40 protein-coding genes, 2 tRNA genes and 1 pseudogene are annotated in these 52317 nt (G+C 64.8%); 6 read left to right on the plus strand and 37 right to left on the minus strand.

What is annotated here, in order from left to right; genetic code table 11:
- The 6 genes from pheT to thrS all read right to left on the minus strand — a co-directional run.
- The coding region (pheT, locus tag D183_RS0100215) for a phenylalanine--tRNA ligase subunit beta (protein WP_017907207.1) at nucleotides 1-1119 on the minus strand (1119 nt) is incomplete at its 3' end.
- 130 nt (nucleotides 1120-1249) lie between these two features.
- On the minus strand, nucleotides 1250-2245 hold the full coding sequence (gene pheS, locus D183_RS0100220; RefSeq protein WP_010342858.1) for a phenylalanine--tRNA ligase subunit alpha: 996 nt from the start codon (nucleotides 2243-2245) through the stop codon (nucleotides 1250-1252).
- A 204-nt stretch (nucleotides 2246-2449) separates the two neighbouring features.
- On the minus strand, nucleotides 2450-2809 hold the full coding sequence (gene rplT, locus D183_RS0100225; RefSeq protein ID WP_010342859.1) for a 50S ribosomal protein L20: 360 nt from the start codon (nucleotides 2807-2809) through the stop codon (nucleotides 2450-2452).
- 10 nt (nucleotides 2810-2819) lie between these two features.
- Nucleotides 2820-3017, minus strand: a complete 198-nt coding sequence (gene rpmI / locus D183_RS0100230) for a 50S ribosomal protein L35 (protein ID WP_010342861.1) — start codon at nucleotides 3015-3017, stop codon at nucleotides 2820-2822.
- A 378-nt stretch (nucleotides 3018-3395) separates the two neighbouring features.
- Nucleotides 3396-3935 (minus strand): translation initiation factor IF-3, encoded by a 540-nt coding sequence (gene infC / locus D183_RS0100235; protein ID WP_081613216.1) that lies wholly within the window; start codon nucleotides 3933-3935, stop codon nucleotides 3396-3398.
- A 48-nt stretch (nucleotides 3936-3983) separates the two neighbouring features.
- Nucleotides 3984-5888, minus strand: coding sequence for a threonine--tRNA ligase (thrS, locus tag D183_RS0100240; protein WP_017907209.1), 1905 nt, complete (start codon nucleotides 5886-5888; stop codon nucleotides 3984-3986).
- Nucleotides 5889-6213: 325 nt separating this feature from the next.
- Here thrS and D183_RS0100245 point away from each other — a divergent pair, with 325 nt between their 5' ends.
- The gene (locus D183_RS0100245) at nucleotides 6214-7284 is read left to right on the plus strand and encodes a LacI family DNA-binding transcriptional regulator (protein WP_017907210.1); all 1071 of its coding nucleotides are present in this window, start codon (nucleotides 6214-6216) and stop codon (nucleotides 7282-7284) included.
- Between the two features lie 132 nt (nucleotides 7285-7416).
- On the opposite strand, the gene D183_RS0100250 is transcribed toward D183_RS0100245, so the two are convergent.
- The 3 genes from D183_RS0100250 to D183_RS0100260 are packed head-to-tail and all read right to left on the minus strand — an operon-like array spanning nucleotide 7417 to nucleotide 12781.
- The gene (locus D183_RS0100250) at nucleotides 7417-9090 is read right to left on the minus strand and encodes an alpha-amylase family glycosyl hydrolase (protein WP_198527618.1); all 1674 of its coding nucleotides are present in this window, start codon (nucleotides 9088-9090) and stop codon (nucleotides 7417-7419) included.
- A gap of 8 nt (nucleotides 9091-9098) precedes the next feature.
- Complete coding sequence (locus D183_RS0100255; RefSeq protein WP_017907212.1) at nucleotides 9099-10583, minus strand: MFS transporter; 1485 nt, start codon at nucleotides 10581-10583, stop codon at nucleotides 9099-9101.
- Complete coding sequence (locus D183_RS0100260; protein ID WP_026144057.1) at nucleotides 10580-12781, minus strand: alpha-L-rhamnosidase-related protein; 2202 nt, start codon at nucleotides 12779-12781, stop codon at nucleotides 10580-10582. Before D183_RS0100260 ends, D183_RS0100255 begins: the two co-directional genes overlap by 4 nt.
- 241 nt (nucleotides 12782-13022) lie before the next feature.
- Here D183_RS0100260 and D183_RS0100265 point away from each other — a divergent pair, with 241 nt between their 5' ends.
- Both D183_RS0100265 and D183_RS0100270 read left to right on the plus strand, forming a co-directional pair.
- On the plus strand, nucleotides 13023-15116 hold the full coding sequence (locus tag D183_RS0100265; protein ID WP_017907214.1) for a glycoside hydrolase family 97 protein: 2094 nt from the start codon (nucleotides 13023-13025) through the stop codon (nucleotides 15114-15116).
- A gap of 485 nt (nucleotides 15117-15601) precedes the next feature.
- On the plus strand, nucleotides 15602-18352 hold the full coding sequence (locus D183_RS0100270) for a TonB-dependent receptor (RefSeq protein WP_017907215.1): 2751 nt from the start codon (nucleotides 15602-15604) through the stop codon (nucleotides 18350-18352).
- Between the two features lie 993 nt (nucleotides 18353-19345).
- Here the strand turns inward: D183_RS0100270 and D183_RS0100275 are convergent.
- The 13 genes from D183_RS0100275 to D183_RS0100330 form a co-directional block, all read right to left on the minus strand.
- Nucleotides 19346-20956, minus strand: coding sequence for an alpha-glucosidase (locus D183_RS0100275; protein WP_017907216.1), 1611 nt, complete (start codon nucleotides 20954-20956; stop codon nucleotides 19346-19348).
- 185 nt (nucleotides 20957-21141) lie between these two features.
- The gene (locus tag D183_RS26080; RefSeq protein WP_193312565.1) at nucleotides 21142-21636 is read right to left on the minus strand and encodes a DUF4189 domain-containing protein; all 495 of its coding nucleotides are present in this window, start codon (nucleotides 21634-21636) and stop codon (nucleotides 21142-21144) included.
- A 4-nt stretch (nucleotides 21637-21640) separates the two neighbouring features.
- Nucleotides 21641-22732 (minus strand): type IV secretion system protein, encoded by a 1092-nt coding sequence (locus D183_RS0100280; RefSeq protein ID WP_017907217.1) that lies wholly within the window; start codon nucleotides 22730-22732, stop codon nucleotides 21641-21643.
- 79 nt (nucleotides 22733-22811) lie between these two features.
- Nucleotides 22812-23597, minus strand: a complete 786-nt coding sequence (locus tag D183_RS0100285; RefSeq protein WP_051067591.1) for a hypothetical protein — start codon at nucleotides 23595-23597, stop codon at nucleotides 22812-22814.
- Nucleotides 23598-23661: 64 nt separating this feature from the next.
- The gene (locus tag D183_RS0100290) at nucleotides 23662-26133 is read right to left on the minus strand and encodes a VirB4 family type IV secretion/conjugal transfer ATPase (RefSeq protein ID WP_026144059.1); all 2472 of its coding nucleotides are present in this window, start codon (nucleotides 26131-26133) and stop codon (nucleotides 23662-23664) included.
- Between the two features lie 166 nt (nucleotides 26134-26299).
- On the minus strand, nucleotides 26300-26611 hold the full coding sequence (locus D183_RS0100295) for a type IV secretion system protein VirB3 (protein ID WP_081613218.1): 312 nt from the start codon (nucleotides 26609-26611) through the stop codon (nucleotides 26300-26302).
- Entirely contained in the window at nucleotides 26604-26999 is a 396-nt protein-coding gene (locus D183_RS0100300; protein WP_017907221.1) for a TrbC/VirB2 family protein, read from the minus strand. The genes D183_RS0100295 and D183_RS0100300 overlap by 8 nt, the downstream gene beginning before the upstream one ends.
- 73 nt (nucleotides 27000-27072) lie before the next feature.
- A complete protein-coding gene (locus D183_RS23660) occupies nucleotides 27073-27960 on the minus strand; it encodes a transglycosylase SLT domain-containing protein (protein ID WP_039725706.1) in 888 nt (295 codons plus the stop codon).
- A 134-nt stretch (nucleotides 27961-28094) separates the two neighbouring features.
- Nucleotides 28095-29138 carry a P-type DNA transfer ATPase VirB11 gene (gene virB11, locus D183_RS0100310; protein WP_017907223.1) on the minus strand — a complete coding sequence of 348 codons (1044 nt, stop codon included), beginning with the start codon at nucleotides 29136-29138 and terminating at the stop codon, nucleotides 28095-28097.
- A 19-nt stretch (nucleotides 29139-29157) separates the two neighbouring features.
- The gene (locus D183_RS0100315) at nucleotides 29158-30336 is read right to left on the minus strand and encodes a TrbI/VirB10 family protein (protein WP_017907224.1); all 1179 of its coding nucleotides are present in this window, start codon (nucleotides 30334-30336) and stop codon (nucleotides 29158-29160) included.
- Nucleotides 30333-31094: a TrbG/VirB9 family P-type conjugative transfer protein gene (locus tag D183_RS0100320; protein ID WP_017907225.1), complete on the minus strand. Its 762-nt coding sequence runs from the start codon at nucleotides 31092-31094 to the stop codon at nucleotides 30333-30335. The genes D183_RS0100315 and D183_RS0100320 overlap by 4 nt, the downstream gene beginning before the upstream one ends.
- On the minus strand, nucleotides 31091-32104 hold the full coding sequence (locus D183_RS0100325) for a virB8 family protein (protein ID WP_017907226.1): 1014 nt from the start codon (nucleotides 32102-32104) through the stop codon (nucleotides 31091-31093). The genes D183_RS0100320 and D183_RS0100325 overlap by 4 nt, the downstream gene beginning before the upstream one ends.
- 60 nt (nucleotides 32105-32164) lie before the next feature.
- Nucleotides 32165-32587 carry a hypothetical protein gene (locus D183_RS0100330; protein ID WP_017907227.1) on the minus strand — a complete coding sequence of 141 codons (423 nt, stop codon included), beginning with the start codon at nucleotides 32585-32587 and terminating at the stop codon, nucleotides 32165-32167.
- Between the two features lie 77 nt (nucleotides 32588-32664).
- On the opposite strand from D183_RS0100330, the gene D183_RS27150 reads away from it, so the two are divergent.
- Nucleotides 32665-32802 (plus strand): hypothetical protein, encoded by a 138-nt coding sequence (locus D183_RS27150; RefSeq protein ID WP_157835126.1) that lies wholly within the window; start codon nucleotides 32665-32667, stop codon nucleotides 32800-32802.
- 185 nt (nucleotides 32803-32987) lie between these two features.
- Here the strand turns inward: D183_RS27150 and D183_RS0100335 are convergent, their stop codons facing one another.
- The 4 genes from D183_RS0100335 to uvrB all read right to left on the minus strand — a co-directional run bounded on the left by D183_RS0100335 (nucleotide 32988) and on the right by uvrB (nucleotide 37530).
- Nucleotides 32988-34622: a type IV secretory system conjugative DNA transfer family protein gene (locus tag D183_RS0100335; RefSeq protein WP_017907228.1), complete on the minus strand. Its 1635-nt coding sequence runs from the start codon at nucleotides 34620-34622 to the stop codon at nucleotides 32988-32990.
- 294 nt (nucleotides 34623-34916) lie between these two features.
- Nucleotides 34917-35126, minus strand: coding sequence for a hypothetical protein (locus tag D183_RS0100340; protein WP_226977824.1), 210 nt, complete (start codon nucleotides 35124-35126; stop codon nucleotides 34917-34919).
- A 200-nt stretch (nucleotides 35127-35326) separates the two neighbouring features.
- Nucleotides 35327-35401: transfer RNA gene (locus D183_RS0100345), tRNA-Val, on the minus strand.
- Between the two features lie 98 nt (nucleotides 35402-35499).
- The gene (gene uvrB, locus D183_RS0100350) at nucleotides 35500-37530 is read right to left on the minus strand and encodes an excinuclease ABC subunit UvrB (protein ID WP_017907230.1); all 2031 of its coding nucleotides are present in this window, start codon (nucleotides 37528-37530) and stop codon (nucleotides 35500-35502) included.
- 147 nt (nucleotides 37531-37677) lie between these two features.
- On the opposite strand from uvrB, the gene D183_RS0100355 reads away from it, so the two are divergent.
- A complete protein-coding gene (locus D183_RS0100355) occupies nucleotides 37678-38214 on the plus strand; it encodes a GspH/FimT family pseudopilin (protein ID WP_026144061.1) in 537 nt (178 codons plus the stop codon).
- A 44-nt stretch (nucleotides 38215-38258) separates the two neighbouring features.
- On the opposite strand, the gene D183_RS0100360 is transcribed toward D183_RS0100355, so the two are convergent.
- The 7 genes from D183_RS0100360 to D183_RS0100390 all read right to left on the minus strand — a co-directional run bounded on the left by D183_RS0100360 (nucleotide 38259) and on the right by D183_RS0100390 (nucleotide 45212).
- A tRNA-Asn gene (locus tag D183_RS0100360) sits at nucleotides 38259-38335 on the minus strand.
- A gap of 89 nt (nucleotides 38336-38424) precedes the next feature.
- Nucleotides 38425-38844 (minus strand): type IV pilin protein, encoded by a 420-nt coding sequence (locus D183_RS0100365; protein ID WP_017907232.1) that lies wholly within the window; start codon nucleotides 38842-38844, stop codon nucleotides 38425-38427.
- The gene (locus tag D183_RS0100370) at nucleotides 38844-42596 is read right to left on the minus strand and encodes a pilus assembly protein (RefSeq protein WP_026144062.1); all 3753 of its coding nucleotides are present in this window, start codon (nucleotides 42594-42596) and stop codon (nucleotides 38844-38846) included. Before D183_RS0100370 ends, D183_RS0100365 begins: the two co-directional genes overlap by 1 nt.
- Before the next feature lie 10 nt (nucleotides 42597-42606).
- On the minus strand, nucleotides 42607-43188 hold the full coding sequence (locus tag D183_RS0100375; protein WP_017907234.1) for a pilus assembly PilX family protein: 582 nt from the start codon (nucleotides 43186-43188) through the stop codon (nucleotides 42607-42609).
- Nucleotides 43185-44153, minus strand: a complete 969-nt coding sequence (locus tag D183_RS0100380) for a PilW family protein (protein WP_017907235.1) — start codon at nucleotides 44151-44153, stop codon at nucleotides 43185-43187. Before D183_RS0100380 ends, D183_RS0100375 begins: the two co-directional genes overlap by 4 nt.
- A complete protein-coding gene (gene pilV / locus D183_RS0100385; RefSeq protein ID WP_017907236.1) occupies nucleotides 44150-44626 on the minus strand; it encodes a type IV pilus modification protein PilV in 477 nt (158 codons plus the stop codon). Before pilV ends, D183_RS0100380 begins: the two co-directional genes overlap by 4 nt.
- Nucleotides 44627-44651: 25 nt before the next feature.
- Entirely contained in the window at nucleotides 44652-45212 is a 561-nt protein-coding gene (locus D183_RS0100390; RefSeq protein WP_026144064.1) for a GspH/FimT family pseudopilin, read from the minus strand.
- A 161-nt stretch (nucleotides 45213-45373) separates the two neighbouring features.
- Between D183_RS0100390 and D183_RS0100395 the strand changes: the two genes are divergently transcribed.
- Complete coding sequence (locus D183_RS0100395; RefSeq protein WP_017907238.1) at nucleotides 45374-46411, plus strand: sensor histidine kinase; 1038 nt, start codon at nucleotides 45374-45376, stop codon at nucleotides 46409-46411.
- On the opposite strand, the gene ppnN is transcribed toward D183_RS0100395, so the two are convergent.
- From ppnN to D183_RS0100415, 4 genes and pseudogenes are all read right to left on the minus strand, one after another.
- Nucleotides 46401-47789, minus strand: a complete 1389-nt coding sequence (gene ppnN, locus D183_RS0100400) for a nucleotide 5'-monophosphate nucleosidase PpnN (RefSeq protein WP_017907239.1) — start codon at nucleotides 47787-47789, stop codon at nucleotides 46401-46403. The two genes, D183_RS0100395 and ppnN, sit on opposite strands and share 11 nt — an antisense overlap.
- A gap of 113 nt (nucleotides 47790-47902) precedes the next feature.
- Complete coding sequence (locus D183_RS0100405) at nucleotides 47903-51124, minus strand: TonB-dependent receptor (protein WP_017907240.1); 3222 nt, start codon at nucleotides 51122-51124, stop codon at nucleotides 47903-47905.
- A gap of 407 nt (nucleotides 51125-51531) precedes the next feature.
- Nucleotides 51532-52131, minus strand: coding sequence for a MarC family protein (locus tag D183_RS0100410; protein WP_017907241.1), 600 nt, complete (start codon nucleotides 52129-52131; stop codon nucleotides 51532-51534).
- A pseudogene (locus D183_RS0100415) lies at nucleotides 52128-52317 on the minus strand (short-chain dehydrogenase); the annotation flags it as partial. The gene D183_RS0100410 and the pseudogene D183_RS0100415, both read right to left, overlap by 4 nt.

Genomic DNA, 52317 nt, shown 5'->3' on the forward strand with positions numbered 1-52317 from the left:
CTCCAGCGCCTGCCGCGGCAGCGCCGGATCCACGCCGCGCTCGAAGCGGTGACCGGCATCGGTGTGCAGGCCGAGCTTGCGCCCGCGGCCCATGATCGCGGCCGGGGCGAAATGCGCGGCCTCCAGGAACACGTGGCGAGTGGTCTCGGTGACCCGGGTGGCGTGGCCGCCCATCAGCCCGGCCAGCGCCACCGGCCGATCGGCATCGGTGATCAGCAGGAACGCCGGATCCAGCACGGCCTCGCGGCCATCGAGCAGGGTCAGGGTCTCGCCGCCGCGCGCGTGGCGCACGCCGATCGGGCCCTGCAACGTGTCGAGGTCGAACGCATGCATCGGCTGGCCCAGTTCCAGCATCACGTACTGGGTGATGTCCACCAGCAGCGACAGCGGACGCACGCCGCTGCGGCGCAGGCGCTCGGCCATCCACAGCGGCGTCTTCGCCGCCGGATCCAGGTCCTCGACCACGCGGCCGCAATAACGCGGCGCATCGGCGCCCGCATCCAGCGTCACCGCCAGCGTGCGCTCGCTGCTCACCGCCGCCGGCGTCACCGCCAGCGGCAGCACGTCGCTGCCGCAGGCCGCGGCCACGTCGTAGGCGATACCGCGCACGCCGAAGCAGTCGGCGCGGTTGGGGGTGAGCTTGATCTCGATGCTGGCGTCGGGCAGGCCCAGATACTCGATCAGCGCCTGGCCGATCGGCGCATCGTCGGACAGTTCGAACAGGCCGGACGCGTCGCTGTCCAGGCCCAGCTCCTTGGCCGAGCACAGCATGCCGTTGGACGCGACCCCGCGCAGCTTGGCCGGCTTGATCGCGATGCCGCCGACCTGCGCACCGACCAGCGCCAGCGGCGCGACCAGGCCCGCGCGTGCATTGGGCGCACCGCAGACGATCTGCAGCAGTTCGCCCTGCCCGGCATCGACCCGGCACACCTGCAACCGGTCGGCCTCGGGATGCGGCGCGGCCTCGACGATCCGCGCCACCACCACCTGCTGCAGGCCGTCGCCAAGCGGCACGACCTCCTCGACCTCCAGGCCGATGGCGGTCAGGGTCGCGGTGAGCTGCTCACGCGTGGCCTGGGTCGGAACGTGGCTGCGCAGCCAGTTTTCGCTGAATTTCATGGAAGGGCCGGGAATCGGGAATGGAGAATGGGGAATCGAAGACGCGGTCTACTGAGACGGAAACGGAGAGGGGAAACGAGCCTTTGCGTTGCTTTGCCCATTCCCGATTCCCGATTCCCGTTTCCCAGCCTCAAGCAAACTGCCGCAGGAACCGCACGTCGTTCTCGAAGAAGGCGCGCAGGTCGTTGACGCCGTAGCGCAGCATCGCGAAACGCTCCACGCCCATGCCGAAGGCGAAGCCGGTGTAGCGCTCCGGGTCGATGCCGACGTTGCGCAGCACGTTCGGGTGCACCATGCCGCAGCCGAGCACTTCCAGCCAGCGGGTGCTGCCGTCGGGCTGCTGCCAGGCGATGTCGACCTCGGCGCCGGGCTCGACGAAGGGGAAGTAGCTGGGACGGAAGCGCATCTGGAAATCGCGCTCGAAGAACGCGCGCACGAACTCGGCCAGGGTGCCCTTGAGGTCGGCGAAGGTCGCATGCTCGTCGACCAGCAGGCCTTCGACCTGGTGGAACATCGGCGAATGGGTCTGGTCGCTGTCGCTGCGGTAGACCTTGCCGGCGGCGATCATGCGCAGCGGCGGCGCATGCTCCCCCATGTAGCGCACCTGCACGCCCGAGGTGTGGGTGCGCAGCAGGCGGCCGTCGCCGAAATAGAAGGTGTCGTGCATCGCCCGCGCCGGGTGGTGCGGCGGGAAATTCAACGCCTCGAAGTTGTGCCAGTCGTCCTCGATCTCGGGGCCGTCGGACAACTCGTAGCCCAGCCGGGCGAAGATCTCGGTGATGCGCTCCAGGGTACGGGTGACCGGATGCAGCCCGCCGCGTTCGCCGCGCCGGCCCGGCAGGGTCACGTCGATGCGCTCGGCGGCCAGGCGCGCGTCCAGCGCCGCGGTCTCCAGCAGCGTGCGGCGCTCGGCCAGCGCGGCGGACACCGTGTCGCGCGCGCGGTTGATCGCCTCGCCGGCCAGCTTGCGCTGCTCCGGCGCCAACGCGCCGAGCTGCTTGAGCTGGGCGGTGATGCTGCCGCTCTTGCCGAGCAGCGCGACCCGCAGTTGCTCCAGCGCCTCCGGACTCTGCGCCGCGGCGATGTCCGCCAGCGCCTGCCCGCTCAGGGAATCGATCTCACTCATTGCACTCGCGCCTCACTGCTCCGGCCGAACCCGTGGCCACCGTGTCCCGCCGATGCGGAACCTCCCTACCCGGCAGGCGCCCCGTCGCCGGGGTGCCCAAAAACGCAAAAGGGGAAGGACTTGCGCCCTTCCCCTGCATGCCTGCGATGGCTCCCGCCGAAACCCCGCACGCGGACGCGCGGGTTTCTGCAGGGACTCGCAAACTTATGCCGCCAGCGCGCCCTTCGCCTTCTCCGCCAGGGCGGCAAAGCCCTGCGCGTCGTGCACGGCGATGTCCGCCAGCACCTTGCGGTCGAGGGTGATGCCGGCCTTGAGCAGGCCGTTCATGAAGCGGCTGTAGCTCATGCCGTTGATGCGGGCCGCCGCATTGATGCGGGTGATCCACAGCGAACGGAAATTGCGCTTCTTCTGCTTGCGGCCGATGTAGGCGTACTGCTGCGCCTTGATCACCGCCTGCTTGGCGACGCGGAAGACCTTGCGACGGGCGTTGTAGTAGCCCTTGGCGAGGTTCAGAACTTTCTTGTGACGACGGCGCGCCTGGACGCCACGCTTGACTCGAGCCATGGTTCAGTCCTCAGAGGTAGGGAAGCATACGGTCCAGACGGCCTGCGTCCTCGGCACGGACGTGGTTCGTCTGCCGCAGGTTGCGCTTCCGCTTGGTCGCTTTCTTGGTGAGGATGTGGCTACGGTTGGCGTGGCCGGCCTTGTACTTGCCGGAGGCGGTCTTGCGGAAACGCTTGGCCGCCGCCCGGTTGGTCTTGATCTTGGGCATTGCAATGTCCTTGATGGTGTTTTGTCACTGGTCAGGGCGGTGGCTGCGCCACACTTTCCGTCCGTGCCCTTACCTGCTTGTAAGCCCTTGATCCACTGAGGATCCGGGCGGGTCCTATTGCCGCGCGAGCGGCAAACCCGATGAACTGGGGCGCGCATTATGCCAGGGCTTGGAATGCCTTGCAAATCATGCGGTTCGGGTGGCGCGCACTGGCGCGCCGGGAATCGAGAATGGGGACTAGGGAATCGAAAACGGCGCGCACGGCGTCGCCACGCAGCCTGCGCTGGGGCAAAAAGCCGGAATGACCATGTCGGTGGGCGCCGTTGGCGCCCAGGCGGTCGCGCGCCCGCACTGGGCGGGGCGCGATCCCGGACTGGGTCAGCGCTTCTTCGGCGCGATCATCATCACCATCTGCCGGCCTTCCAGGCGCGGACGCGATTCGATGACGATGTCTTCGCCCAGATCGGCCTCGATCCGCGCGGCCATTTCGCGACCGAGCTCCTGATGGCTCATCTCGCGGCCGCGGAAACGGATGTTGACCTTGACCTTGTCGCCTTCCTCGATGAAACGGCGCATGTTGCGCAGCTTGATCTGGTAATCGCCTTCGTCGGTGACCGGACGGAACTTGATTTCCTTGATCTCGACCTGCTTGGTCTTCTTCTTGGCTTCGTTGGCCTTTTTCTGCTGCTCGAACTTGAACTTGCCGAAGTCCATGATCTTGCAGACCGGCGGATCGGCCTGCGGCTGGATTTCGACCAGGTCGAGCCCGTCCTCTTCGGCCAGCGCCAGCGCTTCGTCGCGGGTCAACACGCCGACCATCTCGCCGTCCGCGCCGATCACGCGCACGCGCGGCACGCGGATCTCTTGGTTCTTGCGGTTCTGTTTGTTGTCAGGGGTACTGATGTTGCAATCTCCCAGGGGAATCGGACTGGCGCGGACGGAGGCTCCGTCCGCACCAGGGTGGTGTCACGCCAACTGCTCGGCGCGCAGCCGTTCGGCGAAGGCGGCGACCGACATGGTGCCCAGATCCTCCCCCGATCGCGTACGGACCGCAATCGCGCCGTTTTCCGTCTCGCGGTCGCCCGCGACCAACAGGTACGGCACCCGCTGCAGCGTGTGTTCGCGAATCTTATAACCGATTTTTTCGTTCCGCAAATCGGCCTCGATGCGGAAGCCTTGATTTGCAAGGAGTTTCCGCACGTTGTCTACATAGTCTGCCTGCGCGTCCGTGATGTTCATGACCACGGCCTGCACCGGCGCCAGCCAGGCCGGGAACATGCCGGCGTGATGTTCGATCAGGATGCCGATGAACCGCTCCATCGACCCGACGATGGCTCGGTGCAGCATGACCGGATGCTTCTTCTGGCTGTGCTCGTCCACGTACTCGGCGCCGAGGCGGCCGGGCATCATGAAATCCACCTGCATGGTGCCGAGCTGCCAGGTGCGGCCGATCGCGTCCTTGAGGTGGTACTCGATCTTCGGGCCGTAGAAGGCGCCCTCGCCCGGCAGTTCCTGCCACTCCACCCCGCAGGCGCCGAGCGCGGCGCGCAGCGCGGCCTCGGCCTTGTCCCAGGTGGCGTCGTCGCCGAGGCGCTTTTCCGGGCGCAAGGCGATCTTGATCTGGATGTCGTCGAAACCGAAGTCGCCGTACACCTTCAGCGCCTGCTGGTGGAAGGCGGTGACTTCGGCCTCGATCTGCTGCTCGGTGCAGAAGATGTGGCCGTCGTCCTGGGTGAAACCGCGCACGCGCAGGATGCCGTGCAGCGCGCCGGACGGCTCGTTGCGGTGGCACGCGCCGAACTCGCCGTAGCGGATCGGCAGGTCGCGGTAGCTGTGCAGGCCTTGGTTGAACACCTGCACGTGGCCGGGGCAGTTCATCGGCTTGACCGCGTAGGTGCGCTTCTCCGACTCGGTGAAGAACATGTTGTCCTGGTAGTTGTCCCAGTGGCCGGACTTCTGCCACAGCGACACGTCCAGGATCTGCGGGCAGCGCACCTCGCCGTAGCCGCTGTCGCGGTAGACCTTGCGCATGTACTGCTCGACCACCTGCCAGATCGACCAGCCCTTGGGGTGCCAGAACACCAGGCCCGGACCCTCTTCCTGCAGGTGGAACAGGTCCTGCTGCTTGCCGATCTTGCGGTGGTCGCGCTTGTCGGCCTCCTCCATGCGCAGGATGTAGGCCTCGAGCTGCTTCTTGTCGGCCCAGGCGGTGCCGTAGATGCGCTGCAGCTGCTCGTTCTTGGCGTCGCCGCGCCAGTAGGCGCCGGAGATGCGGGTCAGCTTGAAGGCCTTGAGGAAGCGCGTGTTCGGCACGTGCGGGCCGCGGCACATGTCCACGTATTCCTGGTGGTAGTACAGGCCCATCGCGGTGACGTCCTCGGGCATGTCCTCGATCAGGCGCAGCTTGTAGTCCTCGCCGCGCTGCTTGAACAGCTCGATCACCTCGGCGCGCGGGGTGACCTTCTTGATCACGTCGTAGTCCTGCGCGATCAGCTCCTGCATGCGCTTCTCGATCGCCGCCATGTCCTCGGGGGTGAACGGGCGCTCGCTGTAGATGTCGTAGTAGAAGCCCTCGGCGATGACCGGGCCGATCACCATCTTGACCTCGGGATACAGCTGCTTGACCGCGTGACCGACCAGGTGCGCGCAGGAGTGGCGGATGATCTCCACGCCTTCGGCGTCCTTGGCGGTGATCAGGCGCAGGCTGGCGTCGTGGTCGATGAGGTCGCAGGCGTCGACCAGGCGGCCGTCGACCTGGCCGGCGATGGTCGCCTTGGCCAGACCGGGGCCGATGGACTGGGCCACGTCCATGGGGCTGACGGGATGTTCGAATTCGCGGCGGCTGCCGTCGGGGAGCGTGATGGTGATCATGGGAGTCGGCGGAAAGGGAAACTGGGGGGATGGCGTCCGCGCCACCTCGGCGGCAGGCCAGTCTGGGCGCGGGACAGAAAGAAGGCGCCACAAGGGCGCCTGCTCGGACAGCCTTGGGCGGGAACTCAAGCGAGGGCGGTGGTAGTGCTCATGTCGCACGCTCGGCCGGCGTTGCCGCGGGCCACCCATGTCCGGATCAGGTTATTGGGAAAATGGTAAACCACTCTTTCTCAAAACGATACCTTTTGGTAACCACGTAAGGCCCTCGAAGACGAGGCGCTGCCGCCATCCTCGCTGCAGCGCAGCAAGAGCTACGACAGCCGCCATGGCATGCTTCGCCGACGTTTTCCCCGCACCCGGACGCGCCGTCATCAAAGGCAAGGCCACATCGCTGGACATCGCCTATCTGGCAGGCGTGTCGCAACCCACGGTCTCGCGCGCGCTGCGCGGCAGTCCCGCGGTCAACGAGCAGACCCGGCGCAAGATCCTGGCGATCGCGCGCGAGCTGAACTACAAGGTCGACAAGCACGCCTCCAGCCTGCGCCTGCGCAATGCCGGCACCCTGGCGCTGCTGTTCTTCGAAGACCCGACCACCGACGACTCGCTGATCAACCCGTTCTTCCACTCGATGCTGGGCTCGATCACCCGCGCTTGCGCCCGCCATGGCTACGACCTGCTGGTGTCGTTCCAGCAGTTGTCGGACAACTGGCGCGCCGACTACGGCGACAGCCAGAAGGCCGACGGGCTGATCCTGCTCGGCTATGGCGACTACCTGCAGGCGCAGCAACGGCTGCAGCACCTGGTCGACCAGGGCACGCACTTCGTGCGCTGGGGCGCGGTGCTGCCCGGGCAGCCGGGGGTGTCGATCGGCAGCGACAACTTCCAGGGCGGGCACGACATCACCACGCACCTGCTGGCGCAGGGCCGCCGCCGCATCGCCTTCCTCGGCGACGCCTCCAACCATTACCCCGAATTCCTGGAACGCTACCGCGGCCACCTGCAGGCACTGCGCGCGGCCGGCGCCGAGGCCACGCCGGCGCTGCAGGTCGATGCGATCACCACCGAGCAATCCGGCTACGAGGCCGCCCTGGCCCTGCTCGGCCGCGGCGAGCGCTTCGATGCGCTGTTCGCCGCCAGCGACCTGATCGCCATCGGCGCGCTGAAGGCCTTGCGCGAGCATGGCCTGCGCGTGCCCGAGGACGTGGCCCTGGCCGGCTTCGACGATATCCCGGTGGCCGCCAGCGTCGATCCGGCGCTGTCGACGGTGCAGCAGGACACCAAGCTGGCCGGTGCGGTGCTGGTGGATACCCTGCTGGCGCAGATCGCCGGGCAGCCGGTGAGCAGCCGCACCCTGCCGGTGACGCTGGCGCTGCGCGGCTCCTCGCTGCGCGGCTGACGCGGCCGGCCTGCGTCACGGCAGCGCCGCCGCCTGTCATTGGCCGGGGACACCAGGAACCTGACGCAGCGTGCTCGCCGCACGCCGAGTCCCGCAGCCCTGCGCGACCCCGCAACGCCTGCCGCGCCGCGTTCAGTGCGCTGGCGCCACCCCGTCCTTGGCCGCCATCAGCCAGCGCAGCCGCGCGCGCAGGTCCGGGCGCACGATCGGCGCATCGGACAGGAAGACCCGCACGCCGTGTGCCGGCACCTCGGCGCGCAGGACATCGGTCACCTCGATGGCGCTGCCGTCGAAGCCGTCGTGCCAGGTGCCCGGCTGCAGGTAGCGGCGCACCTCCAGCGTGCGTGGCGCATCGCTCTTGTTCAGCAGCACCAGCGCGGTCTGGGTGCTGCCCGCATGCTGGAACACGCGGTAGAACACCGCCTCGTCGCCGGACAGCTGCAGGTTGAGCTGCAGGCCGCGCTGCAGCGCCGGGCTGCGCTGGCGCAGCGTGGCGATGCGCCGCAGCGGCGCGAAGATCGGGCTGCTCGGCGCCGCGTTCACCCGCTCCTGGCCGAAGTAGTTGCGGTTGCCGGCATGCTCGGCGCGCCCGCGCATGAAGCCGGTCTCCGAGCCGTAGTAGATCACCGGGATGCCGCGGGCGGTGAACAGCCAGTTGTGCGCGTCGATGAAGCCGGCGTCGCTGGCGTCCAGCCGCGCCATGTCGTGGTTGTCGTAGAAGGTCATCAGCTCGTACGGATTGGCGTACGGGCCGCGTTCCAGGTACAGCGCCGGCTGCAGCGTCTCGTAGCCGCGCTGGGCGTGGCCGAAGGTCGCCGCCAGTGCCTGCTTGAGCGGGAAATCCAGCACGCTGACACCGGCGTTGTCGGCCCAGGTATGGCCGGCGATCTTGTGCGCGTTGTAGTCGAAGTCCTCGCCGAACATGAACATGCCCGGGCGCTGCGCGCGGATGCGGCGCACGAACTCGTGCCAGAAGCTGTCCGGCATCCAGCCGATGGTGTCGATGCGGAACGCATCGGCGCCCTGCCCCAACCACTGCGAATAGGCGCCGACCAGATACTCCATCACCGCCGGGTTGCGCTCGTTGAAATCGGACAACTGCGCCAGGTTGCCGCCGGTGTTGTAGAACGCGTGCAGCGGGTTGTGCGCCGGGTCCAGCTTGGACGGCGGCAGGTTCTGGTGATCTGCGATCAGTTTGCCGTCGCGGTCGAAGACCTGGCCGAACATCGGCTGCCGCTTGGGCATGGTCCAGGCCGGCGAGCCGTGATTGCCGACGATGTCCAGCACCACCTTCAGCTGCTGCGCATGCATGGCCTGGGTGAAGCCAGCGAAATCCAGGCCCGGGCTCGGCAGATGCTCGTCGAGCTTGTAGAAATTGACGCCCCAGTAGCCGTGGTAACCGGTCTTGCCACGGTCGCTCAACGAGCTGCCCCAGGTGATCGGCTTGCCGCCGGTGAAGGCCTCGTCCGGGTTGTCGACGATCGGGGTGATCCACACCGCGCCGAAGCCCAGGTCGCGGATGTAGCCGGCGTTGTCGACCACGCCCTTGAAGTCGCCGCCGAGGTAGCCGATGTTGTCGCTCTCGCCCGGCGGCGCCGGGATCGGGATATCGAAGGTGCGATGCGCACCGCCCTGGTCGCGATGATCGTTGCCGGGATCGCCGTTGACGAAGCGATCGGTGACCACGAAGTACACCGCGTCGCTGGCGAACGGCTCCAGCGTGCCGTAGAACTCCTCCTGCGCCGGTGCCTGGGCCTGCGCCGACGCGGCGCAGGCACCCAGCAGGGCCAGCGCCAACAACGACATCCGATCGATCATGCGTTCGCTCCCGAATCCGACGGCACCCACAGCACGCACAGCGCCGCCACCAGCAGGCTGCCGCCGCCGATCGCCAGCGCGTACAGCGGCCGGCCGCCGAGCCAGTGCGTGAGCACGAAGCCCAGCACGCTGACCGCGACCAACTGTGGGATCACGATGAAGAAATTGAAGATGCCCATGTACACGCCCATCTTCGCTGCCGGCACGCTGTCCGACAGCAGCGCGTAGGGCAGCGACAGGATCGACGCCCAGGCGAAGCCCACCCCGACCATCGACAGCAGCAGCCACTGCGGATCGCGGATCCACAGGAACGACAGCAGGCCGGCCGCGCCCAGGCACAGGTTGAGCAGATGACTCACGCGCAACCCGCAGGCGCGCACCAGCAGCGGAATGGCGATCGCGGCCAATGCGGCGAAGCCGTTGTAGGCGGCGAACAGCACGCCGACCCAGTTTGCCCCGTCGTTGTAGGCAGCCGAGGTGGCATCGTGGGTGCCGTAGTGGGTCTGGGTGACCGCCGCGGTGGTGTAGATCCACATCGCGAACAGCGCGAACCAGGAGAAGAACTGGACCCAGGCCAGCCGCCGCATCGCCTGCGGCATGGTCTGCAGATCGCAGACGATCGCCGCCAGCATGTGTCCGCGGCGCAGGCGCGGCGCCACGCCCTGCAGCACGCCGTAGCCGATGCACAGGCCGGCCAGCACGTACAGCATGCGGTCTCCGCGGCACCAGGCGATGGCTACCGCGCCGGCAGTGCCTACCGCACACCACAGCGCAGCGGCGCCATCGACACGGCGCGGTTGCGCCGCCGTGGCGGCCGGCGTGGCGACGTCGAAGCCGTGCAGGTCTTCAGGCGGATACTCGCGGGTGCGCAGTACGGTCCAACCGATGGACAGGAACAGCACCGCGCCGCCGACATAGAACGCGTAGCGCACCGTCGCCGGCACCTCGCCGGGCCCCGCAGTGTTGCTGACGCCCCAGTGCGCCAGCAGCCACGGCAGCATGCTCGCCACCACTGCGCCGACACCGATGAAGAAGCTCTGCATCGCATAGCCGGTGGCGCGCTGGCGCGTCGGCAACTGGTCGCCGACGAAGGCGCGGAACGGCTCCATCGAGATGTTGATCGAGGCGTCCAGCACCCACAACGTGCCGGCCGCCACCCACAGCGCCGGCGAGTTCGGCATCACCAGCAAGGCCAACGTGGTGAACAGCGCGCCGACCATGAAGTACGGGCGACGCCGGCCGAAACGGTTCCAGGTGCGGTCGGACAGGTAACCGACGATCGGCTGCACGATCAGGCCGGTGAGCGGTGCGGCGATCCACAGTCCCGGCACCTGCTCCATGTCCGCGCCCAGGGTCTGGAAGATGCGGCTGGCATTGGCGTTCTGCAGCGCGAAGCCGAACTGGATGCCGAGGAAGCCGAAGCACATGTTCCAGATCTGCCAGAACGACAGCGCCGGCTTGGCACGTGGCAAGGCGCTCATGGACGCTCCTCCATTGGGCCGGCCGGCGCGATCAGCAGCGCGGCGACATCGGCGGTATTGACCACGCCATCGGCGCCGCCCTGGCCCCCGGTGTAGCGCGCGAAGTGCTGCAGTGCGCTCATGTTTGCCGCCGGCAGCAGCCGCGCGACGCAACGTTGCCCGGCCTGCAGCTCGAACAGCGCCGTCGTGGAGGTCTGCTCGCCGACGCTGTGCGGCATCACCAGCGGTTGCGACTGTGCTGGCGCGGCGCCGCACTGCACCTGCAGGCGTTTGACCGCGGCGGTGACGCCGGTGTTGATCGGACCATGCGCGTTGACGTAACGCAGGCTCAGCCGGTAGGCGCCATCGTGCGGCGCGGTCCACGTCCAACCGTCGGCGCCCTCCACGCGGGCGACGTTGCCGACGCAGACAGTGGGGCTGTGCAACGACTCCCAACGCACACCCTTCCGGGTGAGACTCAGGCATTGGACGCACTCGGCCAGCGGCAGCAACGCGCCGTCGGCGCTGCCCGTGCGTGCCTGCCCATCGACATACAACACCGTGTCCGCAGCCGCCTGCACACGCCAGCCCCCGGTCTCGCGCCGCACCTGCGGTGCCGGCGGTGCCAGCGGTGCGAAGGCGTCTTCTGCCGTCAGCATCTGCAAGGGCGCACTTCCGCTGTGGCGTGCCACCAAGTCGATGGTGATGACGCCGTTCTGGCTGTGGGTCTTGCCGGCGACCAGCAGGTCGCCCTGCAGCTGCATCGGCCGGCGCAGCACGATCCGGCGGTCCTTCAGCTGCAACGCAATCTCCTGGCGCTCGCCGAACAGCATGGGCACCAGGCTGGTCGGCAACTTGGGCAACACGCGGCCGTCGTCCTCCACGCCGAACACGCCCTCCATCACCATCGCCAGATAGCCGGCCACCGACCACAGCTGCCGCGGCGAATTGACCACCGGGCCGCTGAGCGGACCGTCGTCGAGATGCACGGCCTGGCTCAGGAACTCGTAGTTCTCCATGTTCGAGCCGGCCAACGCGGCGCCGCGCAGCAGCGAGCGCACTTCCAGGTCGATGCGCGCGCTGTCGTCGGTATGCCGCGCCGCACGCAGCGCGTAGGCGCTGACGAACGGCCAGATCGCCCGGTTGTGGTAGATCGGCACCTCGCGCTGCTGCGGCCACACCACCGGGCTGCCCGCCTCCACCGCCGGATAGCGCGCCAGCGCCTGGCGCGCGCGCGCGGCCGGCAGCACGTCGGCCAGCACCGCCAGCGACAGGCCCAGCAGGTCGTAGCGTTCGTAGCGCACCGGATGCTCGGCGGTGCCGATGTAGCCGACGTAGGTGCCGCGGTCCTCGCGCCAGAAACGCTGCGCGATCGCCTGGCGCAGCGCATCGGCCCAGTCGGCATAGCGCGCGGCCGCCTGCGTGTCGCCCTGCTCCCGGGCCAGGCGCTCGCCCAGGCGCAGCGCCTGGTAATGCAGCACGTTGGTCGACAGCGCGAAGGAACTGGCGATGAAGCCGACATCCTCGCGGGTCCAGGCCGGATAGGTCTGCTCGCGCCAGTCCAGGAACGAGGTCTCGCCGCGGTACAGGCCGATGCGCGGGTCGAACGCGAACGCGCGATCCTGCGCCAGCGTGGCCGTGAGCGCGGCGCGGGTATCGGCGGCGAAGGCCGGATCGTCCAGCAGGTGGCGCGCGGCCAGGAACCACACCACGCGGTCGCTGCTCACCGGCCAACTGCCGCCGGAGCCAGTGTCCTGCGCCACGAACAGCCCCGGCAGCGCGTCGGCGCCGCGCATCGGCGACAGCTTGAAGCGCAGCGAGCGGCGCGTGCGCTCCGGATCCAGCCGCGCCAGGGCGAGGTCCGCGGCATAGCTGACATCGCGGGTCCACACGTAGGGCCAGCGCTCGCCGGTCTGGTAGCAATCGCACGGCAACGGCTTGCCGTGATCGAACGCCGGGTCGCGGATCGCCTGCACCTGGTCGTCGCGCAGTTCCTGTTGCGCCAGCGCGAACAGCGCATCGAACAACGGGCTATCGGTCTCGCTGCGCAACGGCTGCGCCGGCACCGTGCGTGTGCCTTGGGCCGCGTGCAGCACGAAACCGCCGTCGGCAGTGGCCTCGGCCTGCGCGGTCTGGCCACGCCATTGCAATGACGTCTGTCCAGCAGACGCCGACGCCGCGGCACCCAAGGTGGCGGCCAAGCAAATCATCTTCAGCATCGAAGCGGCAGACCGGCTCGCACCGATCGACCTCCCTCCCTCTTTGCCTGCATGGTGGAAGCGCAGGCCGGCACGCCGGCGCTGCGGTCGCCGCCTCCGCATCGCGGAGGCGCTACGGACATGGTAGACGGGCGGCAATGCGGCGCGTGCATTTGCATACGTATTCATCGTACGGGCCTCCGGCGGCCATGGACCGCCTCGCTATAGTCGTTGCGATGCCACGGTCGCCCTGGGAGGGGAGATGCCGCTGTTTGAGGTCCTGTCGCGCCTGCGTCTGCCGTCGTTGCTGGCGAGCGTGTTGTGGTGCGTTGCGCCATGCCTGCACGCCGCGCCGCAGACGGTGGCCAGCGTGGACTCGCCGGGCAAGATCCTGCGCGTCTCCCTGCAGTTGGACGACGGCCGCCCCAGCTATCGCGTGCAGCGCCTGGGCGAGCCGGTGATCGGCGAATCGCGGCTGGGCTTCCAGTTGCGCGACGGCGCGCTGGATCGCGACCTGGCTGTGCTGGACCAGCACAGCCGCAGCGTCGACGAGACCTGGGAACAGCCGTGGGGCGAGCGCCGCTACGTGCGCAACCACTACAACGAGTTGCGCGTGGAGCTGGGCGAGCGCGGCGGCCGCCAGCGCCGCTTCGCGGTGGTGTTCCGCGTCTACGACGACGGGCTCGGCTTCCGCTGCAGCTTTCCGCAACAGGCCGGACTGCAGGAAGCGATCATCGACGAGGAACTCACCGAGTTCGACATCGTCCCCGAGGCGACTGCCTGGTGGATTCCCGCCGGCGCGCCCATCCACTACGAATACCTGTACCGGCGCACGCCGCTGCGCGAAGTGCCGCTGGCGCACACGCCGTTCACCCTGCGCAGCCAGGACGGCCTGCACCTGGCCATCCACGAGGCCGCCCTGGTCGATTACGCCGGGATGTGGTTGCGCCGCGGCGAAGGCCAGCGCCTGCACGCGCAACTGTCGCCGTCGGCGGAAGGCTGGAAGGTGCGCCGGTCCCTGCCCTTCGATACGCCGTGGCGCACGCTGCAGATCAGCGACACCGCCGGTGGCCTGGTCGATTCCAACCTGATCCTCAACCTCAACGAACCCAACGCGCTGGGCGACGTGAGTTGGGTGCACCCGGCCAAGTACATCGGCGTGTGGTGGTCGATGCACTTGAACCAGGACACCTGGGCGCGCGGCCCCAGGCATGCCGCCACCACCGCCAACACCCGCCGCTACATCGACTTCGCCGCAGCGCACGGCTTTCGTGGCGTGCTGGTCGAAGGCTGGAACCCCGGCTGGGACGGCAACTGGGTCGGCAACGGCGACGACTTCGACTTCACCCGTGCCACCGCGGACTTCGACATCGATGCGCTCAGCGCCTACGCGGCGAAGAAGGGCGTGCACCTGATCGGTCACCACGAGACCGGCTGCGCGGTGGAACACTACGAAGACCAGCTCGATGCGGCGCTGGACCTGTACGCGCGGCTGGGCGTGGACACCTTCAAGACCGGTTACGTCTGCGACGACGGCCAGGTGGACCGGCGCAATCCTGCCGGCGGCCCGCTGTTGCGCGAATGGCACGACGGCCAGTTCATGGCCCGCCACCATCTCAAGGTGGTGGAGGAAGCCGCCAAGCGCCACCTGTCGGTCAACGCCCATGAGCCGATCAAGGACACCGGCCTGCGTCGCACCTACCCGAACTGGCTCTCGCGCGAAGGCGCGCGCGGCATGGAGTACAACGCCTGGGGCGAGCCGCCGAACCCGCCGGAGCACGAAGTGAACCTGGTGTTCACGCGGATGCTGGCCGGGCCGATGGACTACACCCCCGGTATCCTCAGCCTGACGGGTCGCGGCGGACGCGCGATTCCAAGCACGCTGGCGCGACAACTGGCGCTGTACGTGACCCTGTACAGCCCGATCCAGATGGCGGCCGACCTGCCCGAGCACTACCTGCAGCACCGCGACGCCTTCCGCTTCATCGAGGACGTGGCGGTGGACTGGGACGACAGCCGCGTGCTCGACGGCGAGATCGGCGATTACGTGACCATCGTGCGCAAGGACCGCCACAGCCGCGACTGGTTCCTCGGCAGCATTACCGACGAGCACGGCCGCGTGCTGCCGATCGCGCTGGGCTTCCTCGAACCGGGCGTGCGCTATCGCGCCGAGATCTACCGCGACGGCGACGCCGCAGATTACCAGCACAATCCGTTCGACTTCGTGCGCGAGCAGCGCGTGGTCACCAGCCGCGATCAGTTGCAGGTGAAGCTGGCACCCGGCGGCGGCCAGGCGATCCGTTTCGTGCCGCTGGACCCGGCGCCGGCCTCCGCTGGCACGGCGGCATCGCGCTGACGCACCACCATGCGGCACGCGGCACCGCCGGCAGGACAGCGGCGGAGGCATGCACTCGCCATGCCGGATCACGGCGCTCGCCTCTGCGGCGCCGCGCCATCGTGCGCGGCAGGTCAGCGGCCCGGCGCGTCCGCCAAACCATGTCGTGCCATCTGCAAGCTCGCCCGACGTCCGCATGCCGGCGTACTCCCTGGCATCACTCTCAGTGCAGTACCCGAATGTGCATGCAGCACGACGTCAGCTGCATGAAGCACGCGCATGCTCGCCGCGGCACCGGCGTAGCGGCGCGCGCACGACATTGCGATCCTGAAAGCGCTTCCAATGCGATGCAGGCCAGTGAATACGTATGCAGCGGACGTTCGCGACGAAGCCGCGTGTCTACCATACAGCGCAATCGCGACACCGCCCTGCGGCTGCGCGACACGCACATCCGGCCGCCTCGCCGGTTCAGACATTCGCAAGACAACATTGCCTGGGAGGGGAAAATGTTGAACCACAAGCGCAACGCGCTGACGCTGGCGCTGGCCGTCGCGATGACGCCGATGCTGGCTGCTGCACAGTCCGAGACCACCGCCACCACGTCCAAGGATCCGGTCACCGAACTGGACAAGGTCCAGGTGACCGGCATCCGCCGCGGCATCGAGAACGCCATCGCGATCAAGCAGGACTCGACGTCCATCGTCGAAGCGATCTCGGCCGAGGACATCGGCAAGCTGCCGGACGTGAGCATCGCCGAATCGCTCGGGCGCCTGCCCGGCCTGGCCGCGCAGCGCGTCGCCGGCCGCGCCCAGGTGATCAGCGTGCGCGGCCTGTCGCCCGACTTCGCCACCACCCTGCTCAACGGTCGCGAAGTGGTCAGCACCGGCGACAACCGCAGCGTCGAGTTCGATCAGTACCCTTCGGAGCTGGTCAACGGCGTGACCGTGTACAAGACGCCCGACGCCGGCCTGGTCGGCCAGGGCCTGTCCGGCACCATCGACATGCAGACCGTGCGTCCGCTGAGCTTTCCGGACCGGGTGATCGCCGTCAGCGGCCGCCTGCAGAAGAGCTCGCTCGGCAAGGCCGCCAACGTCGACGCCTTCGGCAACCGCTTCAGCGCCAGCTACATCGACCAGTTCCTGGACAACACCCTGGGCTTCTCGATCGGCTATGCCCACAGCGACATGCCCATCCAGGAAAACCAGGTCGGCCTGTACGAGCCGTGGACCACGCAGAACACCGACAGCGGCAGCCGCCCCGGCGTGGCGCCTGGCACCTACTTCTCCGACGGCATCAAGGCGCTGCGCCGCACCGGCAACAACAAGCGCGACGGCGTGATGGCGACCGTGCAGTTCCGTCCGTCCAGCAGTTGGACCAGCACCTTCGACGCATTCCATACCGAAGCCGAGCAGATCGACACCGCCAATCAGTTCGAGGTCAATCTCAGCAACTACAACGGCGGCTACACGCCCGGCCTGCTGATCACCAATCCGCAGGTCGACGCCAGCGGCAGCTTCACCGGCGGCACCGCCAGCGGCGTGTATCCGCTGGTGCGCGGCATGTACAACAAGCGCAAGGACAAGATCGACGCATTCGGCTGGAACAACGAGTTCAACCTCGGCAGCGTGCGCCTGATGGCCGACCTGAACTACTCCAAGGCCACCCGCAAGGAGCTGAACCTGGAGAACAACCTGCAGCTGGTGCCGATGCCGCAGCTGGACACGGTCGGTCTTGTGGTCAAGCCGAATGGCTTCTCGCAGATCACACCCGGCCGCGACTACTCCGACCCGAACAACCTGTTCCTGACCAACACCATCTACGGCTCCGGCTACGGCAAGGTGCCGGAGGTCGAGGACCGGCTGAAGGGTGGCCGCCTGGCGGCGACGCTGCCGGCGCCGCAGGCGCTGACCTGGTTCTCGGACATCGACGTGGGCGTGAACTACGCCGACCGCCGCAAGCAGAAGACCCAGGCCGAAGGCAACATCCTGCTCGGCGCGCAAGGCGACACCAGCATCGCCAGCGATCTGCAGTACGACCCGGTCAACCTCGGCTTCGCCGGCATCGGCACCATCCCGGCCTGGAACGTGCCGGCGGCGGTCTCGCGCTACATGACCTTCAACCCGGTCACCAATCTGGACTACCTGATTCCGAAGTCCTGGACGGTGCAGGAGAAGATCACCACGGCCTGGCTCCGCGCCAACATCAACACCGACATCGGCGAGGTCGGCGTGCGCGGCAACATCGGCGTGCAGTTGCAGCACGCCGACCAGAGCTCGCAGTCCAGCTACTTCGACCAGTCGCGTCCGGCCGGCCAGAATGTGCTGCCGATCGACGCCGGCAAGACCTACAACGACTGGCTGCCGAGCCTCAACCTGGCCTTCCTGTTCCCGCACCAGCAGACCCTGCGCTTCGCCGCGGCCAAGCAGGTGGCGCGGCCGCGCGTGGACCAGATGCGCGCCGGCCTGGACTTCGGCGTGGACACCTCCACCGGCAAGCCCGGCGGCAGCGGCGGCAATCCCCTGCTCGACCCGTGGCGCGCCAACGCGCTGGACCTGTCGTACGAGAAGTACTTCGGCGAGAAGGCCTACGTGGCCGCCGCGGTGTTCTACAAGGACCTGAAGAGCTACATCTACACGCAATCGCGCGACGATTACGACTTCTCCGCCCTGCTCGCCAGCTACGTGCGCCCGCCCAACATGACCGTGCCGGTGCAGACCACCGGTACCTTCTCCTCGCCGCAGAACGGCAAGGGCGGCACCCTGCGCGGGCTCGAGCTGACCGCCTCGCTGCCGTTGGACATGTTCACCGACAGCCTGCGCGGCTTCGGCATCCAGGCCAGTGCCACGTTCAACGACAGCGACATCAAGATCGTCGATCCCGAAAGCGCCTCCAGCGTGGGCTCGGCGCCGATCGACCTGCCCGGCCTGTCCAAGCGGGTGTACAACTTCACCGCCTACTACGAGCGCAACGGCTTCGAGGCACGCGTCAGCCAGCGGCGGCGGTCGGACTTCATCGGCGAGATCGGCAACTTCAACGGCAACCGCACGCTGCGCTACGTCGTCGGCGAGAACGTCACCGACGCGCAGGTCAGCTACACCTTCGCCGACGGCAGCACCATGGCCGGGCTGAGCCTGCTGCTGCAGGCGAGCAACCTGACCAACTCGCCCTACCGCACCTACGCCGGCACCAAGGATCGCCCGCTGGAGTACGTCGAATGGGGACGCACCTACATGCTGGGCGTGAACTACAAGTTCTGAGTCCCGCGTAGAGGCTGCAGACGACGCCCGCCGGCGCACCCGGCGGGCGTTTTCGTTGGGGCGGTTGCCGCGGACGGCTGTGTCAAAATTTGGGGTGACCGGAGAGAACACGATGAAATCGGGATCGCGTAGCGGCGGCGATCTGGTTTGCCGATCGGGATCAAGACGAGCGGCCTGGAGGGCGCACACCAGCCCCTTCGCCTGCAAGAAGATCTACAGAAAGCGATCGCGCGTGAACTGATGGAGATCTCGCCGCGTCCGCGAAGATCCCGACAAAACGCCGCGAGCGCGCGGAATGGCCGCGTCGCCGAAAAAAATCGGTACTTCAGCAGTGCATGGCCCAAGCCCTCTGCGTGCCAGAAAGCGCCATGCCTGGACAATCATTACTGAACTCCGAACTGGTCGGCCCGACCGCGCCACAGACCATGCATCCGCGCCGAATCGATACTGCGGCAACTGATCGACGCCAGCACCGCCATCGCCAACGACGGGTCTCAGCCAGGAGGCCGCGAGATCGAGACCAGGTGGCGTCGCTGGAAAAGCGGCGTTTCAGATCACAAAGGCTGGCGTGCAGACATGGTGACATTGCAACGATGGACACCAGCGCAGCGATGACGGCGGATTCGTGGCCGCGTCGCCTAGCCGGCAGCAAGAGCGACAGCGACGCAGCAGTCTGTTGTGTGGGCCAACAAGGCAAGTCTCCGAGCTGACCTTGGTTCCAGGACGGCGTGATTGTCGGTGACGACGCGTGCCCTGATTACCGGGCACGCCAAACCGCGAAGACGGCGTGGCGTGGTCACCGCAACATGCTTACTACGGACACTGAACTTCCAGAGCGATCCTTGTCGTCCAACAAGCGCCCACATCGGTGGCATGCATGCGGCCTATCCGACGCAGTGCACACCGGACTGTCTCTCACAAACACCGTCTCGGCAGTGCCGTAGCCACACAGCAGGATGCGACACTGCCGTTGCAGGAATCACTTGGTCCCGCTCATGCGCCCTGCAGGCACACCATCGCATAGCCGGGCAAACGCAAGCGCTCTTCGACCGCACCCGCGACCACGCCCGGCACCTGCAGCGCCTGCCAGCTGCCCTCAGGCAGCGCCACGTCGGCGGCCTCGGCGGACAGATTGAACGCCAGCAGCAAGCGCTGCGCGGCGTGGCGACGCTGGAACATCAGCACGGGCTCGGCCGTCTCGTGGAAGACGATGTCGCCCTCACGCAAGGCCGGATGGCGCTTGCGCCAGTTCAGGAACTGGCGAGTCGCATGCAGGACCGACTGCGGGTCGGCCTCCTGCGCCGCCACCGATTGCGCGCGATGCGCTGCCGCGATCGGCAGCCAAGGCGTCCCGGTGCTGAAACCGGCTTGCTCGCTGGCATCCCATGGCAGCGGCGTCCGGCATCCATCGCGGCCCTTGAAGTTCGGCCAGAACGCGATGCCATAGGGATCCTGCAGCGCCTCGAACGGCACCTCTGCCTCGCCCAGGCCCAGCTCTTCGCCCTGGTAGACGCAGACCGAGCCGCGCAGCGAACACAGCATCGCGATCAGCAGCCGCGCGAAGGCCGGCGTCTCGGCACCCTGCCCCCAACGCGTCACCGCGCGTTGCACGTCATGATTGGAAATCGCCCAGCACGGCCAGCCTTCGGTCATCGCCGCTTCCAGACGCGAGACCGTCTCGCGGATGTAGGCCGCGCTGAAATCGTCGGTCAGCAGTTCGAAGCTGTAGCCCATGTGCAGGTGCCCGGCGCGGGTGTATTCGGCCGTGGTCGCCAGCGAATCCTCCGACGAGATCTCGCCCAGGCTCACCGTCCCCGGATAGCGGTCGAGCAGGCTGCGCAACTTCTGCAGGAACGGCAGGTTCTCCGCCTGCGTGTTGTTGTAGTAGTGGTACTGGAAGGCGTACGGATTGTCCGGGCTGAAGCCGCGGCCGACGCGCTTTTCCGGCGGTTTGGGCGGGTTGTCGCGCAGTTGCGGATCGTGGAAGCAGAAATTGATCGCGTCCAGGCGGAAGCCGTCGACACCGCGCGCCAGCCAGAACTCCACGTTGTCCAGCGTCGCCTGCTGCACCTGCGGATTGTGGAAGTTCAGATCCGGCTGCGAGGCAAGGAAATTGTGCAGATAGTACTGCCCGCGGCGCGGTTCCCACTGCCACGCCACGCCACCGAAGATCGACAGCCAGTTGTTGGGCGGCGCCCCGTCTTCGCGCGCATCGGCCCACACGTACCAATCCGCCTTCGGATTGTCGCGGCTCTGACGGCTTTCCTTGAACCAGTCGTGCTCCACCGAGGTGTGACTGAGCACCTGGTCGATCATCACCTTCAGGCCCAGCGCATGCGCCTTGGCCAACAGGGCATCGAAGTCGGCCATGGTGCCGAACAGCGGATCGACCTCACGATAGTCGGCGATGTCGTAGCCGAAATCGGCCATCGGCGACTTGAAGAACGGCGAGATCCAGATCGCATCCACGCCCAACGCCGCGATGTAGTCCAGCTTGCGCACGATGCCCGGCAAATCGCCGATACCGTCGCCGTTGGCGTCGAGAAAACTACGCGGATAGATCTGATAGATGACGGCACCGCGCCACCATGGAGCCTGAGACATGCAACGCCCCCCTTCGGGCAGAGATCGCGCGTGCGACGGGCACGCGAAACGCTGCGCTAGAGTAGCGTTGATGCAGGAATTTCAGCGGCGCCTGCATACGTATTCACACGTGGCGAAAGTGATCACTTGAAAAAACGCGTCCACCATGAACAGGACTCGTTAAATCCACCACCGAAAAAAGAAAATCAATATTCCCTGAAGTAGGGCTTTGAGCAATCCGTACCTATGACTGTGCACTCAGAACCTGAAGCCTCTTTGCAGCGACGCAGCGCTTCTTTCTTCGCGGCGCTCACGGTCGCGCCACTCACTATTTTCCCCACCCCAGTTCCATCAGGACCTTGGACAACGGCAACACACTGGTTTTTGTAGGTAAAAACAACCTTGCAATCCGAATTTCCGAGGCCAGCACACCTTTCCAACGCACCGGCCTCAGCATCCGATTCCGAAAACCTTCCAGTGCTGCTTCCGACATCTCCACTGGACGCGCGTGCGATAGCCCCCCACGTCTTGATCCACTCTCCCGTCAACCGCGCAGACCCATCCTCGCCTCCGGGGCTCGGGCCACATTGAGGACTGCCAGGAGCCACTCCCGACGGGCAGGCAGTTTGCGCCAAGGCCATCGGACTGAGCAGTAAGCAAGAAGCAAAGACTATCGCCTTCAAAACATCACCTCCAAACATATTATCAAACGACGTCCTGCGGCCTGTACCTACCGGCACCTGTTTGACCAGAAGCGTCAGAAGAAAACTGAACCTGCCTTGTGGAGTGATTAGGAGTGACGGACTGAGACGAATTGAAATCTCCTCCTCGAAACGCCGATTCGCCACCAGGTGACTGCGGCGCGCGAGGCCTACCAGACGCAGGATCCCGTCCGACCTGACCAAAGCCAGAGTAAGGAGAGAATTGGCCGAGCGTGCCCTGGAAAAATGCAGCCGCCATAGGTGGCGCAGTAATGATTAGGGTACTCAATACCAAACCGATACCACCCTGCTGCAATGACATGCTGCCGACGCCCTCAGTTGCACCACCCGACACAGCCCACTTCGCTAAGAACGCGGCACCTACCACAGCGACGACTTTCGTCGCCAAGCCAACCGTGAAGCTAAGCACACCCAAGGAGAACACCGTGCCGATCCCATAAGTCAACCACTTTTGGAACAATGACTTTGTGGCATCAAATAGCAGGCAAAGAATGAACAATGGCCCAAAGCCGATGAACAGCGCCATTGCCAACTTGTTCAGCAACAACAACGAGCCGCCCACGATTCCAGGGCCAGCCATTCCGATCCCACTGAACAACCTCGCGCGATCCTTCTCCTTCTCGATGTCCGGATTACCAGCACTGTCGATCTGATCGATACTTGTCATGGCGATCTGCATCATCGCCAGATTGTCGTCGATTGCCTCATAGGGACTCTGTGAGCTACCGGTCACCGTGTAAACGATCGCGCTGCTCAGCCCATCGGTCAGCCTCCAATACAGTCCTTTCATTCCTTCAGGCCGAGCCGCAGCCACCATGCTCATGGCCACACCAATGATCAGCGCCGACCGCAACGACTTGACGACCAACTCCATGGCCGACTCGCGCGATTGACCAGTCGCAACTTGGTAGCCCTTGAACAGAATCCAAAGCGTCAATGCGCTCAGCGCGGTCACTGCAACCCAATCGGACATGCGAATGAGCAATGACCACTGGAAGTAGTCGATTTCATCTCGCAGAAAATTGTTGATGGCTTTGAAGAACTCGTAATTAGCGTAATTCTGCAAGAAATTCATGACCGCTCCATAATGCCATGCTCATCACTGAGCCAAACCGCCATCAAGCCACTTTTAACCAAGCAGCACTTAACACAGACTAATTCTCAATACTCAAAGACTTATAGTCACCATCAGGCTTTTTCGACTTAGCCAACTCCAGCGCCCCTTTCATCACTGCTCCAGCGGCGATCGTCTGGGCCAGGTCGCTAAGGCCGGCAAACGCATCGAACAAGCTGCCACCTCCACCAGTATTGGTGGCTGAAGGCGCTTTCTTGCCGCGCATAGCAGCCCAACCACCGGCTGACTGCACTTGGGTCAGGTAGGACAAGCGCTTCTCGTAGGCAAACATCGCTGCTTCCATCTGCTGACGATCGATATCCATCAGCGCCCGCAACGCGATCAGCTTGTTCGTGTTGTCTTCCAGCAAGCCGATCTGGTTCGTGCTGATTTTCGCACGCTGCTGTTCCAGGTCGCGCAGGCGCTGCAACCGCTTTTCGGTGATGTCGTACATCGCCACCATGTAATTGAACTGCGAGTTACGCGTACGCTGGATCAATTCGCAGGTCTGCTGCTGTTCAGTTGACACAGGAGTGCCAGCAGTCTTGCTAGCACAATCGGACACACCGTAGTTGTCGTCGACCTTGACCAGCTTTTCCTTCGGCTTGTCGACCTCATCGCCACTGGACTTCTGTTTCTCGGCCTTGCCGACCTCGTTGTCCCCGCGGATCTTGTCCAGCTTCTGATCCAGCGTCTTTGTATTATTTTTATTTTCTTCGATTTGCTTATTGTCGATCACTTTCCACTGCGCAAAAGCAGTAGCGGGCAACAGCGTGAGCAGCGCAATTGCAGCAACGACACCTGTACGGCTAAAGACTTTCGTCATCTTGTCCATAAACACCTCAACACAGATCTTGTAGAAGATTGCCACGCGTGACTGGGCGAAGCGATCAGCTGACCGCCGCCGCCCCCCGATTATCCGAAGACACCGACCTCGCAGGGCCCGATTTTCCGGAGCCCTTGCGACGTGCGTAGAACTCGTTCAACCACTGCTCGGGCGTCAGATCGTCCGGCGCGACGCCGTGCTCCTTGGCCTTGCGCTCCAGCACCTGGTGCATGATTTCGATATTGTCGGTCGACGCCGAGATGACCGACAGCGCATCGTCCATGCCGCGCAGATTGAGCTGGCACACCGACGATCCATGGCCCTGCTTGACCAGGAAGCAGCGCGAGCGCTCGTCCAGGCTGACCACGACCTGGTACTCGGCCTCGGTGAGCTTGAGGCCGTCCATGTAGTCTTCCTTGCTCGCATTGGGATTGGGCAGCAGGATCATGGTCGCAGTCTGTTCGACCAGTGCCGCGGAAATGTCGCTGGCCAGCGCATCCTCCGGGCTCTGGGTGGCGAAGATGCCCAGGCCGTTCTGTTTACGGATGGTCTTCTGCTTGTTCTTGGCGAATTCCTTCAGGCCACCCTTGCCGTCGAGGATCTTCCAGAACTCGTCCATCACGTAGATGAGCGGCCGGCCGTCGATCAGGGCTTCCAGCCGATGCAGCAGATAGTTGATGACCGGAACCCGCACTTCCGGATTGTCGATGACGTCGGTGTAGTCGAAGCCGATGATGCTGGCCTTCTCCAGGTCGATCGTATCGACCGGATTGTCGAACACCCAGCCGTGCGAGTTGCCGGCCGTCCACTTGCGCATGCGCGCGTACAGACCGTCGTCGCCCATGTTGGGCAGGCTCTTGCGGAAGTTGGTCATGCTGCGCAGATGCATGGGCGTGTCGAGCATGCCCTCCACGCCGCGGAAGATGTCCTCCTCCTCGCGCGAGGTGTACTCGATCTTGCCGGCGAGGACCTTGATCAGGTCGGCCAGGAACTGCACGTTCGCCTCGGTGCGCTCGCACTGGAACGGGTTGAAGCCGGTGGGCTTGCCGTTCTCCAGCGCCAGGTAATTGCCGCCGCAGGCACGCACGAAGATCTCGGCACCGCGGTCCTTGTCGAAGAAGAAGATGGTCGGGACCGGATCGAACTTCTGAACCTGGCTGAGCAGGAAGTTGATCAATGCGGTCTTACCGGTACCCGACTTGCCGATCACCATGGTGTTGGCGATCGCCTTCTCGCCGAGCGAGTTCTCCGCGGGATGCGTGGCGTGGAAATTGAAGTAGTATGGCTGGCCGTTGGTGGTCTGCAAGGTGGTGACGCACTCGCCCCACGGATTGTTCTCGCGCTTGCCCTGGGCGAAATTGTGCAGCGGCGACAGACCGAGGAAGTTCAGCGAGCTGACACTGGCGATACGCGTACGGTAGCGCCAGTTCCCTGGCAACTGGGCGTAGAAAGAGGACGCAACCGCAAGATCCTCCTTGGTCGAGACAAAGCCGGCATTGGATAGTTCCGCACGGGTGGTCGCCACCTGCTGCGAGAGCTTCTCCTGCGTATCGGCGTAGACCGCAATGGTGAAGTGGTACTCGCCCAACACGAAATTGCCCGACGACAGCTGATCCATCGCCAGGTCGAGTTCGTGGATCTGGCTGACCGCCTTGTCGCCCGAGGACACCATCATGCCCTTGGTGCGATCGAGCACCTTCAACGCATCGTGCCGCCCCATCGGGCTGAAGGAGTGGGTCACCACATACTCGAAATCGAGATACTTCAGGCCATTGAGGATGCCGGGATAGGTCCCGTCGGTGTATTCCTTGATGTTCAGAATGGCGCCGAAATGATTGACGCCCTCCGGGGTCTTGATCACGTAGTCGCCGGTCTTGTTGGCGAACATGTGCTTGCTGACCGGCAGATACGCGGGCACCGGCGCCTGCAGCACCGGCACCGGCTCGTCAATGCGGTTGATCAGATAGCCGAAGAACTCCAGCGCCTCGGAGAACACCACACCATTGCTGGCTTCGTACATGCTCAGCCGGTAGGGCGAATAATCCTTGAGCACGGCTTCGACGTTGCCTGCAAGTTCAAGGACCTTGGCGATCGCCTGGTCCTGCTCGGACTGCAGTTGCGGAATGCTCGACGACTTGTCCATGAGCCGCTTACCGGTCACCACCGGGCGATAGATCATGGTCATGTACAGCTCGTTCTGCATGATCTTCTGCGACGACAAGGCGCCGTAATACTGGTCCGACAGGTCCTGGTTGAAGGCCTGCCGGAACTTGCCCGCGTTCTTGATGCGACGGCGGCGGCGCACATCGTGCACCCAGAACGCCACATTGGCGAAATCCGGAGCGCGCAGCGTCTGCAGCATGCGGTTGAAGGTGTTGTGCCGGTGTTCGATCTCCCACTCTTCGCGGCCCACGAACGGAAGCCCGCCCAAGTGCCAGATCAGCATGAAATCTCCCCCCGTCGTCTTCAATACGGACGGCGCCACATGCGTGGAGATGGAGATGAACTCGCTGATGGAAGTATCCGGGATGAACATAATGAACTGACTCAGAATCCGTTTCGTCTTGCCAAGGCCCAGCGCATGCGCCAGGAACCGCCGACAACGCGCTCACCAGCCTCGCGCGTCGACACGAAAAACCGAACAACCCCATGCACGACACACGCGTCGTGCATGGGGTCAAGACCCAGCGCCCGGTTCCAAGCTAGCGCTTGGCGCCCGGCACCTCTTTCCTGTACTCATTCGGCGAGAACACCCACATGCCGGAATAGCGCTGCAGGTTGCGCACGCGCATCCTCATCATCCAGCGCAACCCGAGCATGCGGAAGATCATCTCGTCCCGCTTGGTCATCTGCTGCATGACGAAGACGATGACCGGAATGAGCGCCAGCAGCCACATATTGAAATAGATACCCATCAGGAAGCCTCCGCCCGCCCCGATGAAGAACGGGATGTACGGCACCCCGAAAAACATCGCGGGCCGGGTGCAGCCCCGGAAAAGTACGTTCTTATGCATAGTGCAGAACGTGCTGGATCATCTGGATCGCTGCGGTGGCCTTGCACTCCGTCTGGCCGGTATCGCCGATCAGCATCTTGGCCAACTGGCCGGCCGCGCCGATCAGCACGCCACCCAGCAGCACCGGGGCCACTTCGGCAACGCGCTTGTGAGCGAAGGCGATCTGGTAGCCGGCGAAGACGACCGCAATGGTCACCACGACGACCGACGCCATGTTCAGGATGTTGTTGGTCTTGCCGAGGAAACCGCACACCTTCTGATCGGCACCGGCATAATCCTGCGCCATCGCAAAGCTGGACGCGAGCAGGGCCACGGTGAACACCGCCGCCTGCAACGCCGCCGTGCCGATGACCTTGGCGTTCGACTTCATCTGATTGTTCTTGAACATCGTGAGTATCTCCTTGACTGGAAAACAGGGGGTGATCAAAAAGCCATTTGCATGGCCGCGCTACTGCATCTGGCTAGAATACGAAGGCCCCGTCGCCAGGTGTCGGCGGCGGCGTACTTGCGCCAGGAACGGCCGCTCCCGCCACGGCCTGAGGCGCGTGTGCGGCAACGTGCGGAGCGGGGGACGCTCCGCCACCTGCAGGAACCGCCACTCCTTTGCCGGCGCCTGTAGGTCGTATTACGTAGAGATCGGAATCTGCAGCGGACAGTTGCGCCGCCGGTGCGGCCGCAACTGCCCCAGCGGTCTGCTGCGTTGGTGCCGCGACGGCAGCCTGAGGGCGCAGAGATGGCTGGCCTTGCGCGGCGAGGCCGCTGGCGAGCTGGTTTGCCGCCGCGTCGATGCGCCGCGACACGATCGAATCGACTTCGCGCACCGCCGCAGCCCTCACCGAGTCGTTGACCACACGACGCACGCTTCCCGACGGGATCACCGGGATCGCACCAGCGGTGGACGCGGCGAGCGCCCTGCCCTGGTTGATCGACGCGTAGACCTTCTGCACGTAACCGTGGCGGTATCCGGTCTCGAAGTTGCCGGAGTAGTAACAGCTGAACGACTTGCCCCAGTTACCGCCGGAGCGGCTATAGCACTCGGCCAGGATCTTCGAGGCGGCCTGCAGATTGGGACAGGTCTTGAAAGCTTTTTCGTAGGTATCCAGGCCGTACTTGATCAAGTTGTAGCGGTTGACCTGCCCCAGGCCGAGGGAAAAATTGTAGCCCTTCTCTTCCAGCATCCGCGCCGTGGCCACCGCTTCGGACAGGTTCTGCGGCTGACGCACCAGGCGACCGCCGACCACACCGATCGCGAACGGATTGTGCGACGACTCGACGCGCACAACGTGCTGCATGACTTCAGCCGGAACCGCCATTTCGGGACAGCTGAGTAGTTCCATGCCTGGCAACATGCCGTGGTTACTCCCTATGCATCGGCATCGTGGCAAATCGCCCAGAACGCCGCAGATGTCGCAAATCAATCGTGTTGGAAGAAAAATTCAAAGTCAATCGGCGCCGCTTCGCCCTATCACCTTAATGAACATATTCATCCCCCGCCCGACTGCATGCGTTCCGGATCGAAATCGATACCGGTGATATAGCGCCGGCCCGCGTGCGATTTGATGTGAACAACGATGTCGATGGTCATCATCAACAACCGCTTGATGACGGCGAACTCCAGGCCCGACCCTTCGGCCGACGCCTTGACCATCAGCGCTAACTGATCCCAGGTCTGCCCGATGCTGCCAGCATGGCAGCTGGTGATGGAACCGGGATGACCGGAGGCGCAGTTGCGGATGAAGTAGAACGACTCGTCGCCGCGCAACTCCGCAAGAATGATGCGGTCGGGCTTCATGCGCAGGCATGCTTCCATGCAGCTCTTCGCGGTGACGTTGCTCGTGCTTTGTCCACCTTTCGAGTAGAGCAAATGCACGGAATTGGGCTGGCTGATGAAGAGCTCGCGCGCGTCCTCGATCGTCACCAGCCGCTCTTCGTGCGGGATGTGATTCACCAGCGACTTCATGAAGGTGGTCTTGCCGCTACCGGTGGCGCCGGCAACGACGACGTTCTTCTTGAACAGCACCGCCTTCTTGAAGAACTCGGCGTAATCGCGCTGCCGCCGCAGCTCGAGAAGCTCGCGATCCTGCTCGCTCAGACCCGACTGCACCTCCAGGATCTCCTGGAAGAAGCCGTCTTCCTTGTACTGCTCCAGGGTCTTGGTGTGCTTGGACGGCAGACGGATGGTGATCGACACCTTGCCGGCGTCGCAGGCCGGCGGGATCACGAACTGCGCGCGCTGTCCGGTGGGAAAGGTCAACGACACCACCGGATCGGCATCGGTGATGCGCTGGCCGGTATTGCTCTCGTTGACCACCGCCGTACAGAACTGCCGCGCGCGATCGAACGTCAGCGACGGGATATCCATCCGCTGCCAGCCACGCAGGGTCTCCAGGTACAGCTCGCCAGGACGGTTGATGCAGATTTCCGTCACGTCCGGCGAGTTGAGGTAATCCAGGATGCCCAGTACCGAGTACTGGTAATCCAGGAAATCCGTGGAGATCTGCGCGGTCGGGGAGTCGTCGAACGTCACGTCGCTGTCTCGCTCTCAGTCAACGCGGCAGCACGGCCGTGAAGTCGACGTCCTTGGCGACGTAGACATTCACGATGGTGCCCTGGTTGATGGTCACGGTGGCGGGACGGCGGCGATCCAGGGCCTGGTCGGCCAGACGCTGGATGGACTGCGCCGTGTTGCTCTCGTACGGCTGCTCGGTGACGATGCCGGAATTGAGGCCGGTCGTCGTGGTCTTCGGGCCATGCTCGGCCGCCGCCCACTTGAAGGCGTCGCTGAGCAAGCTGATCATCAGCGCGGACGAGATGCGGCTCGCCCAATGCGCACTGTATTGGCCCGGGTGGCCGGCGCTGCCGAGGTTGTCGACGCCAGGACCGACCAGGGTCACATCGATGCCCGTAGGGGTGGTGATGCGATCCCAGACCACCTGCATGCGCGGGCCGGTCGGTTCCGCGGGACCGTACTGGCCGAGGATCTTCGATCCCTTCGGCAGCAACAGGCGGCGGCCGTTGATGGAGTACACCGGCTCGGTGATGATGCAGGAGGTGAAGCCGGGGAAATCGGTGATGATCCGCGTTTCCAGCACACAGCGGATGTAGGTGCCACGCACCAGCAGACCATCCGGGTTGGCGATCGGCTTGGCAGAGGTTTCCTGCTCCTGCTGCATCGGCGCGCCGCCCTGCTCCTGTCCCGGCATCATGCCACCCAGCCCCTGGCCACCGGCGTCCTGTTGCAGGCCGGCCATGCGCCGCTCCAGCAAGGACGGTCCACGCTCCTGGCGCGGAGCCGACTGCATCTGCGTGTCGGTATCGGTGGGCATCGGCGGCAACGGCGGCAGGCTCGGCTGCTCGGCCAGTTGCACCGGCTCGGCCGGCTGCACCGGCGGCGCCGCCGCGGTCTGCGGCAGCGCAGGCGCCACCACCGCTTCCTGGCGCGGCTTCGGCGCCGGCTCAGGCGTACTGCTGCCGCTCACCAGCCAGAAGATCGCCAGGATCAACAGCGCGGCGATGCCGCCCAGGAACGCCAGCGCCTTGCGATTGAGCTTCTTCAGATCGCTGGAGCGGAGCACCGGCTCATTGGCGTCCAGATCCGGGTCAGCGGTCTGCTGCTGGCGAGCGAAATAGGGATTCTCGCGCGGCGCATCGTCCGCATGCGGGGAACGCGGCTGACCGTGGTCGTTGCCGTAGTTTTCGTCAGACGGGGGTAGATTCGAGTTCACTTTTGCTTGTTCCTACGCAAGCCGACAACATTCTTGCCGTGGCGGATGACCAGGAAGGGATAGGTCCCATGGACAATCAGGGTGTTGCCCTCGACTGTCGTATTGACCAGGAAATCCTCATCGCTCTCCTTCTCGCGACCGAACACGGCCGGGAAGTTGCCAGTGGGGAAACGCGTCAGATCCATTTTGATGTAGGTGAACTTGCCATCGTCGTAGACGCTGCTCGGCACGATCCACATTTGCTTGGAACGCGTGGAATAGTCGTAGTCGAAGTAGTAGTGACGATCCTTGGTCAAGCGCGTGTCGAGCTGCGACTCGTCCTTCACCTCGTCGCTGGCTGCGGCAAAGCTGGTGTCCTTCGGATAGGTGAAGGTCACCTTGTATTGCACGCCGGCCTGCTTGGCCTGCTCCAGCCGCTGCCAATCCGTCGCTACCACCTTCAATTCGAGGATGTAGGAGTGAGTGGCGGTGCGGATCATCATGTTGGTGTCGACGTCGACGTTCTTCGGCTTCAGATAGAAGACGTTCTCGCGGCGGCTGAGTTCCCAGCCACTGGTGAAACCGGTGCTGTAATCGAGGATCTTCTCGTTCGGGCTCAGCTCGATCTGGGTGGTGATGCCCAGGCCGGTACGCACCTGATAGATCTTGTCAGGCTCGTACTCGTACTGCTGGACCACCTGGGCCGACGCGATCGGCGCGAACAGGCCCAGAGCCAGCAACGCAATATGCGCCGAACCGGTTTTCGTCAGGAAACTCATCGAACGTTCGCTCCATTACCATTGTGCTGAGGTGCAACGTTGGGTGCAGGAGGGGCCGCAGCCGGCTGCGCCCCCGGATAGACGGGCGCGCTCCCCGGATTGGCCATCGGCTCCTGCTGCGGAACCGGCATCGTGCCGTTCGCACCGGGCATCGTCTGCTGACCAGGCATCTGCTGCGGCATGGGTGCCTGTCCCGCAGCGGCCGGCATCTGTGCGGCGGCCGGCTGCTGTACCGCGCCGGTTGCAGGTGCCTGCACAGCGGACGACGGCGGAACCGGCATGGCCGAGTAGTCGTTGTCGACCCGGTAATCGGTCACCAGGAACCCCAACGGGTTCTGCACCCGCAGTTCGTCTTCCATGGCCAGATTGCTGTTGTACTTGAAGCCAAGAATGGCGAACTTGTTGTCGAGAAACGTGGATTGCCCCGTCTTCTTGTCGTAGATGCTGCGCTGGAAACGCACGTTCGCGCCGGTATACGGTTTGCCGCCGCCGCCAAGCAGGTTGATGCTCAGAATCTTGACCCGAATCGAACGCGCCTTGCCGTAGGTGTAATACGGGGCCGAGGGGTTGTTCGGCGCGTGCAGATTGAAATACTCGGCTCCCACCGCGGTATTACGCGGCGCCATCGAGAACACCGTATTCCAGTCGTTGAGCCCCATCATCTCCGAATCGTAGGACTCACGTGCGGTGATGAAGCGCGCCACGTTGCTCTTGGCCAGCGCTTCGCTGTTGGTGACACTCTGCACATCGCCGCTGTTGCGCAATACCGTCACCGAGGAATTGCCGGTATACGCATCCGCCATCACCAGATACGGCACCTTCTCCTTCAGCGGCAGCATGTAGTAGTACCCGCCGCCCAACAGCAGGCACATGATGATCGCGCCGAAGGCGACCCACCATGCGCGGCGCTCGCTGCGGCGCGCCAGATCCGCAATGCTGATCTCGTAGTTGACCGCCTTCGCGACCGCTTTGTTGACGTTTTCGCTTTCGGCCTGCTTTTTACCGAACATCAGACTTCACCAGGTTCGTAATATGGCTGCCGGCGCGCAACGTGCGCACCGGCGGTGACGTCACTTCGCGCTGCCGCTGGTCGCCGGCGTACCGCTCACCGACGACGACGGCTGCACCAGGATGCGATTGCCCGCCGCGGTCACGCTCAGCCCTTCCTGCGCATAGACCACGCTCAGCTCGGCGACCGCCTGCTGGATGCTGGTGGTGTTGATCTTGGCGACCGGGGCATACAGCGTGTAATCGGACTGGATGCCGTAGGACAGTTGCATGTTCGAATCCTTGGCCCAGCGCTCGAGCATCGTCTTGAGCGTGCCGTCCATCGGGATCGCCTGATACACGTACGACGAGTACAGCGGGATCTCCATGGTCGACTCGGAGAAACGGTTGACCGGCTTCCACTTGCCGCGGAAGTCGGGTGCCGGCCTGGTTGCACAGGCGCTCAACAGCGCGACGGCACTCAACGTAGCGATCAGCCGAAACATATGCGTTCTTTTCACGCGAGCCTCTGAATTGCGGAAACGTATAGAGAGCGGGCGGCGCGCAGGCGGCCCACTGCTGGATGGCGAAGTTCGACGCGACGGCACGACACGCGCGTCGCGGCAAGGAAGGCGCCGGAAACGGCGCGGGCACGGATCTGCGGCAGACAACCGGACGGATCCGAGGCCGCGCGATCAGCGCCGAAGAAAACGGAATTTGACAGCAAACCTTCCATGTCACCCCTTACGTGCGCCGTTCGGCCCACGCCCCTGTTCCTGTTTCTGTTACCAACGCACCGCCATACTCGCGAGAATGTGCCGCAGGGGCATGCTCACGTCAAGCATTTGGCAAAAAAACGTTCAAATGATAAATACGCCCAAAAAATAGGTGTTTTTCGTCACACTTTCATATCGAGAGTGTCGGAATATCGACTTTGGGACGCAGCCGCGCGGTGAAGTAGCGATCCTTGTAGTACTTGATCTTGTCGCACTTCACCGGATGCGGAATGCCCTCGTACAAGAACACCTCTTGATCGTTGCCCATCGCCTTCAACTCTTGCGGCAGCATCAGCGCCCGCTTCTCCTCCGACACGCTTCGGGTCACATCCTTGCCGCGGGTGACGTTCTTCTTGCGGAAGGTGGTGTAGCCGAGCATCTCGGAGTAGTCGTTGGCATCCTGCTGCTCGCGCGGAGCGTAGAGAATCTGCAGTGCATGATTCGTGATGATGGTCCGCGAGATGTCCTTGCCATAGGTGGCATCGAGCTGCGCCATGCTCTGGATGATCGGCAGAAGGCGGACATTGTAGCCAGCCATATATGACACTGCCGAGGCGATGATGTCGACCTTGCCGATCGCGGTGAACTCGTCCATCAGCAGCAGGCACTGATACTTCAGCGCCGGATTGCTCTTGGGCAGCTCCTTGGTGTTGAGGTTGATGATCTGGCTGAAGAACAGGTTGATGATCAGGCGGCTCTCGGCCAGCTTGTTGGGCTGGATGCCGATGTAGATGGTCATCTTCTTCTTGCGCAGGTCGGTCAGCAGGAAGTCGTTGTCGCTGGTGGCCGCATCCAGCACCGGATTGATCCAGGCATTGAGCGGCTCCTTCAGCGTGCCCATGATCGAGGCGAAGGTCTCGTCCGCCTGCGACAGCAGGTTGGAGAACGCCGACTTGGCATTGCCGCTGAGGAAGCGCCGCTCCGACAGCGACTTCAGGTACTTCTTCAGGTCGGTGCCGTCGCCGGACGACAGGCGGTAGATCGCGCCCAGCGTCGGCGTGCCGAGACCGCCGGGAAAGCCGATGTTGCGCTCGTCGTCCCAGTTCTCGAACAGGTAGAGCGAGAACGCCATGAACGCATTGCGCGCCTGGCTGACCCAGAACTTCTGGTCGTCGGAGCCATCCGGATACAACATGGCGGCGATGCTCATCAGGTCCGAGACGCGGAACGCCGGATCGTCGGAGACATAGCTGAGCGGATTCCAGCGATGGGTGCGACGGTCCTCGGCGAACGGATTGAACAGGAACACCTCCTGGCCCTGGCTGGCGCGCCAGCCGCTGGTCAGATCGAAGTTCTCCTGCTTGATGTCCAGGACGACCACCGATTCCTGGTACTCCAGCAGGTTCGGAATGACCACGCCGACGCCCTTGCCCGACCGGGTCGGGGCCGCCAGGATCACGAACTGCTGGCCACTGAGGCGCACCAGCTTGCCGCGGAACTTGCCGACCACGATGCCGTCGCCGCTGGTCTTGAACAGCCCATGCTTGGACAGATCGGCCGCGCCGGCGAAGCGCGCGTCGCCATGCAGGCTGCGCTTGGGCGGCCTGAACATCAGCACCAGGATCAGCAGGGCCACCAGGCCGGGCAAGCCGAAGCCGAGGTAGCCGGCCCATTTGATCTTGCCGACGTACGGAGCCACCTCTGGCAAGCCGATGGCGTGAACGTACTGGTAGTAGGTGCCAAGCCCGAACATCCGCGTGTCCAGCTTCAGCAGCAGCAGGACCAGGTAGCCGGACAGGAAATAGCCGCAGACGGCCGTGAGCACGACGACGAGCGCCGCCGCAACGAGTTTACGATTCGACAAGCCCTATCCTCCCTGATCCATCCTGGCCGACATTCTAGAGCGAGTTCCGCGCTTTGAGAGGAGTTGCGTCGGTGGTGTGCGCGTCGGGAGGACCTGCAAGCACGGCATCGACCGGAAACGGCGCTTGGCCAGGGAGGTCGGCCCATCACAAGCGCCAGGCCCCAGATGGTGCCTACGCAATGCCCCGGACTCCGGTATGTCCTGCGGAGCGATCGCTGCCGGCGGGTCTGCGCCCGCCCAGACGCGCATGGCGCGCTAGCGACGCTGCCGCGTGCTCGGCTTGTTCCGCGAAGGCTTCTTTTCCGCGCTGACCGCGTCCCGATCGCGCTCGACCAGGGTGTCCAGGAAGACACGCGCCTCGTCCCACGACATGTCGTGCGGATCCACCCGCGCACCGCCGTCGGTGGTGACCGTATAGCCCACCACGTTGGCCGGGCTGTAGTCCGGCTCCCGGGTCAACGCCACGAGCTGGTAGCGTCCTTTGACTTGCACCGTATGATGGTATTCCACCATGCGCCTGGCCTCCTCGCCTGATCGTCCGCTCGGATGCTAAAGCAAGCCCGGCCGCGCGGCCAGCATCCGAACGCACCCGGTGGCGTGAGCGCAGACACAAAAAAGCCGGCGTCTGCCGGCTTTGTCGTTTCCACGTTCGCTTCTTCGCGTCGTGGTGGGCGGTACAGGGTTCGAACCTGTGACCCCTACCATGTCAAGGTAGTGCTCTACCGCTGAGCTAACCGCCCTTCTCTGCCGCGGCGCACCGCTGCAGGGGCGCGAATCTTAGCCCACCTGGCGGACAAGAACAATACCCACCTTCCGATCGGGCACCGCTGCGGTCCGCCTAGCCGACCAGACTGGCATCGCGCAGCTTCTTGATCTGGTCGCGCACCCGCGCCGCATCCTCGAACTCCAAGTCCCGCGCGTGCTGGTACATCTCCTGCTCCAGCGCCTTGAGCCGCGCGGCGATCTCCGCTGGCGCCAGCGCCCGGTAGTCGGCCGGCTCTTCCGCGACCCGGCGCGCCTTGCTCTTGCCTTTGCCCTTGCCCGACTTGGCCTCGGTCGCGTCCTCGCGCGCGCCCTCCAGGATGTCCACGATCGGGCGCGCCACCGACTTCGGGACGATCCCGTGTTCCAGGTTGTACTCCACCTGCTTCTCGCGGCGGCGCCCGGTTTCGTCGATCGCGGCCTGCATCGAACGCGTCATCTTGTCCGCGTAGAGGATCGCCTTGCCGCGCAGGTTGCGCGCGGCACGACCGATGGTCTGGATCAGCGAGCCGGTGGAGCGCAGGAAGCCTTCCTTGTCTGCATCGAGGATCGCGACCAAAGAGACCTCCGGCATGTCCAGGCCCTCGCGCAGCAGGTTGATGCCGACCAGCACGTCGAACTTGCCCAGACGCAGGTCGCGGATGATCTCCACGCGCTCGACCGTGTCGATGTCCGAGTGCAGGTAGCGCACCTTCACCCCGTGCTCGCCAAGGTACTCGGTGAGATTCTCGGCCATGCGTTTGGTCAGCGTGGTGACCAGGACGCGGTCGCCATCGGCCACGCGCAGGTTGATCTCCGACAGCAGATCGTCGACCTGGGTCGCCACCGGGCGGATCTCCACTTCCGGATCGATCAGTCCGGTCGGGCGCACCACCAGCTCGGTGATTTCGCCGGCCGATTCGCGCAATTCGTAGGGGCCCGGCGTGGCCGAGACGTAGATGCTGCGCGGCGAGCGCGCCTCCCATTCCTCGAAGCGCAGCGGCCGGTTGTCCAGCGCCGACGGCAGCCGGAAACCGAATTCCACCAGGGTTTCTTTGCGCGAGCGGTCGCCTTTGTACATCGCGCCGATCTGCGGCACGGTGACGTGCGACTCGTCCACCACCAGCAAGGCGTCCGGCGGCAGGTAGTCGAACAGGGTCGGCGGCGGTTCGCCCGGCGCCTTTCCGGTCAGATGCCGCGAGTAGTTCTCGATGCCGTTGCAGAAGCCGACCTCGGCCATCATTTCCAGGTCGAACTGGGTACGCTGCGCCAGCCGCTGCGCCTCGACCAGCTTGTTCTGCGCATACAGCTGTTCGAGCCGATCCTTCAGCTCCAGCTTGATCGTGTCCACCGCGCTGAGCGTGCGCTCGCGGGTGGTGGCGTAGTGGGTCTTGGGGTAAATCGTGTAGCGCTGCAGCTTGCGCAGCGTCTCGCCGGTCAGCGGATCGAACAGGGTCAGCTGCTCCACGTCGCCGTCGAACAGTTCGATGCGCAAGGCCTCGCTGTCGGATTCGGCCGGGAACACATCGATGACCTCGCCGCGTACGCGGAAACTGCCGCGGTGCAATTCGTACTCGTTGCGGGTGTACTGCAGATCGGTCAGGTGGCGGATCAACTGGCGCTGCTCCACGTGCTCGCCGATCGACAGGATCAGCCGCAGCGACAGGTAGTCCTCCGGCGCGCCCAGGCCGTAGATCGCCGAGACCGTCGCCACCACCAGCGCATCGCGCCGCGACAGCAGGGTCTTGGTCGCGGCCAGGCGCATCTGCTCGATGTGCTCGTTGATCGAACTGTCCTTCTCGATGAAGGTGTCCGAGGACGGCACGTAGGCCTCGGGCTGGTAGTAGTCGTAGTAGCTGACGAAGTACTCGACCGCGTTATTGGGGAAGAACGCCTTGAATTCGCCGTACAACTGCGCCGCCAGCGTCTTGTTCGGCGCCATCACCAGGGTCGGCTTCTGGATCGCCTGGACCACGTTGGCGATGGTGTAGGTCTTGCCCGACCCGGTCACGCCGAGCAGGGTCTGCTTGGCCAGGCCGGCCTCGAAGCCGGCCACCAGCTTCTCGATCGCCTGCGGCTGGTCGCCGGCCGGCGAATACGGCGATACGAGTTGGAAACGGTCGGACATGCACAAGCCTCAAGGTGAAGAGCGAGGCCGACAGTGTCGGCCGACCCCGCGCCGGGGAGATTTCCTACATGGGAACGCACAACCCCCTCATTCAAGCCCTGCCGCCCGGCCGCGAGACTGGCGACCTCGCACCGGGAGACGACGGACATGCGGAACGCTGCAGCCAAAGGCTACACATTGCTCGAGGCCATGATCGTGATGGCGGTGATCTGCCTGCTCGCCGGCATCGGCCTGCCGGCATTCCGGGAGCTGCTGGCGAACCAGCGCTTGACGGCGGCCACGCACCAGCTGAGCGCGCACTTCGCCCTGGCACGCAGCAGCGCGATCAGCTTCGGCGTCCCGGTCAGCGCCTGCCCGTCCAACGGTGACGGCAGTTGCCGCGGCGACAGCGACTGGAGCCAGGGCTGGCTGGTGTTCCGCGACCCGGAACGGCAAGGCCAGCCGATCGCGCCGGACAGCATCCTCAGCGAAGGCAGCGCGCCGGGCGCCGGCGAACTGGTACTGCGCTCCAACCAAGGCCGCCCCTCGATCCGCTTCCTGCCCGATGGACGCAGCGCCGGCAGCAACCTGACCGTCAACATCTGCGAGCGGGGTCGGTTACGCGCAGCGGTGGTGGTCAACAACACCGGACGCATCCGCACGCGAAAAGCGACCGAACCGATGCCCTGCCGGACGCCGGACTGACGCACAAAAGCAAAGGCCGCGATCGCTCGCGGCCTTTGCGGATTTGGCGCCCGAAGTTGGACTCGAACCAACGACCCCCTGATTAACAGTCAAGTGCTCTAACCGGCTGAGCTATTCGGGCGGGGAGGCGCATTGTATAGAGGCCTCATGCCGACCGCAAGGGGTGAACCCGTGCTTTCCTGACTGCAACTGCGCCCTACCGGCCCAGCTTCACCAGCAGGTGCCCTCGCCCGCGCCGGTAGACGTCGTACGCGCCCCCTTCTGATCGATGCTGAGCGCGCCGCACTGGGTGTCCTTGGCCAACTGCGGACCGGTCGGCGTCGCCGTCAACTTGAACGTGTTGACATTCGGCGTACCTGTGAAATCGACGTTGTAGAACTGCACAGCATCGCTTCCGCACTGAGGCTTGGGAACACCCTCATACGTCAGCTTGGTGGTGTAGTAGCGCTCGATGAGCTGCGCCCCTTGCTGCAAGCACACGGACGCCGCCGAGCGACGGGCCTTGACCACGTGCGACTGATAGCTGGCGAACGCGATCGCCGCCAGAACACCCACGATCGCGACCACAATCATCAGTTCGATCAGGGTGAAGCCGCGCTGCCGGCGGGACGGAAAGGAAGAAAGTCGCATCAATTGTTCCTCAGAAGTTCGCGCCAGGACACGCGCTTCATGCTGAGCGCGCTGCTGTTGGTACCGAGCGTGGTCGTACTCGCGTTATCCAACGCGATCTGCATCTGGTTGCCGATGAAGATCGGACTGTTGGGGCTGCTGTTCAGGCCGATGCCGGACACGGGCGTGCCATTGAGTGTATCGCCGGTGCTGGATCCGCCGCTGCCGTCCAGGTCGAAGAAGGATTGCGATAGCCGGCCGCCGGTGAACGGGTTGATCGCCATCACGAAGCCCTTGCCGCTGGGGCTGCACACATCGCCCGAATCCGGAATACGCGTGGTCCCGATCAGCGCCGTGCCCTGGAAGAAGTTGGACACCACCATGCGCTCGCCCTGCGGCGTGCCGGGAGGCGACAGCAGGTCCATGTACCAGCCGTCCTGCCCGGCGTTGGGCTTGTCCTCGATCACGCGCACGGCAAAGCCGTTGACGGTGCCTTCCTGCAGGATGTTGACCTTGTTCAGGGTGGAACGATTGGAGGGGATGGTGCTGCCGCGGTCGATCAGGCCATACCAACTCTGCACGTCCTTGTTGCCCAGATCGCCGCTGGACAGGTACTTGCCGGTCCCGAAGAACACCCAGGTCAGGCCCGTCGCCGGATCCTTCGCCGCCGTGGGTGCAGCGGTGATCGGTTGCGCCTTGGACGCATAGCTGGCGGAGAACAGCCTGCGCGCGGTACCGCGGACGCCGGACATGTCGAACGCCCACAGATTGCCTGCGAGATCGCCGGCATACAGGCGATCGACGATGAAATTGTTGTTGGATGACCAAGCCAGCACGCCCGACAGGCCATTACTGGTACCGGTTCCCGCGGCAATCTGCGTGGCGGCTCCACCAGAGATATTGACGAGGATGAGGTAGGCAGAATCGCTGGTGCTGTTGGGACCATTGCCGAGCATCGCGTACCACTGACCGTCGGCGAGCTGCCCGATGATCGGCTTGCCGAGATTGTTGCCCAGTCCGACGAGGTCGGTGGTCGTGGAGGTCTTATCCCACAGCAGAGTGATGTTGTTGGGATCGGTGACATCCAGCGCGAACATGCCCTTTCCGCCCCGCCCCATGGTGCCGATCAGCACCGAGCGCCAGCTGCCCCCGGAGTAGACGTCCGACACGGTGAGTTCGCCATCCACGTAATACCGGTGCTGGTAGTTCGGATCGGTGTAGTCCAGCAACCCGGTCATCGCCGCTTTCGGCACGAAGGCGAACTTCTCCGCACCGGTGCTGGCATCGAACCCATGCAGCATGCCGTCATTGGCCCCGACATAGATCATCGGCGCGCGCGTGGACTTGGCCGCAGCGAAGGAGGCATAAGCGCTGGCACCGTTGAACGTCGCCGTCGTGTACAGCCGTGGGTTGGGCGCTCCCACATAGACCGGCTGCGAGTTGACGATGTCGCCAAGGATGCCGCTACGGGTACGCAGGACGCCACCGTTGGCCTTCTCCTGCGAGCGATCGCCACGCAGATAGTTGATCTGGTTCTGCGTTGCAGACGACAACGGCGTTCCGGCGAGCTTGCCGTAGGCGAAATTGTCCAGATTCCCATTCGAGTTGACGAACTTGATCGTCCGGGTATCCCAGGCCGGGAGCTGCGCGCCCGCGCTCCACGCCTGCGTCAGCGCGCCGGTGGTCTGGTTGACGTCGTACGCCACCACATCGCCACGCCAGGTGCCGCTGTAGAACACGGACTGATACGTCCGCGCGCCCGCTTCAAGCTTTGTCGTATTGCTGGCGAGGGAGGCTGCAGACCCCTTCATCTCCTCCAGGATGCGCTCGAACGCCTGGCGCAGGCTCGCCACCATCTTTTCCGCGTCGGCGGCAAGGTAGTAATTGTCAGGCTTCTTGTAATTGGTATTGCCATTGACATAGGAGCTGCCGTCCCACCAGGTGGAGTCCGCCAAGGCGCTGATATTGGTCTCCGGATCGTAGCCTTCCGGCACACGGAAACCGCCGTACTTCGTGGTCAGCCAATACTGGTTGGTGCTCGGCGACTTGTAATCGCCATATTCCACCACGTCGACCCAGTGTGTGGAGAGGGTCTGCTTGCCAGGCAAGCCATCGCTGGCGGTGTCGGGACGCAGATCCTTGGTGTGCGCGTCGTAGGCGAGCGCCGCGATGTAGGCGGAGTTCTTGTCGCTGTTGAACTGCGACGTGACCGCGCTGGAGGCGGCGTCGTTGGCAGACTTGCCTTCCTTACGCCAGATCTGGGTCATACGGTCGATGACGCTGACCGAGGTATCGCGGGTCACTTCCGGAGGTGTGGCCGGCTCGCCACTCAGGTTGGTGGTGTTGCCTGGCAGATTCTTGTCCAAATGCGTATTGGTGTCGCCGATGCCCAAGATCACATTGATCTGGCAGCGATAGGAAATCGGATCGTTCCACTGGGTGATGACCGGAAAACCATCGGCTTGCTGGTATCGCTGCTGCGCGTTTCCGCTCAACGAAGAGTAGGCCGCGATATTTCCCTGATGCTTGAAATAGCGGATTGCGGCGTAATAGAGCTCGCTGACATCATCGTACGACTTGACGTTCTTGCCGGTATTGAGTTGACCGAACTTGTTCAGATAATTGATGACGCCGCTGTTGACGATCTGATAGCGCGGGTCTGTCCCGCCGATCGCCGCGTTCGTTGCTGCAGCATCGGCAACATCGGGATTTTGATAGATGACGCCAGTCTGCGGATCCCACTCTCGCGCCGCATTCGCAAGTGTCCCTTGATCAGGATTGTAGGTGTAAGGCCCGACGAATTTTTGGTTGGCGCGCAGAATACCGCTATCCACGGCCGGATCATCGGTATTCTTGTAACCGAAGATGCTGTAACGGATCCGTTTGGCATACTGCTGGATCAATCCTTCCGGCTTGTAGTAGCCGCTAGGGTAAGCGACGCAGTTATCTTCAAGATAAGCGGTTCCGAGGCTGGCATCGCACACCTTGACCCGCACCGAGACCTGGAACGTCAGCGTCGTATCGGGCACGCAGCCGAGATTCAAAAGTGTGTCGCAAGGGGAGCCATCCGGTTTGAGAAAGCTGCCATTCAAGGCATGCTTGCTTGGATCGTATGCAATCTGCTGATTCGAAGAGGGATCGACCAGATTGCCGTTGGCAAAGAACATCTGGTTGCCCAGCCCGTCGATGCGCATATTGAAGTTCTGCCACTGCGCACCGGTCCCTCCCGCGATCAGCGTGGCATTGTTTCTGATCGAACGGCGCGGGAAATTGCTGGTCGCCACACGATCGGCGACCGCCTTTTCCAGCAGGGTCTCGCTCGCCGTGTCGCGCGAACGATAGCCGCCGGTCAATGCCGAGCGGAACGGATCGATGGTCTGGGTTGCGGCCCAGTTGAGGAAGTTGCCTGCCCACACGCCCGCCCCAGCGCAGGCATAGCTGCTCGGATTGTTGCCCAGCAAGCTGACGGGATAGAAATAACGATCGCTCTCCGTGGCGCTGTAGTGGTATCTGTAGCACTTGTCGGAATCGAAATAGCCCACGAATTTGGTCGTCGCCGAATACGTATCGGACAAATTCGCCTTGCTGATCACCGTCGGAAACTCCACCGACGGCACGAATGCCAGGTTGCCCGGCACGTCGCTGCCCACATACAGCGGCGACTGCGAGACATCCACATCCGCACCGGCGCCGCCGACGGTACCGATGAATAGACCGGCCACCACGGCAAGGAGCCAGTCCCGGTACGTCGTCTTCTTCGCTCGACTGGTCATAGTGGGATCCTTACTTGACGGTGACGTTGGTCTGCAGCACGACGATGGCCCGGCCATTGGACGCGGCCGGGTTGCCGCTGCGCGCGATGACGCGGTAGTAGTGCTCCAGCGAGGTGCCGCCGGTGCCGCCGTACTGATTCTGATTGATGCTCGACCCCAGGCCCAGCTGATCCTCGCTGGTGCGCTGGCCCAGATACTGGATGTAGTACTGCGCGGGGACGGCCTGGCCCGTCGGGGTCACCGTGCCGTCCACCCAGCACTCCTGGGTGCCGAGCGCACAACCGCTGGAGGCATTGCCGGTATAAGTGTTGCTGGGAACCGCAGGGCATACGGTGCCGGGGACCTTCACGCAGTTGAAGCCGACGGTGTTGCCCTTGCCAGCCTCTGTCTGAATCAGTTTCTCCGCATCGCGCAAGGCGCCTTCGGCGGCCTGAAACCCCAGACTGCGGTCGTACATGTTGGAGGACATGCGCTCCTGCAGCAGCGTGCCGCGCAAGACGGCAAGACCCAGCAGGGTCATCACCAGCAACAGCAACAGGACGACGATGAGCGAAATGCCGGACTGCCGGCGGGGCGATGGCGACGTGTTCACGGGTTCCGGTTCCTGATGCTCACGATCGTGCTGAAGGTCCGCGTCACCGGCTGCTTGTTGGCGCCGGCCGCCGTGTCGGCGCTGACGGTCATGTCGATCTTCACCGCGATCACGTTGGCCCAGTTGCCCACGGCGCTGGCATCGGCATAGGCGGTGCCGCCGGTGGACAGATACTTGAACTGCAGGCCGGTGACGCCATCGGCGATTTCGTTCTTCTGGCTGGTACCGCCAGGCAAGGCCACTTCCTGATACAAGGAGGTGCCGCCCGTTCCTCCGCTGCTGGCCGCGACATACCAGCGCACCGCCCGCACTTCGGTCAGGATGGAGTTGATCTCGTAGGTGTAATTGTTCGAGCCGGCGACGCACACGCCCGGCAGGCGTCCGAGCCGTGTGCAGGTATTGAGGCCGCCGCTCGCGTAACTGGCCGTGGTGCCGGAAACGCTGTTCACCTGCAGCACGGCCAGTTGCTGGCGATCGCACAGCAGCATGATCGCGTTGCTGTGCAGGTCCGGCGCCGCCGCGTTGAGCGTCAGCGTCTGGTTCGCCGGGTTGTGCGCGGTCACGGTGGCGCCGCCGGTACCCGCGGAGAGGATCTGGATCGCGTCGGTCCCTGCCGTGACGGTGAGACCGGACGGGTTGCTGTTTTTGTAGCCCGTCAGCGGCAGCGCCCAATTCATCCACCAGCTCGCCGTGGGATTGTTCAGCACGTTCGCGACCGGCAATCCGGAATCGCAAGGATTGCCGCCGGCCTCGCGGATATCCTGCGCCATCATCTCGAAACCGGTCCGGGCCGACTCCTGGAGCCGGCTGAGGCCCTCGGTCGCCGCATAGGTCTGGCGGTTGGAGAGAAAGATGCCGATCGCCGCACCGACCACCAGCAGGCCGAGCAGCATCGAGATCATCAGCTCGATCAGGTTGAAGCCGGATTGGCGCCGTGGCAGCGCCCGCGCGATCAGTGTGTTCACAGTTGGGCCGCCGTGCTCAGGGTCTGGGTCGCGCTGCCACTGGTGTTGCCGCCAGTACTGGAGTTCACGCCGCGGCTGTCGTCCCATTGCACGGTGATCGTGCAATTGCCATCGTTGCAGGCGATGGAGCCGCACGTGGTGGCCGGGTCGCCCCCGATCGCCGCCTTCAACCCGCTGAGCCAGACCGCCTTGTCGTTCGCCACCAGGTCGCCCGCCGCCGGCGCCGTGCAGAGCATGCTGCCGGTGTTGTAGGCCCCCAGCATCGCCGCGCTGCGGTTGGCTCGCATCGCATCGAGGATGGTGTAGGTCTGCATGACGATCTGGCTGCGCTGCAGCGCGCTCTGGTTGTTGCGCAGCGCCGTGGTCTGCATCGCCGCCACGCCCAGCATCCCCACCCCCAGGATCAGCACCGAGATCATCACCTCGATGAGGGTGACGCCCGCCATGTGTCTGCCGTTCTCGAACCGCTTCATGGTGTCTCCGCTTGCCGGAACCGGCTCAGCCGGGGGTGGTGCAACTGCCGCCGTCGGATGTCGATGTGACCTGGGCGCGGCTGCCGCCCATCAGTTTGACGCTCCGGACATTGTTGGATGGGTTGGTAACCGCCATGCAGACGACGATGCCACCCGTCACCGGCGTACCGCTGCTGTTGCGCGCGATGCCGTCTGCTCCGAAGGTCAGCTTGTCGCCCATCGCATCCAGGGTCGTACTGGTGACGACCAGGCCAGTGCGCAGGGTCGTGCTGCGCAGCACGGTGCCGTCGCGGGCCACGGTCAGGTAGCGGGTCCAGTTGCCGCCGCTGGCGCAGGTCGCACCATCGTCGCTGCGGCACAGGCTGACGCCACCGTTCAGGCGCACCGCCTCCGAGCGCGTCAACTGCACCGCGGCGATCAGCTCGTTGGCGGCGCCGGTCAAGCGGTTGCTGCGGATCAGACCGGTGAAACTGGGCACCGCCAGCGCCATGATGATCGCCAGCACCGCCACGGTGACCATCAATTCCACCAGCGTGAAACCACGCTGCGTCCGTTCGGCAAGGCCACGCGCGCAAGGAACAGCCATATCCTTCCCCAGATTCTCCCGCCGGCCACGCTAGCGGCCGGACCGCGACCGCGCCAGCCGTTGCCGACGGATGGCGGATATGGGGGAGTGGACGGACCGTGCGCGGCAGGGCGCCAGCCGGCATGATGCACCTCGGCCCTGCCCCACCGCCTTCCGCCCCGATGCCCGCCTCCGCCTACTCCAAGGACCAGCTCCAGGTCCTCAAGCAACCCTCGACCCTGATCTGGATCGTGATGGCCGGCGAGTGCATCGCGGCCATCCTGGCCCTGACCCCGGTCCCGGGCACGGGCATGGCAGGGAGCCGCTGGGTCTACTTCGGGCTGGCGTCGCTGGGCATCCAGTGGGTCGCGCTGCTGACCCTGGCGAGCCTGCTGCTGTTGCGCCGGGCGCTGGCCGGATGCGGCTTCCTGTCCATCACCGTGGCCACACTGGGCCTGATGCAGGCGCTGACCTGGCTGATCAGCGGCGTGATTCTCTATGGCTTCGGCGACTACTGGCAGCTCTCCGACCGCGCATGGCTGACGCTGTCGCTGCAGTTGTCCGGCATCGCCCTGCTGATCGGCCTGCTCGGCATGGCCGCGCTGCACAACCACGTGCGCATCAAGCAACTGGTCGAACGCGCCAAGCAGGCGGAGATCGACGCACTGACCGCGCGCGTGCAGCCGCACTTCCTGTTCAACACGCTCAATACCGCGGTGATGCTGGTGCACCGGCAACCGCAACAGGTGGAACAACTGCTGATGGATCTGTCGGATCTGTTCCGCGCCGCGCTGGCCGCGCCGGACCTGGTCGACCTGCAGGACGAGATCGACCTGGCCAGGCGTTACCTGGACATCGAGGCGATCCGCTTCGGGCCACGCCTGCGCGTCCATTGGGAGGTGCCGGAGGCGCCGGCACCGGTGCGGATTCCGCGGCTGTCGCTGCAACCGCTACTGGAGAACGCCGTGCACCACGGCATCGAATGCAGTGCCGAGGGCGGCGAGATCGGCATCGCCATCGGCGAACGCGACGGCGCCCTGGAGATCAGCGTGCGCAACCCGGTGCCGATAGGCGGCCTGTCGCCGCATATCGGCCGCGGTCACCGCGTCGGCCTGTCGGCGCTGCGCACGCGCCTGGACAGCCTGGAAGGCGCCTCGCTGCACACTGCCAGCGATGGCGCCTGGTTCGTCGCGACGATCCGGATCGGACTCAGGCCATGACCCGGTAGCAGGGCCGATACTCGCCGGAGATCTTCATGCGGCGCTGTTCGACGAAGGCGCGCAGCAACTCGTCCAGGGCCTGCATCATGTCCGCATCGCCGTGGATCTCGAACGGGCCATGCTGCTCGATACGGCGCATGCCGTCTTCCTTGACATTGCCGGCGACGATGCCGGAGAAGGCGCGACGCAGGTCCGCGGCCAGCGCATGCGGCGGACGGCCATGGTGCAGATCCAGCGCGGCCATCGCCTCGTGGGTCGGCTCGAACGGACGCTGATACTCCAGCGGGATGTCGACCGACCAGTTGAAGTAGAACGCGTCCTTCTGCTCCTTGCGGTGCGTGCGCACGTGCTGGATGCCGGCAGCCATCTTGCGCGCCACCGCCACCGGATCGCCGACCACGATCTCGTAGCGCGAGGTGGCCACTTCGCCCAGGGTCAGGCGCAGGAAGCGGTCGATCTGCTCGAAATACGGCGCGGCGATGGTCGGGCCGGTGAGGATCAGCGGGAACGGCAGGTCGCGGTTCTCCTCGCGCAGCAGGATGCCGAGCAGATACAGGATCTCCTCGGCGGTGCCGACACCGCCGGGGAACACGATGATGCCGTGGCCGATGCGGACGAAGGCCTCCAGGCGCTTCTCGATGTCCGGCATGATCACCAGGTGGTTGACGATCGGGTTCGGCGACTCGGCGGCGATGATGCCCGGCTCGGTCACGCCGATGTAGCGGTTGTCGTGCTTTCGCTGCTTGGCATGGGCGATGGTGGCGCCCTTCATCGGCCCCTTCATCGCGCCCGGGCCGCAACCGGTGCAGATGTCCAGCCCGCGCAGGCCCAGCTCGTAGCCGACCTGCTTGGTGTACAGGTACTCGTCGCGCGAGATCGAATGGCCGCCCCAGCACACCACCAGCTTGGGATCGGTCGGCTGCAGGATGCGCGCATTGCGCAACTGGCCGAACACCGCATTGGTGATGCCTTCGCTGGACTGCAGGTCGGTGCTGGATTCGGGGCCCAGCTCGATGGCCATGTAGGCCAGGTCGCGGACCACGGCGAACAGCAGCTCGGCCACGCCATTGATGATCTCGCCGTCGACGAAGGCCATCGCCGGCGCGTTGAGCAGGTCGATGCGCACGCCACGGTCGCGCTGCACCACCTGGATGTCGAAGTCGGGATACAGATCGCGCGCCGCGCGCGGATCGTCCGAGGCGCTGCCGCTGGTCAGCACCGCCAGCGCGCAGCGCCGCAGCAGTTCGTGCAGGCCGCCGCTGGAGGCATCGCGCAGGCGCGCCACTTCCACGCGCGAGAGGATGTCCAGGCCGCCGCGCGGGTAGATCCGCGCATCCACTACCGGCAGCGCGCGCGCCGCCGTATTGCTGGTCGTCATATCGAATGTCTTGTCGGTGTCGTCAGCCGGCGACTTTAACGTCAGCCCCCACAAAAAGAAAACGGCCGGGTCGCCCCGGCCGTTTCCAACGCTTCAGCTAGCGTGCGCCGCGATCAGAACTGATAGCGGAAGCCCAGCTGCAGCGACCACTGCGACACGCCGGTGTTGAAGCCGTCGGCGTCGGCATTGGCGGCCGTCGGCTGGTCGGTGTACAGGGTGTTGTACACGTACTTGCCCTGGTAGATGCCCTGCAGGTTGGCGACGCGGGCGTCGGCGTAGAAGCCGTAGTCGTAGATCCGGCCCCACTTCTTGTTCAGCAGGTTGCCCACGTTCTGGATGTCCAGCCAGACCTCGGACTTGTGGCCCTTGAAGAAGCCCGGCAGCTGCTGGGTGATGCGCACGTCGAAGGTGTTGATCCAGCCGGAACGGAAGCCGTTGGCCGGGGCGTAGCTGCCGGCGTACTTGGCCAGCTGCGGGTTCTTGGCCAGCCAGTCGAAGAACTGCTGCTGCAGCGCCGGGTTGGCGGTGAACGCACCGGTGTTGCTCAGCGTGCCGAACAGCACGTCGCCCGGGCCCTTCGGCACGTAGAACAGGTCGTTGGTCGAACGACCGTCGCCGTTGGCGTCGCCGTTGAACACGTAGCTGTACGGACGGCCGCTGCGGCCTTCGTAGACCAGACCCACGCGGGTCTCGTAGTCGCCGAAGAACATGTGCTTCCAGTCCAGCGAGCCGGAGATCCGGTCCTTGATCTCGTAGCGCGAGGTGTTCTCGGTTTCCGAGTTGGCGTTGAAGGCGTACTGGTAGCCCCAGCCCGAGCTGGCGGTGGAGCTGGTCAGCGAACCGACTTCGGTGGCGTGGGTGTAGGTGTAGCCCAGGGTCCAGGACCAGTCGCCGCCTTCGCTGAACGGCTTGGACAGCGACACGGTGAACTGCTGGGTCTTGCCCTTGTCGGTGTTGTCGATCAGGTAGACGTCGCTATACGCCGGATTGCGGTTGTAGCGGTTGTTGCCAGTGGCCCACGGACGACCGGTCTGCGCCGGGTTCCAGTACAGCGCGCGGCCATCCGGACCGTAGTAGGCCGGGCTCGGATCCTGGCCAGGGCTGTTGACGCGACCGATGTTCAGGCTCTTGTAGTACAGGCCGTTGTTGACCTTGGTCACCAGCAGCTCGGCCGAGGCCACGATGCCGTACCACGGCAGTTCGTGATCCAGGGCCAGGTTGGCCTTGTACAGCGACGGCAGCTTGAAGTCGTTGCCGACGAAGCTCACGCCCTGGGTCGCGGAACCCGGCGTGGTCGGGACCGGCTGGGTGTCCTTGTTGGCGCTGAACGGCAGGGCCGGGTTGTAGGCGGTGTAGCTGTAGGCGTTGTAGTTGAAGCCGGTGTTGGAGTAGCTGTTGCCGATCCACACCTGCGGCGCATCGCCCTGGAACAGGCCCACGCCACCGCGCAGCTGGGTCGGACGGTCGGTGTCGAAGGTGTAGTTGAAGCCGACGCGCGGCTGGATCAGGAAATCGCCGTTGAAGATCTTGCTGTTGTCGTAGCCGAAGTAGGCCTGCGCCGCGGCGTTGTAGGTCGGATCCGGGCTCACGCTCGCGCGATCGCCACGCAGACCCAGGGTCAGGGTCAGGTTGTTGTTGACGTACCAGGTGTCCTGCACGAACAGGCCGAGGTTGCTGTTCTTGTAGTCGGCCGCGATCGAACCCGGGCTACGCTCCTGGTTGAGCTGGTACGAGCTCCAGCGGCCGCTGGCGAAGTTGTCCAGGCCGAAGAAGGTGTACACGCCCCAGGTGTTGCGGCCGTACAGGTTGTAGATGTCGTTGGTGCTGTAGTCGACGCCGAACTTCAGGTTGTGGTTGTCCAGGGTCAGGGTGCCCGCACCGTAGTAGTTCCAGGTCTTGGTGGTGAGGATGTTGCCCTGCGAGTTGGTCTCGGTGCCCAGGAACAGCACGTCGCCGGTCGGGTTGGCGACCGAACCGTCGAAGTACACGGCGATGCTCGGCGCGTTGGTCGGCACCACGCGGATCGCGGAGTAGTCGCGGTAGGACACCTTGAACTCGGTGGAGAAGTTCTCGGACCAGTCGCTGAACAGCTGGCCGACGTAGCTCTCGACCGACTTCTCGTGCTGGTACCAGTACGAGCTCAGCGAGGCCTGGCTGGAGTTGCCGGCACCATTGATGCGCAGCTTGCTCTGGTCGAGCTTGCTGTAGCGGAAGCTGGCGCGGTGGTTGTCGCTGATGTTCCAGTCCAGCTTGAGCGCGTATTCCTTCAGGTCGGTGTTGCCATCGCTGTCCAGGGTGCCGGCGTCGAAGCCGTAGTTCTTGGCGATCTGCTGGGCGCGGGTCACGTCGGCCATGCCGTACTTGGCGTTGGCCTTGCCCAGCGCGGTGCTGCCCAGGTCGAGGCCCGGCGCGTCCTGCTGGAACTTCTCGTAGTTGGCGAAGAAGAACAGCTTGTCCTTGACGATCGGGCCGCCGAAGGTCGCGCCGTAGGTCTTCTCCTTGGTGAAGCCGTTGAACTTGCTGCCGTCTGGGTTGTCGCCGAACCAGTCGCCATCGCGATAGCTGCCGTACACCGAACCGTGGAACTCGTTGGTACCGGACTTGGTCACCGCGTTGACGGTGGCGCCGGCGGCGCTGGCGATGCTGACGTCGTAGTTGGACAGGTTGACGTCGATGGCTTCGATCGCCTCCATCGACACCGGCTGACGCCGGGTGGTCATGTTGTTGCCTTCCAGGCCGAAGGTGTCGCTGGCCGAAACGCCGTCGATGTTGATCGAGTTGTAGCGCGGGTTCAGGCCGCCGGCGCTGATCGTGCCCGAGGCGCGATCGACGAAGGCCACGCGCGGATCCAGGCGCATGTAGTCCTGGATGTTGCCGTTGATCGACGGCAGCGCTTCGATCTGCTCGCGGCCGACGTTGGTGCCCGAGCCCATCTTGGTGGCGCTGAACACTTCCGAGCCGGTGGCGATGGCGACCGCGTTGACCGTCTCCAGAGTGGTCGGCGCAGCCATGTCGCCGGTCAGGTCGGCGTTGATGGTGGCGTTCTGGTTGACGCTCAGGTACACGCCGTCTTCGGTCTTGGTGCCGTCGCCCGACTTGGTGATGGTGATGCTGTACGGACCGCCGACGCGCAGGCCGCGCGCGTTGTAGCGACCGGCGGCATCGGTGGTGGCGCGGCTGACCGTGCCCGACTCGACGTGCGTGATGGTCACCTCGGCGCCGGCGACCGGCTGGCCGCCGTGGGTCACCACACCGCCGACACCGGCGGAGGTGCTCTGGGCGAACACCGGCGCCGCGGCCAGCGCCGCAACGAGGCCCAGAGTGAGCTTGGACATCCGCAGACGGGGTTGAATCATTGCAATAGCCTCGATGGAGTTTGACGAAATGCGCATGGCAGGCCGTGCGGGATACGGACGCACAACCGCGGAATGAGGGGGCTGGTCACCCTTGCCGATTCCCCGCAAGGGTTAACATGAGTTTAACACCATAGGGCCAATTTGTTGCCAAATCGTGACAGCGCGGCACAAGCGGACATCAGAAGACGTCGATCCCAGTCCTGGCGGGCTTCGGAGACAACGCCGGGACAGGCACGGAAGGCCGCCCGGGACCGCCGCCGGCCACGCCCCCCCTACCCGTGCCGCCCGAGGGGGCAGCAGCAAGCAGCCTGGCGTGCTCGAAGCGAGGCCCGCCCGGGGCCAGCGCGCCGTCCCCACGGCGCCCCCGACTCGGCCGCGATGCGGCCTCAGCCGGCGACCGGCAGCTTCAGATAGGCGCTGAGCCCGTCCAGGAACATCTGCACCGAGATCGCCACCAGCAACATGCCCATCAGCCGCTCGACCGCGGTCAGCACGCGCATGCCGAGCAGCTTGTACAGCAGCGTGCCCGAGAATAGCAGGGCCGAGGTCGCCAGCCAGGCCAGGATCAGCGCCAGGCTCCATTCGCCCAGGCGGGTCGGCTCGTTGCTGCCCATCAGCATCACCGCGGCCATGCCGGAAGGGCCGGCCACCAGCGGGATGGCCAGCGGCACGATGAAGGGTTCGCCGTCGGGAATCTCGCCCATCAGCCCTTCCGGGCGCGGGAAGATCATGCGGATGCCGATCAGGAACAGCACGATGCCGCCGGCGATCGCCACCGATTCCTGGCGCAGGTGCATCACTTCCAGGGCGTACTTGCCGCCCCACAGGAAGCCCATCAGCACGCCCAGCGCGATCAGCAGTTCGCGCGCCAGCACGACGCGCTGGCGCCGCGCCGGCAGCGGCTTGAGCACGCTGAGGAACACCGGAATGTTGCCCAGCGGGTCGAGGATCAGGAACAGCAGCAGCGCTGCCGACAGGATGGTCATGCCAGGGGATTCCAGATTGCGCCGCGGTGCGCGGCGCCGGCGGGCGACAGCAGGTCGACGCAGGCGCCGGCGTAGCGCGCCGGATCGACCGCGTCGCGGTCTTCTTGATGGGTGTAGGCGCGGGCGCGCAAGGCGGTGCGCATCGGCCCCGGCTGCAGGCCGGCCACGCGCACGCGCGAGGCGGCA

Origin of the sequence: Xanthomonas sp. SHU 199, from assembly GCF_000364665.1 — a bacterium.
GTDB classification, from domain to species: domain Bacteria; phylum Pseudomonadota; class Gammaproteobacteria; order Xanthomonadales; family Xanthomonadaceae; genus Xanthomonas_A; species Xanthomonas_A sontii.

Bases quoted from the DNA above. Each gene is read 5' to 3' on its own strand.
- pheS (WP_010342858.1), bottom strand. From the start codon at position 2,245: ATGAGTGAGATCGATTCCCTGAGCGGGCAGGCGCTGGCGGACATCGCC.
- rplT (WP_010342859.1), bottom strand. From the start codon at position 2,809: ATGGCTCGAGTCAAGCGTGGCGTCCAGGCGCGCCGTCGTCACAAGAAA.
- rpmI (WP_010342861.1), bottom strand. From the start codon at position 3,017: ATGCCCAAGATCAAGACCAACCGGGCGGCGGCCAAGCGTTTCCGCAAG.
- thrS (WP_017907209.1), bottom strand. From the start codon at position 5,888: ATGATCACCATCACGCTCCCCGACGGCAGCCGCCGCGAATTCGAACAT.
- D183_RS0100245 (WP_017907210.1), top strand. From the start codon at position 6,214: ATGGCATGCTTCGCCGACGTTTTCCCCGCACCCGGACGCGCCGTCATC.
- D183_RS0100250 (WP_198527618.1), bottom strand. From the start codon at position 9,090: ATGTCGTTGTTGGCGCTGGCCCTGCTGGGTGCCTGCGCCGCGTCGGCG.
- D183_RS0100255 (WP_017907212.1), bottom strand. From the start codon at position 10,583: ATGAGCGCCTTGCCACGTGCCAAGCCGGCGCTGTCGTTCTGGCAGATC.
- D183_RS0100260 (WP_026144057.1), bottom strand. From the start codon at position 12,781: ATGCTGAAGATGATTTGCTTGGCCGCCACCTTGGGTGCCGCGGCGTCG.
- D183_RS0100265 (WP_017907214.1), top strand. From the start codon at position 13,023: ATGCCGCTGTTTGAGGTCCTGTCGCGCCTGCGTCTGCCGTCGTTGCTG.
- D183_RS0100270 (WP_017907215.1), top strand. From the start codon at position 15,602: ATGTTGAACCACAAGCGCAACGCGCTGACGCTGGCGCTGGCCGTCGCG.
- D183_RS0100275 (WP_017907216.1), bottom strand. From the start codon at position 20,956: ATGTCTCAGGCTCCATGGTGGCGCGGTGCCGTCATCTATCAGATCTAT.
- D183_RS26080 (WP_193312565.1), bottom strand. From the start codon at position 21,636: ATGTTTGGAGGTGATGTTTTGAAGGCGATAGTCTTTGCTTCTTGCTTA.
- D183_RS0100280 (WP_017907217.1), bottom strand. From the start codon at position 22,732: ATGAATTTCTTGCAGAATTACGCTAATTACGAGTTCTTCAAAGCCATC.
- D183_RS0100285 (WP_051067591.1), bottom strand. From the start codon at position 23,597: ATGACGAAAGTCTTTAGCCGTACAGGTGTCGTTGCTGCAATTGCGCTG.
- D183_RS0100290 (WP_026144059.1), bottom strand. From the start codon at position 26,133: ATGTTCATCCCGGATACTTCCATCAGCGAGTTCATCTCCATCTCCACG.
- D183_RS0100295 (WP_081613218.1), bottom strand. From the start codon at position 26,611: ATGCATAAGAACGTACTTTTCCGGGGCTGCACCCGGCCCGCGATGTTT.
- D183_RS0100300 (WP_017907221.1), bottom strand. From the start codon at position 26,999: ATGTTCAAGAACAATCAGATGAAGTCGAACGCCAAGGTCATCGGCACG.
- D183_RS23660 (WP_039725706.1), bottom strand. From the start codon at position 27,960: ATGTTGCCAGGCATGGAACTACTCAGCTGTCCCGAAATGGCGGTTCCG.
- D183_RS0100320 (WP_017907225.1), bottom strand. From the start codon at position 31,094: ATGAGTTTCCTGACGAAAACCGGTTCGGCGCATATTGCGTTGCTGGCT.
- D183_RS0100325 (WP_017907226.1), bottom strand. From the start codon at position 32,104: ATGTTCGGTAAAAAGCAGGCCGAAAGCGAAAACGTCAACAAAGCGGTC.
- D183_RS0100330 (WP_017907227.1), bottom strand. From the start codon at position 32,587: ATGTTTCGGCTGATCGCTACGTTGAGTGCCGTCGCGCTGTTGAGCGCC.
- D183_RS27150 (WP_157835126.1), top strand. From the start codon at position 32,665: ATGGCGAAGTTCGACGCGACGGCACGACACGCGCGTCGCGGCAAGGAA.
- uvrB (WP_017907230.1), bottom strand. From the start codon at position 37,530: ATGTCCGACCGTTTCCAACTCGTATCGCCGTATTCGCCGGCCGGCGAC.
- D183_RS0100355 (WP_026144061.1), top strand. From the start codon at position 37,678: ATGCGGAACGCTGCAGCCAAAGGCTACACATTGCTCGAGGCCATGATC.
- D183_RS0100365 (WP_017907232.1), bottom strand. From the start codon at position 38,844: ATGCGACTTTCTTCCTTTCCGTCCCGCCGGCAGCGCGGCTTCACCCTG.
- D183_RS0100370 (WP_026144062.1), bottom strand. From the start codon at position 42,596: ATGACCAGTCGAGCGAAGAAGACGACGTACCGGGACTGGCTCCTTGCC.
- pilV (WP_017907236.1), bottom strand. From the start codon at position 44,626: ATGAAGCGGTTCGAGAACGGCAGACACATGGCGGGCGTCACCCTCATC.
- D183_RS0100390 (WP_026144064.1), bottom strand. From the start codon at position 45,212: ATGGCTGTTCCTTGCGCGCGTGGCCTTGCCGAACGGACGCAGCGTGGT.
- D183_RS0100395 (WP_017907238.1), top strand. From the start codon at position 45,374: ATGCCCGCCTCCGCCTACTCCAAGGACCAGCTCCAGGTCCTCAAGCAA.
- ppnN (WP_017907239.1), bottom strand. From the start codon at position 47,789: ATGACGACCAGCAATACGGCGGCGCGCGCGCTGCCGGTAGTGGATGCG.
- D183_RS0100405 (WP_017907240.1), bottom strand. From the start codon at position 51,124: ATGTCCAAGCTCACTCTGGGCCTCGTTGCGGCGCTGGCCGCGGCGCCG.
- D183_RS0100410 (WP_017907241.1), bottom strand. From the start codon at position 52,131: ATGACCATCCTGTCGGCAGCGCTGCTGCTGTTCCTGATCCTCGACCCG.